Annotated in this window: 46 protein-coding genes, 1 tRNA gene, 1 other RNA gene, 3 pseudogenes and 1 riboswitch; of the genes and pseudogenes, 27 read left to right on the top strand and 24 right to left on the bottom strand. The window is 46.3% G+C overall.

Annotated elements, in window-relative coordinates; genetic code table 11:
- A pseudogene (locus tag ICN17_RS06200) lies at window positions 1-245 on the bottom strand (hydroxymethylbilane synthase); the annotation flags it as partial.
- 43 nt (window positions 246-288) lie between these two features.
- Between ICN17_RS06200 and argH the strand changes: the two are divergent.
- Genes argH through ICN17_RS06185 form a run of 3 tightly spaced genes read left to right on the top strand, consistent with a single transcriptional unit; the run spans window position 289 to window position 3,790 of the window.
- A complete protein-coding gene (gene argH, locus ICN17_RS06195; RefSeq protein WP_216236591.1) occupies window positions 289-1,707 on the top strand; it encodes an argininosuccinate lyase in 1,419 nt (472 codons plus the stop codon).
- A gap of 5 nt (window positions 1,708-1,712) precedes the next feature.
- Entirely contained in the window at window positions 1,713-2,264 is a 552-nt protein-coding gene (locus ICN17_RS06190; protein WP_216236590.1) for a TRAP transporter small permease subunit, read from the top strand.
- Window positions 2,261-3,790 carry a TRAP transporter large permease subunit gene (locus ICN17_RS06185; protein ID WP_216236589.1) on the top strand — a complete coding sequence of 510 codons (1,530 nt, stop codon included), beginning with the start codon at window positions 2,261-2,263 and terminating at the stop codon, window positions 3,788-3,790. Before ICN17_RS06190 ends, ICN17_RS06185 begins: the two co-directional genes overlap by 4 nt.
- A 47-nt stretch (window positions 3,791-3,837) precedes the next feature.
- Here the strand turns inward: ICN17_RS06185 and ICN17_RS06180 are convergent, their stop codons facing one another.
- From ICN17_RS06180 to ICN17_RS06165, 4 genes are all read right to left on the bottom strand, one after another.
- A complete protein-coding gene (locus ICN17_RS06180) occupies window positions 3,838-6,105 on the bottom strand; it encodes an arginine/lysine/ornithine decarboxylase (RefSeq protein WP_216236588.1) in 2,268 nt (755 codons plus the stop codon).
- On the bottom strand, window positions 6,102-7,016 hold the full coding sequence (locus tag ICN17_RS10450) for an ion channel (RefSeq protein ID WP_216236587.1): 915 nt from the start codon (window positions 7,014-7,016) through the stop codon (window positions 6,102-6,104). The genes ICN17_RS06180 and ICN17_RS10450 overlap by 4 nt, the downstream gene beginning before the upstream one ends.
- A 13-nt stretch (window positions 7,017-7,029) precedes the next feature.
- Window positions 7,030-7,596 (bottom strand): dCTP deaminase, encoded by a 567-nt coding sequence (gene dcd / locus ICN17_RS06170; protein WP_216236586.1) that lies wholly within the window; start codon window positions 7,594-7,596, stop codon window positions 7,030-7,032.
- 63 nt (window positions 7,597-7,659) lie between these two features.
- Complete coding sequence (locus ICN17_RS06165; RefSeq protein WP_216236585.1) at window positions 7,660-8,499, bottom strand: formate dehydrogenase accessory sulfurtransferase FdhD; 840 nt, start codon at window positions 8,497-8,499, stop codon at window positions 7,660-7,662.
- 152 nt (window positions 8,500-8,651) lie between these two features.
- Here ICN17_RS06165 and metG point away from each other — a divergent pair, with 152 nt between their 5' ends.
- The 4 genes from metG to panC all read left to right on the top strand — a co-directional run bounded on the left by metG (window position 8,652) and on the right by panC (window position 12,318).
- Window positions 8,652-10,328, top strand: coding sequence for a methionine--tRNA ligase (gene metG, locus ICN17_RS06160; protein WP_216236584.1), 1,677 nt, complete (start codon window positions 8,652-8,654; stop codon window positions 10,326-10,328).
- A gap of 97 nt (window positions 10,329-10,425) precedes the next feature.
- A complete protein-coding gene (locus tag ICN17_RS06155) occupies window positions 10,426-10,614 on the top strand; it encodes a DUF3460 family protein (RefSeq protein ID WP_216140071.1) in 189 nt (62 codons plus the stop codon).
- Complete coding sequence (locus ICN17_RS06150) at window positions 10,607-11,470, top strand: ScpA family protein (RefSeq protein ID WP_087908566.1); 864 nt, start codon at window positions 10,607-10,609, stop codon at window positions 11,468-11,470. Before ICN17_RS06155 ends, ICN17_RS06150 begins: the two co-directional genes overlap by 8 nt.
- Complete coding sequence (panC, locus tag ICN17_RS06145; RefSeq protein WP_216236583.1) at window positions 11,467-12,318, top strand: pantoate--beta-alanine ligase; 852 nt, start codon at window positions 11,467-11,469, stop codon at window positions 12,316-12,318. The genes ICN17_RS06150 and panC overlap by 4 nt, the downstream gene beginning before the upstream one ends.
- Window positions 12,319-12,377: 59 nt before the next feature.
- On the opposite strand, the gene ICN17_RS06140 is transcribed toward panC, so the two are convergent.
- The 7 genes from ICN17_RS06140 to ICN17_RS06110 form a co-directional block, all read right to left on the bottom strand.
- Entirely contained in the window at window positions 12,378-12,692 is a 315-nt protein-coding gene (locus ICN17_RS06140; RefSeq protein ID WP_216236582.1) for a hypothetical protein, read from the bottom strand.
- Window positions 12,693-12,777: 85 nt separating this feature from the next.
- Window positions 12,778-13,710, bottom strand: coding sequence for a methionyl-tRNA formyltransferase (locus tag ICN17_RS06135; protein ID WP_216236581.1), 933 nt, complete (start codon window positions 13,708-13,710; stop codon window positions 12,778-12,780).
- A 1-nt stretch (window position 13,711) separates the two neighbouring features.
- Window positions 13,712-14,959: a formyl-CoA transferase gene (gene frc, locus ICN17_RS06130; RefSeq protein ID WP_216236580.1), complete on the bottom strand. Its 1,248-nt coding sequence runs from the start codon at window positions 14,957-14,959 to the stop codon at window positions 13,712-13,714.
- A 128-nt stretch (window positions 14,960-15,087) separates the two neighbouring features.
- Entirely contained in the window at window positions 15,088-15,516 is a 429-nt protein-coding gene (locus ICN17_RS06125; protein ID WP_216236579.1) for a PAS domain S-box protein, read from the bottom strand.
- 71 nt (window positions 15,517-15,587) lie between these two features.
- Window positions 15,588-16,838, bottom strand: a complete 1,251-nt coding sequence (gene frc / locus ICN17_RS06120; protein WP_087908555.1) for a formyl-CoA transferase — start codon at window positions 16,836-16,838, stop codon at window positions 15,588-15,590.
- Between the two features lie 49 nt (window positions 16,839-16,887).
- Window positions 16,888-18,597, bottom strand: a complete 1,710-nt coding sequence (gene oxc, locus ICN17_RS06115) for an oxalyl-CoA decarboxylase (RefSeq protein WP_216236578.1) — start codon at window positions 18,595-18,597, stop codon at window positions 16,888-16,890.
- Window positions 18,598-18,810: 213 nt separating this feature from the next.
- Window positions 18,811-19,428, bottom strand: coding sequence for a Crp/Fnr family transcriptional regulator (locus tag ICN17_RS06110; protein WP_216236577.1), 618 nt, complete (start codon window positions 19,426-19,428; stop codon window positions 18,811-18,813).
- Window positions 19,429-19,509: 81 nt separating this feature from the next.
- Window positions 19,510-19,725, top strand: a riboswitch (cobalamin riboswitch).
- A gap of 143 nt (window positions 19,726-19,868) precedes the next feature.
- On the opposite strand from ICN17_RS06110, the gene ICN17_RS06105 reads away from it, so the two are divergent.
- The 5 genes and pseudogenes from ICN17_RS06105 (at window position 19,869) to ICN17_RS06085 (ending at window position 23,464) form a co-directional block, all read left to right on the top strand.
- Window positions 19,869-21,824: a TonB-dependent receptor domain-containing protein gene (locus ICN17_RS06105; protein WP_216236576.1), complete on the top strand. Its 1,956-nt coding sequence runs from the start codon at window positions 19,869-19,871 to the stop codon at window positions 21,822-21,824.
- A gap of 28 nt (window positions 21,825-21,852) precedes the next feature.
- Window positions 21,853-22,134, top strand: coding sequence for a hypothetical protein (locus tag ICN17_RS06100; RefSeq protein WP_216236575.1), 282 nt, complete (start codon window positions 21,853-21,855; stop codon window positions 22,132-22,134).
- Window positions 22,109-22,327, top strand: a pseudogene (locus ICN17_RS10445) (cell division protein ZapA); the annotation flags it as partial. The gene ICN17_RS06100 and the pseudogene ICN17_RS10445, both read left to right, overlap by 26 nt.
- Before the next feature lie 99 nt (window positions 22,328-22,426).
- Window positions 22,427-22,645: non-coding RNA, 6S RNA (ssrS, locus tag ICN17_RS06090), on the top strand.
- Window positions 22,646-23,464, top strand: a complete 819-nt coding sequence (locus ICN17_RS06085; protein ID WP_216236574.1) for a sulfite exporter TauE/SafE family protein — start codon at window positions 22,646-22,648, stop codon at window positions 23,462-23,464. It abuts the RNA gene before it with no gap.
- Here the strand turns inward: ICN17_RS06085 and ICN17_RS06080 are convergent, their stop codons facing one another.
- The 6 genes from ICN17_RS06080 to ICN17_RS06055 form a co-directional block, all read right to left on the bottom strand.
- Window positions 23,465-24,988: a malonyl-CoA synthase gene (locus tag ICN17_RS06080; RefSeq protein ID WP_216236573.1), complete on the bottom strand. Its 1,524-nt coding sequence runs from the start codon at window positions 24,986-24,988 to the stop codon at window positions 23,465-23,467. It lies immediately after the preceding gene.
- Between the two features lie 38 nt (window positions 24,989-25,026).
- The gene (locus ICN17_RS06075; RefSeq protein ID WP_216236572.1) at window positions 25,027-26,010 is read right to left on the bottom strand and encodes a tripartite tricarboxylate transporter substrate binding protein; all 984 of its coding nucleotides are present in this window, start codon (window positions 26,008-26,010) and stop codon (window positions 25,027-25,029) included.
- Window positions 26,011-26,174: 164 nt separating this feature from the next.
- The gene (locus ICN17_RS06070) at window positions 26,175-27,479 is read right to left on the bottom strand and encodes a malonyl-CoA decarboxylase (protein ID WP_216236571.1); all 1,305 of its coding nucleotides are present in this window, start codon (window positions 27,477-27,479) and stop codon (window positions 26,175-26,177) included.
- 153 nt (window positions 27,480-27,632) lie between these two features.
- On the bottom strand, window positions 27,633-28,424 hold the full coding sequence (gene lgt, locus ICN17_RS06065; protein ID WP_216236570.1) for a prolipoprotein diacylglyceryl transferase: 792 nt from the start codon (window positions 28,422-28,424) through the stop codon (window positions 27,633-27,635).
- A 3-nt stretch (window positions 28,425-28,427) separates the two neighbouring features.
- Window positions 28,428-28,892 (bottom strand): DNA polymerase III subunit chi, encoded by a 465-nt coding sequence (locus tag ICN17_RS06060; RefSeq protein WP_216236569.1) that lies wholly within the window; start codon window positions 28,890-28,892, stop codon window positions 28,428-28,430.
- Between the two features lie 14 nt (window positions 28,893-28,906).
- On the bottom strand, window positions 28,907-30,511 hold the full coding sequence (locus tag ICN17_RS06055) for a leucyl aminopeptidase (RefSeq protein ID WP_216236568.1): 1,605 nt from the start codon (window positions 30,509-30,511) through the stop codon (window positions 28,907-28,909).
- Between the two features lie 162 nt (window positions 30,512-30,673).
- Between ICN17_RS06055 and lptF the strand changes: the two genes are divergently transcribed.
- The 3 genes from lptF to ICN17_RS06040 all read left to right on the top strand — a co-directional run bounded on the left by lptF (window position 30,674) and on the right by ICN17_RS06040 (window position 33,944).
- The gene (gene lptF / locus ICN17_RS06050; protein ID WP_216236567.1) at window positions 30,674-31,789 is read left to right on the top strand and encodes an LPS export ABC transporter permease LptF; all 1,116 of its coding nucleotides are present in this window, start codon (window positions 30,674-30,676) and stop codon (window positions 31,787-31,789) included.
- Window positions 31,786-32,940: an LPS export ABC transporter permease LptG gene (gene lptG / locus ICN17_RS06045; protein ID WP_216236566.1), complete on the top strand. Its 1,155-nt coding sequence runs from the start codon at window positions 31,786-31,788 to the stop codon at window positions 32,938-32,940. The genes lptF and lptG overlap by 4 nt, the downstream gene beginning before the upstream one ends.
- A 62-nt stretch (window positions 32,941-33,002) precedes the next feature.
- Entirely contained in the window at window positions 33,003-33,944 is a 942-nt protein-coding gene (locus tag ICN17_RS06040; RefSeq protein ID WP_216236565.1) for a CysB family HTH-type transcriptional regulator, read from the top strand.
- A gap of 38 nt (window positions 33,945-33,982) precedes the next feature.
- Here ICN17_RS06040 and ICN17_RS06035 read toward each other — a convergent pair.
- A tRNA-Leu gene (locus ICN17_RS06035) sits at window positions 33,983-34,067 on the bottom strand.
- Window positions 34,068-34,219: 152 nt separating this feature from the next.
- Here ICN17_RS06035 and ICN17_RS06030 point away from each other — a divergent pair.
- The 8 genes and pseudogenes from ICN17_RS06030 (at window position 34,220) to rng (ending at window position 40,891) form a co-directional block, all read left to right on the top strand.
- On the top strand, window positions 34,220-34,939 hold the full coding sequence (locus ICN17_RS06030) for a YebC/PmpR family DNA-binding transcriptional regulator (RefSeq protein WP_216236564.1): 720 nt from the start codon (window positions 34,220-34,222) through the stop codon (window positions 34,937-34,939).
- A gap of 41 nt (window positions 34,940-34,980) precedes the next feature.
- A complete protein-coding gene (purD, locus tag ICN17_RS06025) occupies window positions 34,981-36,258 on the top strand; it encodes a phosphoribosylamine--glycine ligase (protein ID WP_216236563.1) in 1,278 nt (425 codons plus the stop codon).
- Window positions 36,259-36,294: 36 nt separating this feature from the next.
- Window positions 36,295-37,206 carry an oxygen-dependent coproporphyrinogen oxidase gene (gene hemF / locus ICN17_RS06020; RefSeq protein ID WP_216236689.1) on the top strand — a complete coding sequence of 304 codons (912 nt, stop codon included), beginning with the start codon at window positions 36,295-36,297 and terminating at the stop codon, window positions 37,204-37,206.
- Window positions 37,194-37,892, top strand: a complete 699-nt coding sequence (locus ICN17_RS06015) for a nicotinate-nucleotide adenylyltransferase (protein ID WP_370625953.1) — start codon at window positions 37,194-37,196, stop codon at window positions 37,890-37,892. Before hemF ends, ICN17_RS06015 begins: the two co-directional genes overlap by 13 nt.
- 46 nt (window positions 37,893-37,938) lie before the next feature.
- Window positions 37,939-38,325: pseudogene (gene rsfS / locus ICN17_RS06010) on the top strand (ribosome silencing factor); the annotation flags it as partial.
- Between the two features lie 34 nt (window positions 38,326-38,359).
- On the top strand, window positions 38,360-38,803 hold the full coding sequence (rlmH, locus tag ICN17_RS06005; RefSeq protein WP_216236561.1) for a 23S rRNA (pseudouridine(1915)-N(3))-methyltransferase RlmH: 444 nt from the start codon (window positions 38,360-38,362) through the stop codon (window positions 38,801-38,803).
- A complete protein-coding gene (locus ICN17_RS06000) occupies window positions 38,796-39,431 on the top strand; it encodes a nucleoside triphosphate pyrophosphatase (protein WP_370625952.1) in 636 nt (211 codons plus the stop codon). Before rlmH ends, ICN17_RS06000 begins: the two co-directional genes overlap by 8 nt.
- Window positions 39,428-40,891, top strand: a complete 1,464-nt coding sequence (gene rng, locus ICN17_RS05995) for a ribonuclease G (protein ID WP_216236560.1) — start codon at window positions 39,428-39,430, stop codon at window positions 40,889-40,891. Before ICN17_RS06000 ends, rng begins: the two co-directional genes overlap by 4 nt.
- Before the next feature lie 5 nt (window positions 40,892-40,896).
- Here the strand turns inward: rng and msbA are convergent, their stop codons facing one another.
- Window positions 40,897-42,660 carry a lipid A export permease/ATP-binding protein MsbA gene (gene msbA, locus ICN17_RS05990; RefSeq protein ID WP_216236559.1) on the bottom strand — a complete coding sequence of 588 codons (1,764 nt, stop codon included), beginning with the start codon at window positions 42,658-42,660 and terminating at the stop codon, window positions 40,897-40,899.
- A gap of 10 nt (window positions 42,661-42,670) precedes the next feature.
- On the opposite strand from msbA, the gene ICN17_RS05985 reads away from it, so the two are divergent.
- The 3 genes from ICN17_RS05985 to ICN17_RS05975 are packed head-to-tail and all read left to right on the top strand — an operon-like array spanning window position 42,671 to window position 45,383.
- Window positions 42,671-43,432, top strand: coding sequence for a glycosyltransferase family 2 protein (locus ICN17_RS05985; protein ID WP_216236558.1), 762 nt, complete (start codon window positions 42,671-42,673; stop codon window positions 43,430-43,432).
- Complete coding sequence (locus tag ICN17_RS05980; RefSeq protein ID WP_216236557.1) at window positions 43,429-44,208, top strand: glycosyltransferase family 2 protein; 780 nt, start codon at window positions 43,429-43,431, stop codon at window positions 44,206-44,208. The genes ICN17_RS05985 and ICN17_RS05980 overlap by 4 nt, the downstream gene beginning before the upstream one ends.
- A complete protein-coding gene (locus tag ICN17_RS05975) occupies window positions 44,208-45,383 on the top strand; it encodes a glycosyltransferase family 9 protein (protein ID WP_255538309.1) in 1,176 nt (391 codons plus the stop codon). Before ICN17_RS05980 ends, ICN17_RS05975 begins: the two co-directional genes overlap by 1 nt.
- Here the strand turns inward: ICN17_RS05975 and dnaE are convergent.
- Window positions 45,380-48,997, bottom strand: coding sequence for a DNA polymerase III subunit alpha (gene dnaE / locus ICN17_RS05970; protein ID WP_216236556.1), 3,618 nt, complete (start codon window positions 48,995-48,997; stop codon window positions 45,380-45,382). The genes ICN17_RS05975 and dnaE overlap by 4 nt on opposite strands.
- A gap of 3 nt (window positions 48,998-49,000) precedes the next feature.
- On the opposite strand from dnaE, the gene gluQRS reads away from it, so the two are divergent.
- On the top strand, window positions 49,001-49,948 hold the full coding sequence (gene gluQRS / locus ICN17_RS05965) for a tRNA glutamyl-Q(34) synthetase GluQRS (protein ID WP_216236555.1): 948 nt from the start codon (window positions 49,001-49,003) through the stop codon (window positions 49,946-49,948).
- A 1-nt stretch (window position 49,949) separates the two neighbouring features.
- Here gluQRS and ICN17_RS05960 read toward each other — a convergent pair whose 3' ends face one another.
- The 3 genes from ICN17_RS05960 to ICN17_RS05950 all read right to left on the bottom strand — a co-directional run bounded on the left by ICN17_RS05960 (window position 49,950) and on the right by ICN17_RS05950 (window position 53,136).
- Window positions 49,950-51,413 carry a DEAD/DEAH box helicase gene (locus ICN17_RS05960; protein WP_216236554.1) on the bottom strand — a complete coding sequence of 488 codons (1,464 nt, stop codon included), beginning with the start codon at window positions 51,411-51,413 and terminating at the stop codon, window positions 49,950-49,952.
- Between the two features lie 6 nt (window positions 51,414-51,419).
- Window positions 51,420-51,827 (bottom strand): heme-binding protein, encoded by a 408-nt coding sequence (locus tag ICN17_RS05955; protein WP_087908528.1) that lies wholly within the window; start codon window positions 51,825-51,827, stop codon window positions 51,420-51,422.
- 124 nt (window positions 51,828-51,951) lie between these two features.
- Window positions 51,952-53,136, bottom strand: a complete 1,185-nt coding sequence (locus ICN17_RS05950; RefSeq protein WP_216236553.1) for an alanine--glyoxylate aminotransferase family protein — start codon at window positions 53,134-53,136, stop codon at window positions 51,952-51,954.
- Between the last annotated feature and the right edge of the window lie 133 nt (window positions 53,137-53,269).

The following is a 53,269-nucleotide window of genomic DNA, read 5'->3' as shown; positions in this document are numbered from 1 at the left end:
GCCGTTTCGAGCTCTTTGACAAACAGACCCTTACCGCCCACTTTAGATAAGGCCTTATCCAAAATCTGATCCCCCCGGGTGGTCATCCCCAGAATCTGGACATCACAGCCCGGATAGAGCTTTTGCAAGCAAGCTTGTAGGTGCTGCGCCTGCCACATGGCTAGGCGAGATTCGCGGGAGGCAATCACGAGGCGCTTGGGGGCCACAGGGGTAGTGCCAGAGGAGGAATTTAGGGTTTGGGACATAGCATTTAAAATAATCAAAGACCTACACCAATATACTGTGTTTATGAGCTCATCTAAAAATTCCTTAGCCAACAAAGCCCAAGCTTGGTCGGCCCGTTTTGACGAACCAGTCGACGAACTTGTCCAGCGTTATACCGCTTCTATTGGCTTTGATCAGCGCTTTGCCATGGTCGATATTGCTGGCTCCTTGGCTCACGCCCAAATGTTGGCGGCTCAAAAGATTATTAGCGCTCAAGATTTGGCTGATATCCAAAAGGGTATGGCTCAAATCAAGAGTGAGATTGAGTCTGGCCAGTTTAATTGGCAAATAGCACTAGAAGATGTTCATCTCAATATTGAAGCACGCCTGACTGAATTAGTTGGCGATGCAGGAAAGCGTTTACATACTGGTCGTTCACGTAATGACCAAGTAGCTACCGATTTACGTTTATGGTTACGTGGTAGCGTTGATGAAATTTCCGCCACCCTCAAAACCTTACGCACCGCTCTCTTAGATTTAGCAGAAAAGCATGCTAGCACCATCATGCCTGGCCATACTCATCTGCAAGTTGCACAACCTATTACTTTTGGTCATCACCTCATGGCCTATTTCGAAATGTTTAGTCGTGATGCTAGTCGCTTAGCTGATTTGCGTGCACGCTTTAATCGTCTTCCTCTGGGTGCTGCTGCTTTAGCTGGCACCACTTACCCCATTGATCGGGAGCAAGTGGCTAAGGCACTAGGCTTTGATGGTATTTGCAATAACTCATTGGATGCCGTGTCTGATCGGGATTTTGCAATTGAGTTCTGCGCCTTCGCATCCATCTTGATGATGCATGTGTCACGTCTCTCCGAAGAGCTCGTGCTTTGGCTCAGCCCACGTTTTGGCTTTATTGATCTGCCAGATCGTTTCTGCACTGGCAGCTCCATCATGCCGCAGAAAAAGAATCCTGATGTTCCTGAACTAGCGCGTGGCAAGACTGGTCGAGTCTACGGCGACCTCATGTCCCTATTAACACTCATGAAGAGTCAGCCGCTCGCCTACAACAAAGATAACCAAGAAGATAAAGAGCCTTTATTTGATGCGGTCGATACCGTGCAAGATACCTTGCGTATTTTTGCTGATATGGTTCCACATATCGAAGTTAAAGCAGATGTCATGAAAGCTGCCGCTGAGGAAGGCTTTGCAACAGCAACTGACTTAGCGGATTACTTGGTTAAAAAAGGTCTCGCCTTCCGTGATGCGCATGAAGCCGTTGCACATGCAGTGAAGGCCTGTGTGGGCAGAAACTGCATGCTTACTGACTTGAGTCTTTCAGAATTACGCTTTGCCTGTGGTCTTGATAACCGTCCTGAACTCATCAGCGACGACGTCTTTGCCTTACTGACAGTTGATGGCTCTGTGCAATCACGCCAGCACGCTGGAGGCACCGCACCTTCTCAAGTACTGGCTGCCATCAAACGGGGTCGTGCAGACCTCTAGATCGCATGGGGTTTTGGTCCAAGCTATCTGCGGGTATTGATCGCGTAAACCAACTGCTGGGTAAAGCTGCCAGCATCATGATCCTACTGTCTTGCGTAGTCTCGGCAAGCAATGCCCTACTTCGCTACGGCCTAGATATCAGCAATAACTGGCCTCTTGAGCTGCAATGGTATTTATTTAGCGCCGCAGTCATGTTGGGCGCAGCCTACACACTCAAACGTAATGAGCATGTGCGAGTTGATTTAATTTACTCACGCCTTTCGGATCGCGGTCGTATTTGGGTGGATTTATTTGGCTTAGTTCTATTCTTAATGCCAGCTTGCATGCTGTTTACTTGGCTCTCATGGACAACCCTCTTTTATCCATCATGGTTAGTCATGGAGCATTCTTCTAATTCTGGTGGCTTAGCGCGTTACCCTATTAAATTTGTTGTGCCATTTGGTTTCTTCATGTTGAGCCTGCAAGGTTTATCAGAGATCATCAAAAGAGTTGGCGTACTCAAAGGCGAAACTACTTTGCCCGCTGAAGATCTTCGTTATGAAAAGCCAATGCAATGATTCCATTGGAGTGGATGCCTCCCCTGATGTTTGCTGGCCTGATCGTCTTTATGCTGATCGGCTTTCCGGTGGCATTCTCCCTGATGGCTGCCGCTTTATTCTTTTCAGCAATAGCTATCAGCGAAGGTTTCTTTGGCATGCCATTTTTGCAAGCCATTCCGCAGCGCATCTTTGGTAGCGTGCTGGCGAATGATCTACTGCTAGCGATTCCATTCTTTACCTTTATGGGTGCGATTCTTGAACGCTGCGGCCTGGCTGAAGAGATGCTCGATTCTATGGGGCAACTGTTTGGCAGAGTGCGAGGTGGATTGGGTTACTCAGTCATCATCGTGGGATTTATTCTCGGTGCTATTACTGGCACTGTAGCTGCTCAGGTCATTGCTATGGCAATGATTGCTCTCCCAGTCATGATGCGTTATGGCTATAACATGCGATATGCCACGGGCGTTCTGGCAGCGTCTGGGACAATTACCCAATTAGTACCCCCATCCCTAGTTCTGATTGTGTTAGCAGATCAACTCAAGACTCAAAGTGGTAGCGCTGATGTTGGCAGCATGTATCTTGGCGCTTGGGGACCCTCACTGCTGCAGATTGCCCTATTTGTGCTCTATACATTTTTCTTAAGTCGGATTCGACCAGATTATTTACCAGTAGCTCCAGAGAGCGATCTCACGCTAAAGGGCTGGGCACTCTGGAAAAAATGTCTTCTGGGAATCATTCCATCGGCAGTGCTGATCTTTTTAGTTCTGGGCACCATCATGACTGGTATTGCGACCCCAACAGAGTCAGGCGCTATGGGTGCTATGGGTGCATTACTTTTAGCTTGGCTGCGTAGAGCCAGTATTACAAACCTCAGAGGTTTGATTCAGGAGGCTTATCAAAACACCATGCGCATTACTGCGATGGTGGTCTTTATTTTGATTGGATCGACTTGTTTCTCGGTAGTTTTTCAGGGAGTAGATGGCGGGCAATGGGTTGAGGCGCTCTTTGCAGATTTGCCTGGCGGCTGGGTTGGTTTCTTAATCATTGTTAACCTCTTTGTCTTTTTCTTGGCGTTCTTCCTGGACTTCTTTGAAATTGCATTCATTATCGTGCCGATGCTTGCGCCTGTAGCCGTGAAATTACTATCGCCTGTACTGCTAGATTCTATGAATGGCAATCCGCAGGCAGCTGCAAGTGCTGCGCTTGTCTGGTTTGGGGTGATGCTCTGCGTCAACATGCAAACCTCATTCATGCACCCGCCGTTTGGCTTTGCTCTCTTCTATCTCAGGGGTGTGGCTCCAAAAGAAGTGAAGAGCAGCGATATCTATTGGGGTGCATTGCCTTGGGTAGGATTACAACTCATCATGGTGGCAGTAGTCATTGCCTTCCCTGCGTTAGTGACAACGCTATTGGATAAACCGGCGGCTGTTGTTCAAAGTCAGGACTTTAACTTCACGGCTGGTGAAGAATCCAAATCAGATTCGCCCAGTAAACTGGATGAGGATGCGCCGGTGACGTTTCAGTTGGATAAGCCAGTTAAATAAAAATCCCCGCTTCTGCAGGGCATTTTTCATTCAAGTCTCAAGAAACTTTAAAGCGTAATATCGCGCTCTTGTCTGACGCAATCAACGTAGTATTCACTGCGTCCATCGACATCCACTTTCACTAGGCCATGAATATCCGTTTCGAAGCCCGGAAACTTCTGATTAAAGTCTCTGGCGAAGTAGAGATAGTCAACGATACGCTTGTTAAAACGCTCACCTGGAATCAAGAGTGGAATACCTGGTGGGTATGGCGTTACCAACATTGCCGTTACGCGCCCCTCTAATTGATCAAGCGGCACACGATCAACTTCTTTATGCGCCATCTTGGCCCAAGCCTCAGAAGGCATCATAGCTGGAACCATATCGGAGGTGTACATCTCAGTAGTCATGCGGGCTACATCACGACCCTTATAGAACTCATGGATCTGTTGGCAAATATCTTTCAAGCCAACACGTTCATAGCGTGGGTGCTTCGCAACGAACTCAGGAAGTACTTTCCATAAGGGCGCATTCTTATCAAAGTGATCTTTGAACTGTTGCAGTTCCGTTACGAGCGTATTCCAGCGACCTTTAGTAATACCGATCGTAAACATAATGAAGAAAGAGTACAGACCGCACTTCTCAACAATCACTCCATGTTCAGCAAGATACTTCGTCACAATGCTTGCGGGGATACCCATTGAGCCAAAGTGACCTTCGATATCCAATCCTGGAGTAACGACTGTGGCCTTAATCGGATCCAGCATATTAAAGTCTTCAGCCAACTTACCAAAGTCATGCCAAGATGCATTGGGCTCCAAAATCCAGTCTGAACGCTCGCCAATGCCCTCATCCGCTAAGTGATCTGGGCCCCAGACCTTAAACCACCAATCAGCGCCAAACTTGTCATCTACCTCACGCATCGCGCGACGGAAGTCCATTGCTTCAGCAATCGACTCTTCGACTAAGGTAGTGCCTCCAGGCGATTCCATCATGGCAGCCGAAACGTCACAAGAAGCAATAATGGCGTACTGCGGGCTAGTAGAGGTGTGCATTAAATACGCTTCATTAAAGCAATCACGATCCAACTTAGTCTCTTCAGCGTCTTGAACCAATACTTGCGAAGCCTGTGACAAGCCAGCGAGCAACTTATGGGTCGACTGAGTCGCAAACATCAAACTCTTTTTGGTGCGCTTGCGATCAGAGCCAATCGCATGCATATCCTTATAGAAAGGATGGAATGCAGCATGCGGTAACCACGCTTCATCAAAGTGCAAAGAATCCACTTTTCCATCAAGCATATCCTTGATCATCTCGACGTTATAAACAATACCGTCATAGGTGCTTTGGGTCAGCGTCATCACGCGTGGCACTACGTTTTTATTCTTAATAAATGGGTTGGCATCAATCTTTTTCTTGATATTAGCCCACTCAAACTCTTCTTTAGGAATTGGGCCAATAATACCAAGGTGATTGCGAGTTGGCATTAAGAAAATTGGGATTGCACCCATCATCGTGATCGAATGAATCACAGATTTATGACAATTTCGGTCTACTAGTACCACGTCTCCAGGAGCAACGGTGGAGTGCCAAACAATTTTGTTAGATGTAGATGTGCCGTTAGTAACAAAGAACAAATGGTCGGCATTGAAGATGCGGGCGGCATTGCGCTCGCTCTGTAGCACTGGCCCAGTATGGTCTAGCAGCTGACCGAGCTCTTCTACGGCGTTACAAACGTCAGCGCGTAGCATGTTCTCACCAAAGAACTGATGGAACATTCGGCCAACCGGACTCTTTAGGAAGGCAACACCACCTGAGTGACCAGGGCAATGCCAAGAGTAAGAGCCCTCGGAAGCGTAATTCGTTAATGCGCGAAAGAATGGTGGCGCCAAAGAATCAAGATATACCTTTGCTTCGCGAATAATGTGGCGCGCTACAAATTCTGGAGTGTCTTCATTCATATGAATGAAACCGTGCAATTCACGCAAAATATCATTGGGCATATGACGTGAGGTACGCGTCTCGCCATACAAGAAGATAGGAATATCTTCATTACGTTTACGCACTTCAGTAATAAAGGCGCGCAAATTATTTAACGCGGGAAGGTCATGATCTTCAGAATCGGAATCAAACTCTTCATCATCAATTGAAACGATGAAAGAAGATGCGCGGGATGCTTGTTGTGCAAAAGAAGTTAAGTCACCGTAGCTTGTTAAGCCGATCACTTCCATGCCCTCTTGCTCGATGGCTTCAGCTAGGTCGCGAATACCCGAACCCGAAATATTTTCGGAACGAAAGTCCTCATCAATAATGATGATTGGGAAACGAAATTTCATAAAAACTCCCCTGCTGTTCGGTCCGATGTATTCGGAACCCACTTCTCAAAATTACTAAGATCAATCACCCGACCTCCGCCTGGCGAAACCGTGACTATATCGATAAATGTCGCATTTTGCTGGACATCTCTAGGTAAGTAAACATGGCGAGCATAAACCTGGTTTGCAAGGCTCTCATGGTAGCCAGTAAAGGTAATCAATAGGTGCCAATTGCCATCGAGGGCACTATTACCTAAATACTCACTTAAAGCGCTAGTCCCATCAATGCTATGCATTGCCATCCAAGTTAGAGAGAAGACCGGACTCTCAGAGCGATGCAAAGGCAGCTCGACAGATCGACGATAGCGCTCCCCTTCTGAGGTCATGCTTTCGGCAATGAGCCACAGTCGCAGCTGGGCCTCAACAATATGGGAACTCCGATCATTGGCAACTCTGAACTTTAGGGTCCTAGTGCCATCGTGATTACCAACTACTGCCACTTTAGAAAAGCGCACACCAGCAGTGGGTCTTGTAAAGCGTGCAAAGGCTAGCCCCGTCATTAAAGCAGAATAGACAATACCAAAAAATGCCTCAAAGGTCACAATCGCATTAGGCCAAGAACCCACTGGTGTCATACGACCATAACCAATCGTTGCCATAGTTTGCACACTGAAGAAAAAAACATCTAGGAGCGAACCAGGTTGCGCATGCGTAATTGCACCATCACCACAAGCAAGGTAAGCAAATGCAAATAGAAGATTGGCGCCCAAATACACCGCGATGACGAGCAGTAAGAAGCTGGTCCAGCTTGTACCTAGGAGCCAGTGGTAGAAATTATTTTCTGGACGCGCTACTTCAGAGCGCGTAAGGGTTGCGCGATACTCATCTAAGTCAATGCGCGCAGGGCTGCGATTGATGAGAAATTTACGCACTACCGAGAATAGCTTAGGTCTTGGGCAGGGTTACGCCCCGCTGACCTTGATACTTACCACCGCGATCTTTATATGATGTGCCACAGACTTCATCGCTCTCAAAAAACAGAACTTGCGCACATCCCTCACCTGCATAAATCTTTGCAGGTAATGGCGTGGTGTTAGAAAACTCTAGAGTGACATATCCTTCCCACTCTGGCTCGAATGGAGTGACGTTCACAATAATGCCGCAACGGGCATAGGTACTCTTACCAACGCAAACAGTTAATACACTGCGTGGAATCTTGAAATACTCAACCGTTCTAGCCAAAGCAAATGAATTTGGCGGAATGATACAAACATCACCCTTGAAATCAACAAAGGACTGTTCATCGAAATTCTTCGGATCAACAATGGTGCTATTGATGTTCGTAAAAATCTTGAATTCATCTGCGCAACGAATGTCATAGCCATAGCTTGATGTGCCATAACTAACAATTTTGTTGCCAGCGGCGTCTTCGCGAATTTGTCCAGGTTCAAACGGGCTGATCATGCCTTGCTCGCCCATGCGGCGGATCCAGTGGTCAGATTTAATAGTCATAGACGAATTGTAAAACCTTCGCCAGCCCAACCCCTCATTTATCGAGGTCCGAGGCCTTAAAAATTAGGTATTTTGGGTAAAAATCACTCGCTCAGGGGCGTTGTAGATCTCAAAGTGTTTTCCGGAGCAGCGAGACAGAATGGTAAGGTTGGTTTTACGAGCCAGCTCCAAGCCCATCAGAGTCACTCCTGAGCGGGTTAGGAGAAAGGGGACGCCCATTTGGGCCCCTTTAATAACCATTTCCGAAGTTAAGCGACCGGTAGTAAAAAAGATTAAATCTTTACCGGGCTTATTGGCCAGCCACATCAGACCAGAAATTGAATCGACCGCATTGTGGCGACCTACATCCTCAATAAAGTGAAGGAGTCGAACTCCATCGTCGCCCTCTCTCTCAAATACCGCACAAGCATGGACGGATCCAGACTTTTTATAGATTGAATCGTGAACCCGAATCGCGTCAATCAAGGCAACTATTGCCTCTTGGGATAATTTAGGCCCACCAGGTAAACGAATCTCCGACATCTCTTCCATCAGACCACCAAACATCGTGCCCTGGCCGCAACCCGTAGTGACAACCCTCTTGCTGGTTAGGGCCTCAATATCAACAGTGCTGCGGCGAGTCTTGACTGCTGCAGAGTCCGTCTCCCAATCAACCTGAATACTTTCGATATCGTCCGGGGATTCTACTAAACGCTGATTACGCAAATACCCAAGTACCAGGGCCTCAGGAGCACTTCCCAGGGTCATCAAAGTAACAACCTCGCGCTTGTCCAAATAAATGGTCAAGGAGCGCTCCCCGGGGATATGACTTAGCTTTTTCCTACCTGCCTCATCCAATATCTCCACCTCATGTACCAAAGGTACCGAGGCACTAGACATCTGAATATTGGGTGTTACGGCCATGAAACGCTTTCTGATTCGAGTAGAAATGGGAGTTTATCGGGATTTATGCAGACTTCGCGGTGTTTACTTTAACCGCAGACTAAAATCACTGCACAAGCTTGCATAATTGCGTATTACCCCTAATTTAACCTTCTTATTTAAGTCCGCATTACATGAGCAGCCCCCAGCGTCGCCTTCTTGTCACCTCAGCCTTGCCTTATGCCAATGGTCAAATCCATATCGGCCATTTGGTGGAGTATGTGCAAACCGATATCTGGGTACGCTTTCAACGGATGCGTGGGCATGAGGTTCACTACGTTGGTGCAGATGACACTCACGGCACTCCGATTATGTTGCGTGCGGAAAAAGAAGGCATCACACCCAAGGAGTTAATCGCCAATGTTTGGAAAGAACATAAGCGTGACTTTGACAACTTCCTCATCTCATTTGATAACTACTACACCACCGATAGCCCTGAGAATGAAAAACTAGCTCAGAGTATTTATCTCAAGTTACGCGATGCAGGATTGATTGAAAAGCGCGCGATTGAACAAGCTTACGATCCCGTCAAAGAAATGTTTTTACCGGACCGCTTCATTAAGGGCGAATGCCCCAAGTGCGGCGCAAAAGATCAATACGGTGACAACTGTGAAAAATGTGGCGCGACCTATTCTCCCACTGATTTAAAGAATCCATTTTCCGTAGTCAGCGGTGCAACACCCATCAAAAAGATTTCTGATCACTATTTCTTCAAATTATCCGACCCCCGCTGCGAAGAATTTTTGCGTGAATGGACTCAAGTAAAAACACCGCTACAACCTGAAGCTCGCAATAAGATGAAAGAGTGGGTTGGCCAGCCAGGCGAAAGTAAGTTAGGCGACTGGGATATCTCCCGAGATGCCCCCTATTTTGGCTTTGAGATCCCCGATGCCCCAGGTAAATACTTCTATGTCTGGCTTGATGCCCCGATTGGTTACTACGCTAGCTTTCTCAATTACTGCCAGGCCAAAGGCCTCAATTTTGATGAGTGGGTTAAGCCTGATACAAGCACTGAGCAATATCATTTCATTGGCAAAGATATTTTGTATTTCCATACCTTATTCTGGCCAGCGACGTTAAAGTTTTCTGGCTACCGCACGCCTACCAATGTATTTGCGCATGGCTTCTTAACCGTTGATGGTGAGAAAATGAGTAAGTCACGCGGCACATTAATCTCTGCTAATAGCGTGATTAAGTGCGGCTTTAACCCTGAGTGGTTCCGCTATTACTTCGCTACCAAGCTCAATGACAGTATGGAAGATTTGGATCTGAATCTGCAAGACTTTGTTGCGCGAGTCAATAGTGATTTATTAGGTAAGTACATTAACATCGCTAGTCGCAGCGCTGGCTTCTTGGTAAAACGTTTTGGTGGCGTTGTATCGGACGCAGCGATGAATACACCTTTACTCCAAGAAATTGCAGCATCCAGTGAAAAAATTGCTGAGCTTTATGAAGGGCGTGAATATGCTAAAGCATTGCGTACCATCATGGAGCTTGCTGACAAGGTCAATGGTTTCGTAGACGAAAATAAACCTTGGGAAATTGCCAAAGATCCAGAGCGAGAGGCGGACTTGCAACGCGTTTGTAGCGTTACCTTGGAAGCCTTCCGTATGCTCAGCCTTTATCTCAAGCCAGTGATTCCGCAGGTTGCGAGTGGCGTTGAAGAATTCCTCTCGCTACCACCGCAATCCTGGAGCGATATCAATATGCCGCTTTCGAGCAAAAACCCAATCCAGGCATATAAGCACCTCATGACGCGGGTAGAGGCCCCTCAAATTGAGGCTTTACTCGCGGCAAACTTGTCAAAATAGCCCTAAAAAGCACCTATAATGGTAGTCGTAGTCCCTAGATGACTTTTGGCATTAATTCCATAAGTTATTGAATTAATTGAGTATTTTAGGAAATACCATGGCAAGATATCAATCTGAATTCACCCAGTTCTTAAATGAACTCAAATCCGAGAAACCCAATCTCGAGGCGGAGCAACAAGCCGGTCGTGCCCTCTTATGGGACAAAGAACCATTAAGTGTTGAAGATCAACGCCGCGCTAAAGCCGCCAAATTGAAACAACGCGCCTACGTTTATTCGAATGACTGAGCCAAGCACTCAGCCAATATCCGATTTGCTTGATAGTACCCCGTCAGTAACTGATGGGATGTCAGAAGCATTCGCCAAACTATATGGCGAGCCATTATTCAAACTACCTACTGATCTTTATATCCCACCAGATGCGCTAGAAGTTTTCTTAGAAGCATTTGAAGGCCCCTTAGATCTTTTGCTGTATCTGATTCGCAAACAAAATTTCAACGTACTTGATATTCCGATGGCGCAGGTCACCCAACAGTACTTGACCTATATTGACCAGATTCGCCATTCAAATCTTGAACTTGCCGCCGAGTATTTATTAATGGCTGCAATGTTAATTGAAATTAAATCTCGCATGCTACTGCCAATGAAAAAGGCAGATAGTGAAGAGGAAGTGGAAGATCCACGCGCAGAATTAGTGCGCCGTCTCTTAGAGTACGAGCGCATGAAGTTGGCTGCTCAAGAGCTTGATCAAATTCCACAACAAGGTCGTGACTTCCAAGTAGCACATGGCTTTGTAGACACTACTGTTGCCATCACTTGGCCTGAAGTGAACTTAGATGACTTACAAATGGCTTGGCGTGATGTTCTTCACCGTGCCAAACTCAATCAGCATCACACCATTACACGTGAAGAACTTTCTGTCCGTGACTTTATGACACGTATTCTGCGTCGCTTACAAAGCACGCGCTTCATTGAATTCGGTGAATTGTTTGAAGAAGCTATTAAGTCTGGCAATGGTATTCCGGTAGTGATTGTCAACTTTATTGCTATGCTAGAACTTTCGCGTGAAGCTTTAATTGAGATCACTCAAGCCGAGCCCTATGCACCAATTTACGTCCGACTTGCCTACACACCTGTTGCATGAAAATCATTAGCGACATTCAGGAGTTGCGCGACCATTTGCGCGGACAAAACCGCGCTTCATTTGTGCCAACAATGGGAAACTTGCATGAGGGTCATTTATCACTCATGCGTCTTGCAAGACAGCATGGTGATCCAGTCGTTGCCAGCATCTTCGTAAACCGCTTGCAGTTTGGTCCGAACGAAGACTTCGATAGCTATCCGCGTACGATGCAGGCCGACATCGAGAAGCTAGAAAAAGAAGGTGTTTACATTCTCTTTGCGCCGACTGAGCGTGATCTTTACCCGCAGCCACAAGAGTATCGGGTAGACCCACCCCAGCAATTAGGCGATATCCTCGAAGGTGAATTCCGCCCCGGGTTCTTCAAAGGGGTTTGCACGGTAGTACTCAAACTATTCTCTTGCGTGCAACCTAAGGTTGCCGTATTCGGTAAAAAAGATTATCAACAGCTCATGATTATTCGGAGAATGGCAAAACAGTTTGCCTTACCAGTTGACATTATTCCTGGTGAAACTATTCGTGCTGATGATGGTCTAGCCCTCTCCTCCCGCAATGGCTATCTCTCGGCAGAAGAGCGCGCAGAGGCACCTGAGCTCATGAAAACATTGAAGGAGGCGCGCCAACGAGTCCTCGATTTAAATGTGCGCAATGCAACATTACTATCAGAGATTGAAAAAGCTGCCGTCACCTCTCTTGCTGGTCGGGGCTGGAGTCCAGATTACATCGCTATCCGTCAGCAAAGTGACTTAGCGCCTGCTTCTAATGAAAGTCTGCAAGCTGGTGAGCCGCTCGTGATTCTCACTGCAGCCAAGCTTGGCAAAACCCGCTTGATTGATAACCTAGAGATTTAATTTCTAATATTGCGAAGACTCTTCTTTGCCGATCTTTGGGCGTCGAAAAACTTTGATGACTAAGCTCTAATCTTAGGCTTAGTCATTGCCATTAACTCAGTCTGCGTCAGCTTAGAGCCCACTACATCCTTAATAAGGTAAACAATAACTTCAGAGGTAAATGTTTGTAGCTTCTCTCTTGTGGATAAATTCATTCCCCGTGACAAGGAAACCAATATCTCATTAGGGTTGATATTTCTTAAATTTGGATGATCAATCTTACTAATTTGCATCATATGAACTAGGGCCTCACCCGCATTTGCATTTTTACTGAAATGGGTGTTGTAGGCTTGGCTCATATTATGTATGAGATTGCTTTCATTAATTGCCGTCATGTTTAGCTCTATTGCATTAAAAAGTTTATGCTGATTATTCTATATGAATCTCAAAGAGATTTTTCATGCGCCCAGAATGATAGGTCTAGAGTACTAAAAACTGACCTACTTGTAGACTCAACTCTTTCGCCAATTCAGCACCAGTAACTTTTCCTGAAGCGCCTTTAGCTTTGAGAACCTCTATCTGTCCGCCATGACAGGCGACGAAGAATGAATCTAGTGTGATCTGGGTTACTTCCCCTGGCTTACCCTTAACGGCACCAAAGGTTGCAGCCACATGCTTATGACAATCGAAGATCTGTATCTTTTGTTCACCAAACTTCGTCCATGCACCAGGCGCTGGATTACAAGCTCGAATGAGATTGTAGATTTGACTAATATGCATCGCCCAATGAATCTGTGCAGCGTTTGCATCAAACCAACCTTCATAGTTTGCTTTTGATTCATCTTGAATAATTTCTTGATGTTTACCGGCAACCACTAAGTCAGCAGCCTCTAGCAGTGCTTTTACGCCAATCGGAAAAAGATGATCAAAGTAGATTTTTCCTAATGTGTCGTTCGGCCCAATAACAACTTCTTTTTGCAAAATCACTTCGCCTTCATCCAAACCATCGGATGGACGGAAGATCGTTAAGCCGGTTTTCTCTTCACCTAACGCAATCGCCCAATTAATTGCGCTTGGACCGCGATACTTAGGTAGAAGTGATGGGTGGTACTGAATAGTGCCGTGCTTTGGAATTTTGCAAAGCTCTTGAGGTACAAACTGCAATACATACGCCATGACGCAGATATCAGCACCGCTATCAATCATGGCTTGAGCAGCCTCAGGCCCCTTTAGGGAAGAGAATTGCAAAGGGGTTAAGCCCTTTGCAAGCGCCGACTCTTTAAGGACCTCTGGCTTGGTTGATTTGGGATTGTCTGGTGGACAAAACACAGCAACAAGTTCATCACCACGATCTAAAAAAGCCTCTAATGTGGCCTTACCAAAATCGGCACTCCCAATCAACGCAACCCGCATCTTAGATAACCTTATCGTGACGAAGAGAAATTAATTCATCTGTGGAGTAACCTAATTCACTCAGAATCTCATCGGTATGCTCGCCCAGCAATGGCGAACGCGTCACATCAGTCGGGCTATCCGACATCTTGATTGGGTTACCGACAGTGAGGTATTTGCCACGGATTGGGTGATCAACTTCGACCACTGTACCTGTAGCTCGCAGTGCAGGCTCTTCTGCGATTTCTTTCATCGATAGAATTGGGCCGCATGGAACATCGTATTTGTTCAAGATGTCCATCACCTCAAACTTGCTCTTAGTCATTGTCCACTTTTCAATCTCGCCGAAGATCTCCATGAGGTGCGGTAAGCGCGCCATTGGGGAAGCAAATTTCACATCTGTAATCCAATCTTCGTGACCGATGACTTTACAGATCGCCTCCCAAACTGGAGCCTGAACCACTACATATATGTATGCATTTGGATCAGATTCCCAGCCCTTGCACTTCACAATCCAACCAGGCTGACCACCACCAGAAGCATTACCAGCGCGAGGTACAGAGTCGCCAAACTCACCGTTCGGGAACTGTGGATACTCTTGCATGATGCCATTGCGCTCCAAGCGCTGTTGATCACGTAACTTCACACGGCACAAGTTCAATACTGCATCTTGCATCGCTGCTAAGACCTTTTGGCCACGACCGGAATGGGTACGCTGATAAAGCGCAGTCACAATACCTAAGGCTAAATGCAAGCCCGTTCCGCTGTCACCAATTTGTGCGCCAGTAACCATCGGAGGGCCATCATCAAAACCAGTGGTGGATGCAGAACCGCCAGCGCATTGCGCAACGTTCTCATACACTTTGCAATCTTCATATGGGCCAGGACCAAAACCTTTTACAGACGCCATGATCATCATGGGGTTGAGCTCTTGAATACGCTCCCAAGAAAAACCCATACGATCTAATGCGCCTGGTGCAAAGTTCTCAACCAATACGTCACACTCTTTAATAAGGCGCTCAAGAATTTCTTTGCCTTTTTGAGTCTTAGTATTGACAGTAATGGAACGCTTGTTGTGATTCAGCATCGTAAAATACAAGCTATCCGCATCTGGAATGTCGCGCAGTTGTCCGCGGGTCGCATCCCCTTCGCCAGATTTTTCTACTTTAATAACGTCCGCACCAAACCAGGCAAGCAACTGAGTGCAGGTTGGTCCAGATTGAACGTGCGTAAAGTCGAGGATTTTGACTCCTTCAAGTGCTTTTGCCATGGTTTAAGTCCTAATAAGAATGAAATTTTGAATTGGAATAATTTTACCAGTGGGGAATTAGAGAAAATGGCCTATGCCCAATTTTTGGGCACCAACTGCGTTACAGCCTGTACAAAGGCCATATGAGGCTAAGACTGAGGGTTTTCAAGTTCCAAGAGGCGCTTTTTCAGGGCCCTTTCTTCAGCAAAACGCTCTGTTTCATCCCGAATTACGGCAACGATCCCATTGACCTTCTGATGCTCATCAAAGAGCATCCCTACCGTAAATGCTATGGAGAGCATGCTGCCATTCTGATGAAGCGCTGGTACTTTTAATAGTGATGTGCCGTAACGCGTAATCCCTGTTTCCATCGACTTACGACAGCCCTCGTTATGTCGATGACGTTGGCGCTCAGGAACAATCAAATCCAAGGTGTTGCCCAAGGCCTCTGCTTCGGAATATCCAAAGATACGAGTAGCGGCGGGATTCCACATCACAATTTTTTCATGGGCATCGACAACGATGATGGCATCCCCAACACATCCTACCAATTGATTTAAGTCAATATTCGTATTCATAGACGCAATCTAAAGATAAAAAAGGCGCTCACAAGGAGCGCCTTAAAGATGTTGCTAATTAATTATCGTTCTTAAACTGCTTTGGCTGTATGCAGCTTAGCGATGTCATCAGCGCTATAGCCAAGGTCAGCCAACACTTCATCGGTGTGCTCACCCAATACCGGAGATGGCTTCACTTCGATTTCCAAATCAGAGAACTTGATTGGGCTACCGATAGTCAAATACTTACCACGCACCTTGTGGTCCACTTCAACGATTGAACCGCTCTTACGCAGGTCAGGTGAAGCAGCCAATTCTTTCATGGAGAGAACTGGGGCGCATGGAATATCGAACTTGCGGAGAATATCCACAGCTTCATACTTAGTCTTGTCTTTGAGCCAATCCTCAATCGTTGCGAAGATGTCAAAAATCTTGTCTTGACGAGCTTCAGCAGTCATATAGGCTGGATCTGTTGCCCACTCTGGTTTGCCCAAAGCTTTAGTAATTGGCTCCCAAGCGTGACCTTGAATAGTGAAGTAGATGTAAGCATTTGGATCGGTTTCCCAACCCTTACACTTCAATACCCAGCCTGGCTGGCCACCACCACCAGCGTTACCGCCACGTGGAACTACATCAGTGAATGAGCCGTGCGGGTACTGTGGATACTCTTCCAAGTAACCCACTTTGTCCAAACGTTGTTGATCGCGCAACTTTACGCGGCACAAGTTCAATACAGCATCTTGCATAGAGCAAGAAACTTTTTGGCCTTTACCAGTCTTTTGACGTTGCATCAAAGCAGTCAAAATACCGATTGCCAGGTGCATACCAGTATTAGAGTCGCCCAAAGCTGCAGCAGAAACTGTAGGAGGACCATCCCAGAAACCAGTAGTAGAAGCTGCACCACCAGCACACTGAGCAACGTTCTCATACACTTTTAAGTCTTCATATGAGTGGCCATCGCTAAAGCCTTTAACAGATGCCAAAATCATTTTTGGATTCAATTCTTGAATACGCTGCCAAGAAAAACCCATACGATCCAATGCACCTGGACCAAAGTTCTCAACCATAACATCAGAAACCTTGATCATCTTCTCCAGTACTTCTTTACCTTCTGGAGTTTTTGTATCGAGGGTTAAAGAGCGCTTGTTGCCGTTGAGCATGGTGAAATACAAAGCATCCGCACCTGGAACGTCACGTAACTGACTACGGGTTACGTCACCTGAACCTGGACGCTCAACCTTGATAACGTCAGCACCATAAAAGCCCAATAACTGAGTACAGGCAGGACCTGCTTGTACGTGGGTGAAGTCAATAATGCGAATACCATCTAATGGTTTGGTCATGTTTGTTTCTCCTTAAGTGTTTCTTGTTTGCTTCTAAATTAATCTGTAATTACTTCTTAGCAGCTGCTGTGGATGGGTTTAAGTTTGTTAAACGTCCACTTTCAGTTCCTGCAGTTTCATCAATAACAGCATTGATGAGAGCTGGTTTACCGGCAGCAATAGCTTCTGTTAACGCTGCTTCCAATTCTGCTGGAGTAGTTACGTAGTAACCAACGCCACCAAACGCTTCAATCATCTTGTCGTAACGTGCATCCTTAACAAAAACAGTTGGAGCAACATCAGCGCCGCCAGTTGGATTGACATCGGTACCACGGTATACACCATTGTTGTTAAACACAACGGTTGTGATTGGCAAGTTATAACGGCAAACTGTTTCGAGTTCCATGCCGCTAAAGCCAAAAGCACTATCGCCCTCAACCGCAACTGTTGGCAAGCCACTTGTCACAGCAGCACCAATGGCATAACCCATACCAATACCCATAATTCCCCAAGTACCAGAGTCAAAGCGCTTACGTGGCTTATACATATCCACAATCGCACGGCAGTAATCCAAGGTGTTTGCACCTTCGTTTACTAAATTGACATCTGGGTTCTTCTTAATTACATCGCGAATCACACGCAATGCGCCATGGAAGTTCATTGGGTTTGCTTCTTTCGCCAATGTCTCAGCCATCTTGGCAGTGTTCTTATCTTTCTTTTCGGTAATTGCAGCAATCCACTCAGCACTTGGCTTAGGAACAGCAGAAATGCCCTTCAAGAGTTCACTAACGCATGAACCAATATCACCAATTAATGGGGCAGCGATTTGTACGTTGCTATCGACTTCGTTTGCTTGAATATCGATCTGAATAAATTTCTTAGGATCTTTGCCCCAAGTCTTACCCTTACCGTGAGCAAGCAACCAGTTCAAGCGTGCGCCAACCAACATTACTGCATCAGCTTCAGCCAATACAAATGAGCGCGCTGCAGAAGCAGATTGTGGATGGTTATCTGGCAACAAACCTTTAGCCATTGACATCGGCAAATAAGGAATTCCAGATTTTTCGATTAGGTCACGAATCTCTTTATCAGCTTGTGCATACGCAGCACCTTTGCCCAAGAGAATCAATGGACGCTTAGCGCCCTTCAATACATCTAAGGCACGCGCCACTGCATCGGCAGCTGGAATTTGACGGGGAACTGGATCGATTACTTTGAAAATAGATTTCTTGGCTTCATCAGCAGGCATTGTTTGAGCCAGCAACTGTGCTGGCAAGTCTAAGTACACACCGCCTGGACGACCAGATACTGCTGCACGAATCGCGCGAGCAAAACCAATGCCAATATCTTCAATGTGATTAATACGGTATGCAGCTTTGCAATATGGCTTAGCAGCGTTGAGCTGATCCATCTCTTCGTAGTCACCCTGCTGTAAGTCAACGATCTCACGCTCGCTTGAGCCAGAAATCAAAATCATTGGGAAACAGTTCACAGTAGCATTTGCCAGCGCTGTTAAACCATTCAAGAAACCTGGCGCAGAAACAGTCATGCAAATACCAGGCTTTTGTGTCATGTAGCCAGCAATCGCCGCAGCGTTACCAGCATGTTGCTCGTGACGGAAACCGATAAAGCGCAAACCTTCGGCTTGTGCCAAACGACAGAGGTCAGTAATTGGAATACCAACTAGTCCGAAAATCGTATCGAGGTCATTCGCCTTTAAAGCGTCAATGACGAGATGGAAGCCATCAGTTAGTTGTGTGTTTTGGTTATCTGTTGTCATAGAATTTTTATATGAATTGCGAGTCACCACAAAGTGATGGGTCTGTGCAATATAGCTTTCGCTAGCGTCTCCAATGAAGTTATTAATCGCACTACGGGTATTAGTCCCCGCTTAGGCAGAAATGAATATTAGGCTCGGGGTGGAGGTTCATCATTGACTTCGGTCAATTTCCCCCTAATTCAAGCTGCCCAAATGGGCACAATCCCTTAAAACCTAGATAAATAGCTCTTTATGCTTAGTTTTAAGGCGACTCAAGGTCTCAGGGGAGAGATTGAGATAGGCAGCCAATTCCTTTTTGGGGAGTAACTCAAATAAGTTTTCATATTTACGCAGAAAACGCTCTACTCGACCTGGAGCATCGAGCATATGCAAGGTAATTGTGTGGGCCATGATCTCACTCATCAAACGCATCACTTCGAACTCAAAGCTTTCTTTAAGGGGCTTATGCTGATCCAAGAATTCTGCCCACTTTTTGAGCGGCATCCGAGCCACTCGCGCCTTGGTTACAGAGGCAATACTGTAGGGAGCAGCAGTCTTCAGGCGCCAAGCGGCATAGCTAGTCTCAATGTCTTTTTCGATAGCGAAACGTAGAATCATTTCTTTAGCATCGGCACTCGAAACAATGCGCTTCAAAATGCCATCTAAAACAAAGTATTGTTCCATTTGATGGTCGCCCTGATGCAGCAAAATCTCTGACTTTTTGAGGTCAGAGATCTCTAAATGCCGCTCTAAGTCGGCCATAGCATCCTGATCCAAGCTTTTTAAGACTGAGTTTTGACTCAATTGGAGACGAATCAGGTTTTTTTCGGGGTGCTTATCTAATGCTGTCATGAATCCTTAATCCTTAGCCCTTCATTGTAGGCTTTTTAAACTACAAATTAGATAAAAACCCTAATCCCCACTAGAGTTGGGCTAGAATTGAGTAGTCGTGGTGCTCTATTGCAATGCAATAAAGTTAAACGGGAAACACTAAACGTGTGCTGCCCCCGCAACGGTAGGTAAATACGCCTTTTGCTCATTTTTTAGGCGTTAGGAATCTGACAAAGCCACTGTGCGCGTCAATCGCATGGGAAGGCCAGATTCTGATATTTACTAGCCCGGATACCGGCCAAGACAGGTGGAATTTCGCGGACGGGGACCTTCGCGCGCCGATGACAGCGCCTGGTCCCAAGATCTCGCGCCAAATTGACGCCTGAACCCCCGCACGTGAAATTCTGTTCGACCCAGCTTACGGGGAAGTGAGCTAGGCATTCGATAACAGAAAGCATTTCATGAAACAGCAGTTCAGTAGCACACTTAGCGCACTCCTCTGCGCTGGTCTAACCATCCTTAGTGGTACAGCGTATTCACAAAATAACTCCAATGTTTCGGTAGCAGCAGCTCCAAATCAAATGAATCCGATCATTGTTACCGCAACACGTACTCCGACCAAAGCGAGTGATGTGTTGGCAGATAACGTATACATAGGGCCAGAAGAGATCCAGCAGGCCGGGCAGACAACCTTAGTTGAATTGCTACAAAAACAAAAAGGGGTAACCATTTCGAGCTACGGAGGTGGCGGCTCGAATTCCAGCGTTTTTCTGAGAGGCACAACCAATAATCAAACTTTAGTATTAATTGATGGTGTTCGTGTAGATGACTCCTTTAGTGGTGGCGCTAACTGGTCAGTTATTCCACTAAATGTCATCGATCACATTGAGATTATTTTTGGCCCTCAAAGCAGCTTGTATGGTGCGGATGCAATTGGTGGCGTCATTCAGATTTTTACAAAACGTGGGGAGGGGCCACCTAAACTCAATGCCTCAGTTGGGTATGGCACCTATGGAACTTCCATCAGCGAAGCCAGCATTAATGGTTCAACAACTGGTGACCAAAAAATTAGCTACTCCTTAGCGGCCTCCCAAACGCTCTCAATGGGATTCAATACCATCGCGTCAAATAACAAGGATGGCATTACGCCTGGCAATAGAACAGGCTATGTACAAGATAGTGCGACAGGTAGAGTGTCTCAAGAGTGGCAAAAAGGGCAAGAATTTGGTCTTCAGTTTTTACAAAGTCGACTCAATAACCAACTACCTGCGCTAAATGGTCAAGATGGATTGCAACAAGTTCAGAATCAAATTTCTCAGCTTGGCACCTATAGCCTCTACTCTAAGAATCAAGTAACTGATGCCTGGAAAAGTCTGCTGCAAGCTTCCGCACAAACAAGTAATGCGCTAACACACTCACCAACCTCAGGTGATTACTCTGCGTATGACAGCACTCTAAATCAAAGACAAAATATTTATACCTGGCAAAACGATATAAGCTTAGGTAAAGATCTTTTGCAAGTATTAGCTGAGAGAAGAACGCAAACTGTTTCAAGTAGTCAGTTGAATTACAACTCCACTGAGTTTCCATTTCCGCTACTTGGCTTTAATCAGTCTCGCAATACAAATTCAGGGGCTTTAGCCTATCAACTAAAGCGTGAATCCAACATTGCAAACTTTTCTATTCGTAATGACAGCATTACTGGATATGGCCCGCAAACAACAGGTTCAGCTGCATATGGCTATTTCTTTACAAAAGAATGGCGCGCTAATATCAACTATGGAACTGGCTTTAGGGCGCCTACTTTCAATGATCTCTACTACCCTGGCTACGGAAACCCCGCAGTTCAGGCAGAGAAGAGTAAAAATACGGAGGCTGGATTACATTTCGAAAAGTCTACGCTCGAGGGGCACATCGTTGTTTTCAGTAATTCCATCTCAAACCTCATCCAAGTGAGTAAAGCAAATTGCCCAGCCGGAACAAATCCATACACGGGGTGTGCGTCTAACGTTTCAAGCGCCAATATCACCGGACTCACTCTAAGTGGAGCGAGCCAGATAAATAGCCTCAATCTGAAGGGTTCATTTACTCAACAAAATCCTGTTAACCAGGGTTCGGATACAACTCTAATAAAACAAGCAAAGCAGTATGGAAATATAGCGGCGGAGTATATTTATGCCAAAGTGACAGCTGGAGTTGGTGCAACATTCTCTGGCAGGCGAAATGACTATCTCGGCGATGCTTCTGGGATGGGCGGCTACACCATCTTCAACCTCTACGCTAACTACGACGTAGCAAAAGATCTCAGCCTATTTGCACGCTGGAATAACGTTTTTAACAAAGATTACCAACTCAGTTATGGTTATAACACCCCAGGCTCTAATGCATTCGTAGGGTTGCGCTACGCCATGAAATAAGCCTCTATTTTCAGACTACAATGCCAGTATGAATGAGCCAAACCCTCTTTCCTCTGGCGATGTAGATCTGGATGCCCTCAGCGCATCCATTCAACGCCTATCTGAAAAGATTGCATTAGTTTCTGATGCTGTTAAAAATCTATCGCAGAACCGGGTTCAGCTTGAGGGAAAAATTGAGGGTGCACAGAAGCGCATTCAACACATCTTGAGTCGCTTACCAGAACAAAGTGATGGCCGCCAACTGAATTTACTTGGCGAAGCTATTCCACCCACCAACGCAGAGGATGATAGTGAGCCAACAACGCATTGAAGTAACCCTAGCTGGACAAAAGATTACTCTTGCTACCAGCACAGAACACGAGTCTTTGCTTCGTGCAGCATGCGTATTGGTTGATGAACAGATTCAATTAGCTATTAGTGGCGGTAACCGCAGCATTGAGCGAGCTAGTATGATGGCGGCACTTAAAATTGCTGGTGATCTTATTAAGCTACAAACACAATCGCAACAAAGCCCTCCTTCTAATGTAAGTTCTGATGAAGTTGCAAGACTTCAAGCAGAAATCCATACCCTTGAAGATCAAGTAGATGCTTTGATGCAAACCCTTTCCCTGCCTGGTTCGCCAAGGCCAATAGTTCCTTGAACCGATGCGCAAGCATCCGGAACGATCTTTACCTTGTGGGCGTGAGCGTTTTGCTGATTCACAGTGCCAACTTAGACTTGGTTACTCCCTGAATCACTTAATGCACCCGAAACAGAGTAGCCGTTCCACCTTGAACCTTAGGGTTCAGGATGACGGCCTAGCGGCCAAGGCGGGGAATTCATGTTACTAACTGATATTGCAATGCTTATGCTATGCGGTAGCATCGCAGGCTTTCTGGCGGGGCTTCTTGGCATCGGTGGCGGCATGATCCTCGTGCCCTTCATGATCTTAGTGTTCAATCATCTGAATTTTGATCAAAGCGTCATCGTGCACATGGCAATTGCAACCGGAATGGCTACCATACTATTTACAACAACCTCTGCAATTTGGGCGCATCACAAACATGGCTCGATTGATTGGAAGCTGGTTGCTGCATTTAGCCCTGGATTGGTTGCAGGGAGTCTCATTGGTGGAAGTGAAATTTTTGAGGCGCTCAATACTTCATGGCTATCTCTCTTTTTTGCCATCTTCATTGTTTATACTTCTATTCAGATGATTCTCAATAAAAAGCCGGGGGCTGGTCGTGAGTTACCAGGCAAACTAGGATTATTTTCATTCGGAGCCTTTGCGGGTTGCCTATCCAGTTTAGTTGGCGCAGGCGGCGCATTTATTACGGTACCCTTTATGCTTTGGTGCAACGTTAAACCCCACGTTGCAATGGCAAGCTCTTCTGGCTTAGGATTTCCGATTGCAGCAGCAGCAACCATAGGTTATATGTATGGTAGCTGGGACTACCCCAACCTTCCTACTGGATCATTAGGTTTTGTATACGTGCCAGCCGTTGCATGCATCGTGGCAGTCAGCATCTTCACTGCTCCACTAGGAGCCAAGATGGCGCGCAAGCTTAATGTTGCTCAGCTCAAACGCATCTTCGGCGTCATGTTGTTTTTCCTTGCAGCGTTCATGTTCAATGAAAGCCGCAAGGCATTTGGCTTCTAATTACTGCGTGTACTGCTGACGCAAGATATTCTTTTGTACCTTACCCATAGCATTACGCGGTAAGTCAGCAACAATTTCCAAGCGCTTTGGAATCTTAAAATTAGCAATCTGCGTTTTGAGTGTTGCAATCATTGCTTCTGCATTTAACTTCGCGCCAGCTTTAGGCACCACTATCGCCATGACAGCCTCGCCAAAGTCAGGATGCGGAATGCCAATCACGGCACTCTCATCTACACCATCCATGTCGTCAATAAAGCCTTCGATTTCTTTTGGATATACGTTGTAACCACCAGAAATAATGAGATCCTTACTGCGACCAACGATGCATAAGTAGTCTTTTGGCGCTTTGCCGCCATTGGCATCGCCACCCCAACGTCCAACGTCACCAGTCTTAAACCAGCCGTCTTTCGTAAATTCTTCTGCAGTTTTCTCAGGCATGCGCCAGTAGCCCTTAAATATGTTTGGGCCTTTGACTTGGATGCTACCAATTTCGTCTACACCACATGGCTTATTATTTTCATTCACAACCCTTACCTTGACACCAGGCAATGGCAAGCCAACAGAACCGCCGACACGAGCACCCTTATACGGATTAGAAACTAACATGACTGTTTCACTCATACCGTAACGCTCCAAGATTGGCTGACCAATTACTTGCTTGAAGGTATTAAATGTTTCTGTCAATAATGGCGCTGAACCAGAAATGAACAAGCGCATATTACGCGCCACCTTCTTGTTAAAACCTTTGTCAGCCAACAAACGTACATAGAAAGTAGGCACGCCCATCATTACTGTGGATGCAGGCATATGCTTAATCAGTTGAGCCGTATCTAAACGTGGCAACCAAATCATCTTGCTTCCGTTAACCAATGCACCATGAGCTGCGACAAATAATCCATGAACGTGGAAAATAGGCAATGCATGTAGCAGCACATCACCTTTTTTCCAACCCCAGAATTTTTGTAAAACTTGAGCATTACTACCCAAGTTTTTATGCGTCAACATCGCGCCCTTGCTACGGCCAGTAGTGCCTGAGGTATATAGAATGGCTGCGAGGTCATCATCCTTAGCGGAGACCGTTGAGAACTTATCACTCAAACCGCCTGCACGCTCCAGCAATGTCCCTGTACGATTTTCATCGAGGGTAAAGACATGCTTGGTGCCCGCTTTGGCGGCTGCCTTAGATACCCAAGAATAATTCTTACTACTGCACACCACTACTGCTGGCTCAGCATTCTCCAAAAAGTACTGGATTTCAGCGGACTGATAGGCAGTATTAAGCGGCAGATAAACATAGCCGGCACGAATCGTAGCTAAATACAAAAAGAGAGCCTCAGGAGATTTCTCGACCTGGACAGCAACCCGAGAACCAGCAGGCAGCTTAAGACTCTTGAGAAGGTTTGCCATCTTGGCGGTGGCACCCTCAAGGTCAGCCCAGGAGTAATACAAACCATCATGCGTTTCTAACGCGCATGTTTTCTTATCTTTTGGAAATCCCTTTTCCAGTAAAGAATATAAATTCATTAAGGCCCCGAATACAGTCTAGTAATTGCAGCGATAGATCAGTCTAGGGTAGCGCCAGATTTCTTAACCACTGAAGACCAACGAGTAACGTCAGCACTTACCTGCTTACCAAAAGCCTCGCCATAGAGGTTAGGAGTATCAGATCCATTCTTTTCCCAAATTGCTTTGAGCTTAGGAGTATTAAGCGCTTTTTGAACCTCAGCAATCATCTTATCGACGATGGGCTTAGGAGTGCCTGCTGGGGCAAAAATTGAGTACCAAGTTGAGACAACATAGTCTGGCAAGCCCGCCTCTTGGAATGTAGGTACATTTGGAATGGCAGGTGAACGTTTGTTTGAGGCTACAGCAATTGCCACCAACTTCCCAGCATTAATTTGGGGTGCTGAAGTAGCTAAGCCATCAAACTCTAAATCAATCTGACCTGCAAGCAAGTCGTTCATTGCAGGACCGGCACCACGGTAGGGAATATGGGTAATGAAGGTACCAGTTTGAATCTTAAAGAGCTCGCCAGCCAGGTGATGGACGGTACCGCTACCAGCACTAGCAAAGTTATATTTGCCAGGATTCTTCTTCATCAGATCAATGAATTCCTTAGCATTACGAGCGCTAACACGCTGCGGGTTCACCACTAATACCTGGGGAACGTTTGCCAACATGGCTACTGGAATAAAACTTTTCTCAATGTCGTAATCGAGGTTCTTGTACATTGATGGCGCAATAGTGTGATGTGTTGCACCAATGAACCAGGTGTAACCATCTGGGGCTGCTTTTGCAGCAACCGAGGCGCCAACTGTGCCCCCAGCACCACCACGATTGTCGATGATAAATTGTTTGCCAAGCTGCTCGGTTAACTGGGCAGCCAAAGGTCTTGCAAAGGCATCAGTTCCGCCTCCAGCAGGGAACGGGTTTAGGAACGTAACTTGTTTTACTGGCCATTCTTGAGCCATTACCACTAAAGGTGCAGCACAAACCAATAATAGAGCCTGCTTTACCAGGCTTGCAAATCTCAATTGCTTCAACATTTTTTGTCTCCTCCACTTGCCGTTTTTATCGGCTATATATTCAAGATTGCTACATTAATAAAACCTTCTTTATTACTACTTTATGCCGACAAGCTTACTCCATCTAGGCCCAAGACGAATACTCTACGAACTCTGCCTTGGTAAGTCTCCTCCAAAACTCCTCATCAGGGGGTCATTAAACGGCCCACCGCCCTTGAATAATCAATCTCCCCCAGGGTAAACCGCTCGTGGTTTTCCTCTACGGAAGAAAGATCGTATAGATAGTTAACCATTAATGCCGCTGATTGGCGTAAGCCTTTGCGAGAAAGGTCTCCTGCCCAATTAATTTGATGCAATCTTGCTCCATTGCCTAGGTGAAACTTAGCCACCGGATTGCCATTACGGCCAGCAGAACCAAGACCTAAATAAATACTCGCCAGACACATTAATGCAGATTTTTCTTTTTCAGTCGCATTATCAGGATGCCATCCAGAACTTAAGCGCTCAGTCCAAGACCGCTTCTCTAGACCGATAATTTCTAGTGCCTGCTCGCGTGCAGTTCTAATGGCAGGCTTGAGTTGTACGCTGGCTTTTTCACCACCAATATCAGCACCGCTAGCTACCCAGTCAATAAATCCAGGAATGGGTGACAAGGTCACAAAAGTTTTTAGGCCAGGAAACTCTGCATGCAATTGCTCAGCAACCCGCTTAATTAAGAAGTTACCCATAGAGACGCCGCGTAATCCAGGTTCGCAGTTACTGATGGAATAAAAGGCTGCTACTTTGTAATTAGAGGTTTGATGAACTGTTTCTGCTTTTTTATCCACAAGCGGCGTAATCACTGCGGGGATCTCAGGCAGCAATGCCACCTCAACGAAGATCAATGGCTCATTGGGTAACTGAGGATGAAAGAAGGCAAAGCATCTGCGATCAGGCTGCAGGCGGCGGCGCAGGTCATCCCAGCCATCAATCGCATGTACCGCTTCATGTTGAATGAGTTTTTCTAAGACCTCTGCAGGCGATTTCCAATCAACCCGATGCATCTTCAAAAAGCCAGGATTAAACCAGGAAGAAAGCAGGTGGCGTAAGTCAAAATCTACGGCAGTTAACTCAGGCTGTTTATCTAGTAGTTGCAAAAGATCACGACGCATGGCCACTAATGCAGCAGTACCATCTGTTGCGCGATTTAGGCGACGAAACAATTCTTGTCGTGGTGGCTCAGCAACCCGCTGCAATTTAATATAGTTGCGAGCATTACCTTCCGCAGAAAAATTTTGCGCTGCAGCCATTACTGCTGCAGGGTCTGGATTGAGTTTTTGAAATAAGAAAGTAAAAAACTTTGCGTGCTGATCTTTAGATAACTTACGATAGTTATCAATGACCTCATCAGCCATACTGACGGCATTAGACTCGCCGCGCTCAGAAATGAGGCGATTGACCGCACCGGTAACGCGCGAAAAATATCGGGCTTTTGCTAACTTTTCAAGCATGAGGTCTTTTCAGAAATACTACCTACAAAATCCATAAATCAATGTATTCCTGCAAAGGCAAGGAAATCAATGAAGCTGTGATTGTATCTAGAGAATATAGGTATTTAGATATTATTGCGTTGCAACATAACTACTTGAAGCCTGAGGCATTTTTTATGCGTTGAACTTAGATTTAAATGCCGTCATGAGGTAAACACCGAAGAGCATCATCGGCAAACATAACCATTGCCCCATTGATAAACCCAAGCCTAGCAGCCCGAGAAAGGCATCTGGTTCACGCGCATATTCCGCTAGGAAGCGACAGACGCCATAACCCAATAAGAAAAGTCCTGAGACCTGACCTACACGATGCTGCTTGCCAGAGTAAATCCACAGCACCACCCCCAACAAAATACCTTCGCCCAGAAATTGGTAAATTTGAGATGGGTGGCGCGGGATGCTATCGACCAGCGGAAACACCATGGCCCAAGGCAGATCTGTAGGACGCCCCCACAACTCGCCATTAATAAAGTTGCCTAAGCGACCAAAGGCCAAACCAAAGGGCACTAGAGGCGCTACCAAATCACTCACAACAAAAAAAGTAGTGTTCCGTTTTTTGGCAAACCAATACAAGGCAGTCAAGACGCCCAATAAGCCGCCGTGAAAAGACATGCCGCCTTCCCAAATTTTCAGAATATCTAAAGGGTTAGTAAGATAATGGCCGGGCATATAAAACAGGACATAACCTAGACGGCCTCCAAGAACAACGCCTAAGACGCCTGCAAATAATAGATCTTCCAAATCCTTATAGCCCCAATCTAATGCTTGATAGCGTGGCGCACGGATACGTAGACGACCTAATAATAAAAACTGTGCAAAGGCCATGAGATACATCAGGCCATACCAATGAATCGCAAATGATCCAATGCGAATTGCAGCTGGATCAAACTGGGGATGAATCAACATACCTTAACTCTTTGATTGGTCAAAATTATGCAGCTCGTGACCAAGGTCGCGATACGCCTTATAACGCTCGCGCCCTGCTAGGCGCTCTGCCTCATCAACTGTAACCACCTCAACAATGCGAGGGAAGCGGGCAACTAATGCGGCTACATCTTGGGGCATTCGCATTCCTAGATGAATCATGACATCGGCATGAGGCACCCCCGCTAGGTCTGGAGAAGCAAAATCATCGGTCAAGACTATCGGAGTATCAGCTGCAGCTTCATCATCGATAAAGCAATGCGGTAAAAAATCAGTACCACTGAAAGTCCAAAGTAGCTCATCTAATTTTTTGAGGTCAGCTTTCTCGCCAACCATGATGATATTGCGCACAGGTTGACCTACAGCAGTAGCGCTCCAAATTTTGCGCGTTAAACGACAGACGTATTCCAGCTTATCAGCTACATTGCTATGAAAGTCGATGCGAGCCATATCAGGAGAAAAACTTACTTCTGCTCAAGCAAGAAGTTCACCAGCAAAGGGACTGGACGTCCAGTAGAACCTTTGGCTGCACCACTCTTCCAGGCAGTCCCCGCAATATCTAAGTGAGCCCACTTGTACTTCTCGGTAAAACGCGACAAGAAGCAAGCTGCTGTAACGCTACCTGCGGGGCGCCCGCCAATATTAGCCACGTCAGCAAAATTGGACTTGAGCTGCTCATGGTAAGCAGTATCTAGAGGTAAGCGCCAGACAGTATCTAAGGAAGCTTTTCCCGCCTTAGTCAGAGCGTTCACTAAATCTTCATCCTCTGAAAACAGGCCGCTATGTACATGACCCAAAGCGATGATGCATGCCCCAGTTAATGTGGCGATATCAATCACCGCCTTTGGCTTAAAGCGCTCAACATAAGTGAGCGCGTCACACAAAATCAAACGACCTTCAGCATCAGTATTCAAAATCTCGATAGTTTGGCCAGACATGCTCTTCACAATATCACCAGGACGAGTTGCTTGACCTGATGGCATGTTCTCGCAGGTTGGGATCACGCCGATCACATTCTTATTGAGCTTCATCAAGCCAGCTGCATACAAGGTGCCAATGACTGAAGCGGCGCCACACATGTCGTACTTCATCTCATCCATGGCTTCGCCTGGTTTTAATGAAATTCCACCGGTATCAAATGTAATACCTTTGCCAACTAAGACAATCGGTGCATCACTAGCCTTACCGCCTTGATGACGCATCACAATAAATTGAGGAGGTGTTGCAGAGCCCTGGGCAACAGACAAGAAAGAACCCATACCCAAAGCCTCTATTTGCTTTTTGCCAAGCACTTCGACCTTCAAGCCAACTTTTTTACTGAGGCCTTGAGCAGTCTTTGCTAAATAAGTAGGAGTGCAAACATTTGGGGGAAGATTGCCCAAATCTTTTGCGAGGTGCATGCCTTCGACCATCGCGAGCCCTTGCTCTACAGCAGACTTAAGCTCCTTAGCGCAAGCGTTATTGCCTGCAAATACTAAATGCTTAAAAGTGTCGGCTTTGTCTTTGGCTTTAAATTTCATGGCAGGTTGACGTACACTAAAACGATAAGCTTGATCACCGGCATACTGAATAGTTAAACGCACTTCTTCTGCAATCAATTCTGCTTTTTGTCCAAAGCTCGGCACAAACCAGAGCGCACTTTCAATCGAGCCACCACTTAAGGCTTTTAATCCTGCACGCACCACTTTTGAAAAACTATTCAAACTACGTGCACTTTCAAGATGCAAGTCGCCGGTACCTAGCAGGAGAACACGTTTTACCTTAACGCCATTTGTAGTCCAAGATTTTTCAGCACGCAAAAGACATACAGATGATTGCTTGTCATCAAGATCGCCTAGTAAATTGGCATGGGCTACCGAGCCGCCCAGTAAATGATCTAGCTCGGCCAAAAATCCAGTCTTATTTTTCGCAGCTTTTGTGCCGCTAAAAGCATCTAAGTCTGCTTTGGAGTAGCCCAAAACCAAGCAGTCAGAACTTTGCGCTAGCAAGCTTTTTAGACTGGAATTTAAGGCTTTTGGGCTTTGGAGGTCGGCCTGAGGGAAAATCTTGGTGCTAAATTGAATTGTCATAATCTATTGCGGTATGTTTAAGTCGATTCAAGAGGGTAGGAAATTACTAAAACGGCACTTTTATCCATTATCCTCCGACATGAGATGAACTTCTTTTATCTGCACCAATATAAGCCATATAGACCCCACCAATAACCCCAGAATCCAGATAAACAGTTTTAGATGATTTTTAACCAAGCCCTTCGCCGCGAACTCAGTTTTACGACTGGCGGGGTATTTTTGGTCCTAGTCACCATCATGGTTACCACCTTGGTGATTCGAATTCTGGGTTACGCCGCTAATGGGGCAGTCAATCCAGAAGATGCGCTGGTCTTAATTTCGCTGGCAACTTTGGGCTACTTAGCAGTCCTGTTAACCGTATCGCTATTTGTGGCCACGCTGATCGTTTTAGTGCGCTGGTATAAAGACTCGGAAATGATTGTGTGGTTTGCAAGCGGTCTCAGTATTACCAGCTTAATTCGTCCCATTCTGCAATTTGCGATGCCTCTCATTATCATCATCGCTCTCTTAGCACTATTTGTATGGCCTTGGGCTAATCGCGAATCCACACTCATCAGCCAGCGTTTTCAGCAACGTGACGATGTTTCTATGGTGAGCGCAGGACAGTTCAGAGAATCAGCGAAAGCTGAGCGGGTGTTCTTTATTGAAGAACTCGACATCGATAAAAGCGAAGTAAAAAATATTTTTGTAGCCGATTCTAAGAATGGCAGGCTAAGCATTGCCGTCTCCGCAACGGGCTACATCAAAAACTCTGCTGGCGGAGAAAAATCAGTCATTCTTCATAATGGGCGGCGTTATGAAGGGCAGCCTAATCAGCCAGACTTTAGGATTTTGGAATTTGAAGAGTACATCACCAAGGTGCATAGTAAAGATACTTTGGCGCCACCACCTCGCGATCGAGAAAAAACTATTCAGGAATTAATTAATGAGCCTAACCCTGCATTTGTTAACCCTAGTAGGGCTGAGCTCCTCTGGCGCATTGGCCTACCACTCATGGCACTTGGATTAGTTCTGATTGCGATTCCACTGGCTTATGTCAATCCACGGCTTGGTAACTACACCGCCATGTTCTATGCCGTCTTAATTTATTTAATCTATAGCAACCTACTCAATCTGACTCAAAATTTTGTGGCTAAAGGGAAAGTGGAGATGCTAGTTGGCATATGGCCGATTCACTTACTTGCACTACTGATTGCTATCGTCCTGATACGCAATCGTATCAATCCATCCTTGAAGTGGTGGCGTCGCCAACTACCCGCTAAGTTTTCAAGCAAATGAAACAGTTATTTCCCTTCATCTATGAGCGCTACCTAGCGAAGCAAATTTATGAAGCATTTGGCTTCATTCTGTTTGCACTCGTCGCCCTATTTTTATTCTTCGATATCTTGAGTGAGCTTGGATCTGTCCAAGGTGGCTACACATTGCCACTTGCGCTCCTTCATGTTCTCTTGAAGGCACCAAGTCGTATCTCCGAAATCATTCCTATTGCTGGGCTGATCGGCAGTATCTATGTATTTGCCATGCTCGCTAGCCAATCTGAATTTACGATTTTGCGTATTGCTGGATTAGATGTGAAACGTGGTCTCATCACCCTCACTAAAATTTCGCTGCCACTCGTAGCACTCACACTCATTATGAGTGAATGGGTTGGGCCCTACACCGAGGCTAAGTCAGATCAAATTCGCATGAAGGCACTGGGCTCTGCTTACTCCTCGCAATTTAGAACTGGCGTGTGGGTGAAAGATCGCTTACGTGATGAGGATGGCAGTGGGCCAGTACGATCTGGCGTCCGTTATGTCAACGTAGGCAAAGTCGATAAAGATAATGCGATTCACAATATTCGCATGTATGAGTTTGATGATGCCTATCGCCTACTCTCTATTAGAAGCGCTACCTCAGGTCAATTTGATGAAACCGGAATCTGGGTGCTTAACGATGTTACCGAAACTCGCTTTAAAGAAACAAAACAATCCGATCCATTGAACCCAGTCTTTTCTTCGCAAACATTTACTCACCCCATGCTGACTCTTGAGTCAGAAGTCACGCCCCAAATTTTGAGCGTGCTACTCATTAGCCCAGAAAAAATGTCTATCCTTAGTTTGGGTCGCTTCATCTCCCATTTACGCGACAACAAACAAGATGCTCAACGCCATTCCATCGCCTTCTGGAAGAAAGTGGTTTATCCCTTTACGATTTTTGTGATGCTAGCTTTGGCATTACCTTTTGCCTACTTAAAAGTACGTGCTGGTAGTGTAGGCATCAAGGTTTTCGGTGGAATCATGCTCGGTATGAGCTTCCAACTCTTCAATTCCTTATTCTCAAACGTGGGTCTTTTGGGATCTTGGCCGGCTTTTATGACGGCCTTAACACCACCCCTTGTCTATCTTTTACTTGCAATCATTGGATTGCGCTGGGTATCTAAGTCTTAATACCCAAAATTCATTTAGAATTTGGTTCCTATATCATTGTTGGTATATAGACAGGAATCCCCATGAATCTTCATCAATTTCGCTTTGTCCGCGAAGCGGTTAGACAAAACTTCAACCTGACAACAGCCGCTAAGGCACTCTTTACGTCTCAGCCTGGTGTATCCAAGGCCATTATTGAGCTCGAGGATGAATTAGGTGTGGAGATCTTTCGCCGCCATGGCAAACGGATTCGCTCGCTCACTGAACCAGGCAAAAGAATTCTGAGTTCGATTGAACGCATTTTGGATGAAGTCGAAACCTTAAAGCGTGTTGGCAAAGATTTTGCGAGTCAGGATCAAGGTAACTTTGTAATCGCAACCACGCATACACAAGCTCGCTATGCACTTCCTAAAGTTTTAACTGAATTCACTAAACGCTTTCCAAAAGTACGCGTTAGCATTCAACAAGGTAACCCAGGACAAATTGCAGAGTTACTAACTCATGATCGGGCGGATATTGCGATTGCCACTGAAGGTATTGCTAATACCCCTGGAGTGCTGGCGCTACCTGGTTATCAATGGCAGCACGTAGTGATGGTGCCCTTGAGTCATCCACTCCTCAATCAAGCAACGTTAACCTTAGAAGAGATTGCGAAGTATCCCATCATCACTTATGACAAAGCGTTTGCAGGCCGCAGCAAAATTGATGCTGCCTTTGCACAACGAAACATCACTCCAGATATTATTTTGGAAGCAATTGATGCGGATGTCATTAAAACCTATGTAGAAACTGGTATGGGTATTGGTATTGTTGCTGGTCATGCATATGACCCGGATAGAGACCGAAACCTCAAAGTGATTCAAGCGAGCCACCTGTTTGGCAATAACGTAACGCATCTTGGTGTCAAACAAGGCGCTTACCTCCGCTCCTTCGTCTATACCTTCATTGAGCTCTTCTCGCCGACCTTAACCAAGAAAATTGTCGAACAGGCGATGAATAACGAATCGGATTCGTACGAAATTTAGGTTTTTGAAAAAACTCAAAGACTGAACCGTCATTTGAGTGGTGCCTCGGGGCGGACTCGAACCGCCACGCCTTGCGGCACCGGATTTTGAGTCCGGCACGTCTACCAATTCCATCACCGAGGCAGGTGTTTGCAGTGGAAATTCTGCTGAGTTTGATGCTTTGTTACTGCTAAGACATGAGAGTGTAACAAAAAATGGCTCCTAACCTTCTACCTTTGGTCTAGAACCCCTTAAAATGAGTGCTTCTAGCCAAATTATTAAAAGGAATTACCCGTATGGCCGGCCACTCGAAATGGGCCAATATTCAGCACCGCAAGGGTCGTCAAGACGAAAAACGCGGCAAGATTTGGACCAAACTCATTAAAGAAATTACTGTTGCCGCTAAATTGGGTGGTGGTGATGTCGCAACCAATCCTCGTTTACGCTTGGCGATTGATAAAGCCAAAGACTCAAATATGCCTAACGACAATGTGCAAAGAGCAATTCAGCGGGGCACAGGTTCGCTTGAAGGCGTGAACTATGAAGAGATTCGTTACGAAGGTTACGGCATGAATGGTGCTGCGATTATTGTTGACTGTTTGACTGATAACCGCACCCGTACCGTAGCTGAAGTTCGCCATGCATTTAATAAGAATGGTGGCAATATGGGCGCTGAAGGATCGGTGGCTTTTCTATTTAAGCATTGCGGTCAAATGTTATTCGCACCTGGTACCAGTGAAGATCAACTCATGGAAGTTGCCTTAGATGCTGGCGCTGAAGATGTCATTACGCATGATGATGGTTCGCTTGAAGTTCTCTCTCCAGTGCCAGAATTTAGCAAGGTGCAAGATGCGATTAGCCAAGCAGGTCTCAAACCTGAATTAGCTACTGTCGCAATGCGCCCTGAGACCGAGATTGCCCTAGAGGGCGAACAGGCTGAAAGTATGCAAAAACTATTAGACGCCCTTGAAAATCTCGATGATGTTCAAGAGGTCTTTACGAATGCTGCTCTTTAAATAAATATTTTTCCCATAACCCATTTAAGCCACAGCTAGCTATGAAAATTCTTCTCATTGGATCCGGCGGACGCGAACATGCATTAGCTTGGAAGCTTGCACAATCGTCTCAAGTACAAACCGTCTATGTAGCACCAGGCAATGGTGGCACTGCCACCGCTAAGCAGGCTACTGCTGGCATTGAGAATCTACCAATAACCGGCTTACAAGAGTTAGCAGACTTTGCAAAACGTGAAAAGATTCATCTCACCGTAGTTGGCCCAGAGGCCCCTTTGGCAGCCGGAATTGTCGATGTTTTCCGTAATAATGGTTTGCGTATTTTTGGCCCAACACAATTAGCAGCTCAACTGGAGTCGTCTAAAGATTTCTCTAAAGCATTTATGAAACGACATGGTATTCCGACAGCGGATTACCAAACCTTCTCTAGCGCTCTAGAAGCTCATGCCTATATTGACGCTAAAGGTGCACCAATCGTGATCAAGGCTGATGGTCTTGCTGCTGGTAAAGGTGTTGTAGTAGCAATGAGTCTGGATGAAGCACATGCTGCGGTCGATATGATGCTGGCAGATAATAAATTCGGCAATGCTGGTGCGCGTGTTGTGATCGAAGAGTTCCTGACTGGTGAAGAAGCCAGTTTTATTGTGCTTGTTGACGGCAGAAATGTTCTTGCACTAGCAACCAGCCAAGATCACAAACGCTTACTCGATGCTGATCAAGGTCCCAATACTGGCGGTATGGGTGCTTACTCCCCTGCCCCAGTTGTCACTCCAGAAATTCATGCACGCGCATTACGTGAGGTCATCATGCCAACAGTCAAAGGCATGGAAGCAGACGGGATTCCATATACCGGCTTCTTATATGCTGGCCTGATGATTTCTCCAGATGGCAAGCTTAAAACATTAGAATTCAATTGCCGCATGGGAGATCCAGAAACCCAACCCATCATGGCTCGCTTACGTAGCGATCTAGTAAATGCGCTAGACCATGCTGTGGATGGCAAGCTCAATGAAGTGGAGTTGGAGTGGGATCGTCGTACTGCATTAGGTGTTGTACTCGCAGCCCACAACTATCCAGAGACTCCCCGTAATGGCGATGTGATTACTGGTATTCCAACTGATACTGAAGATCAAATCACCTTCCATGCGGGTACTCAATTACAAGATGGCAAGATAATGACTTCCGGTGGTCGTGTGTTATGCATAGTAGGCCTTGCAGATACCGTTCGTGGCGCTCAGCAAAAAGCTTATGAAGCAATTAATCACATTCATTTTGATGGCATGCAATATCGCAAAGATATTGGCTATCGCGCGGTTAAATAAGATAGAGGCTATCCCTTGACATCCCTTCATACCCAAATTGATATCGCGGCCCTAAAAGATTATTTCTTAGGCTTACAGGATCGTATTACGAGTGCAATGAGTGCGCTTGATGGCAAAGCTTTTATTGCTGATGAATGGCATAAGCCTGAAGATAGCAAACTCAAAGGTTATGGTCGTACCTGCACTCTAGATGGCGGCAATATTTTAGAAAAAGGTGGGGTTGGTTTCTCGCACGTACGTGGCGATCAAATGCCGCCTTCCGCTTCCCATCACCGCCCTGAAGTAGCTGGTCGCAAATTTGAAGCTATGGGAGTGTCGCTCGTCTTTCATCCCAATAATCCCAAGGTTCCTACTACCCATATGAATGTGCGCTGCTTTATTGCGCAAGCACCTAATAAAGAACCAGTCTGGTGGTTTGGAGGCGGCTTTGACCTAACCCCCTATTACGGCGTTGATGAAGACTGCATACATTTTCATCAGACCGCTAAAGATGCGCTAGATCCATTTAGCGAAGCACTCTACCCACGCTTTAAGAAATGGTGTGATGAATACTTCTACCTCAAACATCGTGAAGAGCCACGTGGTATTGGTGGCGTGTTCTTTGACGACTTCAATGAGTTGGGCTTTGAGAAAAGCTTTGCGATGACACGGGCCGTGGGTGACGCGTTTATCAATGCCTATCTACCGATCGTAGAGCGTCGTTATAAAGATGCTTTCACACCAGAAGAAAAGGCTTTCCAAGAGTACCGTCGTGGTCGTTATGTTGAGTACAACCTCCTGTTTGACCGGGGCACGATCTTTGGCCTACATTCAGGTGGCCGCACTGAATCCATTTTGATGTCAATGCCACCAGTAGTTCAGTGGTGGTACAACTGGCAGCCAAAACCGGGTACACCTGAGGCTAAGCTATATGACTATTACCTCAAACCACAGGATTGGCTGGGTTGAGCACTACTCAGAAAATAGGCATCCTAGGGGGAACCTTTGATCCACCCCACATAGGCCACTTGAAACTAGCAAGTCATTTTGCAGAAATACTGCAATTGGATGAATTGCTACTCATTCCCAGTGGTGAGCCATGGCAGAAAGGCTCAGATATCACGCCCGCAGAAATTCGCTTTCAGCTGACTGAAGCGGCAGCCAAAGATTTAGCCAGAGCATTCTTGTACTTAAAAATTCCAACCCGTATTGGTGTTGATCGTATTGAGATAGAGCGCGCTGGCCCAAGCTATAGCATTGATACCGCTAAATCTCTACGTGAGCGCTTTGGGCCAAAAGCCAGTCTGATTTGGTTGACGGGGGTAGATTCACTGATCAACCTTCCAACCTGGAACTCGTGGCGTGATCTATTTAAATATATGAACTTTGCGGTAACCAGTCGGCCGCATTACGATCTCAATGCTGAGATAGGCACTGAAATTCAGGAGTTACTGAAAGTACATCAGGTAATGGACCCAGCCGCACTTGAAAAGCAAGCCTCTGGCCTCATCTACATAGATGAAAGCTTATCAGTAGACCTTTCCTCCACCGAGCTGCGTAAGCGCCTTAAAACACCGGCTCGTGGCCAGATTGAATCGGAGGAAATTTCATCCCACACCCTACAAATCATTACAAATCTGGGCTTGTATCAGTAATCAAGCTAAGATCATCCTAAATACAGAAAAATATCATCGAGAAACCATGGACTTACGTAAATTACAACGCGTCATTATTGATGCCTTAGAGGATGTTAAAGCGCAAGATATTCGCGTTTATGACACCACTAAACTGAGCGAGCTATTTGATCGCGTGATCATCGCCACTGGCTCAAGCAATCGTCAAACGCGATCGCTGGCAATGTCGGTCAAAGAAGATGTCAACGCTAAAGGTGGCGAAGTGATTTCCATTGAGGGATTAGAGACTGGTGAATGGGTCTTGGTAGATTGCGGTGATATCGTTGTTCACATCTTGCAGCCGATGCTGCGCTCTTACTATCAGCTTGAGGGTATGTGGGGTGCAAAACCAGTGCGGGTCAAATTGGCTGGCAGCAAAGGACTTGTTAAAGCAAGTGAACTTGAAGACGACGAGTAAATCACTCTCTTCATAATTGATTCGCTAGTCAATGCGCCTCACCATAGTTTCTGTTGGCCATAAAATGCCAGATTGGGTTGCTACTGCAACTCAGGACTATGTCAAACGCATGCCAGTAGATTGCAACATTGATATTAAAGAGATCAAGCCTGATCTCACACCGGCCAAAGAAGCCATCAAGATTGCTGCAGCTATCCCCAAGAGTTCAAAAGTCATTGCTCTAGATGAACGTGGCAAAGATCAAACTACACAAAACCTCGCCACCCAACTAGCTTTATGGCGTCAAGAAGGTTTTGATATCACCTTTTTAATTGGCGGTGCTGATGGCTTAGATCCCAGCCTGAAATCTAATGCACAAGCTATGTGGCGACTTTCTAGCCTGACATTGCCGCATGCAATGGCAAGAGTGGTACTAGTTGAACAACTCTATCGTGCCTGGACCATCCTACAGGGACACCCTTACCATCGTGAGTAATGCTGTGTTTTCTTTTATCTATCTAGCCTCGCAAAGTCCACGCCGCCAAGAATTATTAAAGCAAATGGGTGTGCGTTTTGAGATGTTATCGCCTAGTCCAGGTGAAGATACTGAAAGTATTGAAACCCCTCTGCCTCATGAAAATGCACGGGCTTATGTTGAGCGCGTTACCTTAGCAAAGAGTGCAGTTGCTTTGGCACGCTGGCAAAAGAGTGGGCTTTCATGGGCCCCGATCTTATGTGCCGATACAACAGTCAGTCTACCCAATAGTGGTGAGGGAGAGATTTTAGGAAAGCCAGCCGATGCTGCCGATGTGGATCGAATCCTTAAAAGGCTTAGCGGTAAAACACATGAAGTACTCACCGCCGTTGCATTGACTATCAATCCAAACGAACAACCGCTTTGCCTAGTGCAGGTATCTAAAGTTGAATTTGCCCTGCTATCCCAAGAGCAGATTGATTTATATATTGCTAGCGGAGAACCTTTTGGGAAGGCTGGCGCTTATGGCATTCAAGGGCTGGGTGGCGCATTCATCCCCGCGATTGAGGGCAGCTATAGCGGTATCATGGGGCTACCTATATTTGAAACTGCACAACTTCTAGAGCGCGCTCAAGTGACATGCATATGAATGAAGAAATCCTCATCAATATCACTCCACAAGAAACACGGGTTGCTTTAATCCAGCAAGGTGCCGTTCAAGAGCTACAAATCGAACGTACTCGCCAACGGGGAATTGTTGGTAACATCTATTTAGCCAAAGTCGTACGCGTACTTCCAGGCATGCAGTCTGCTTTTATTGAAATTGGTCTCGAGCGTACTGCCTTCATGCACGTCGCTGATATCACTCAAAACAATCCGCAGGCCCAAATTGAAAAGCTCTTGTTTGAAGGTCAAACAATCTTAGTGCAAGTGCTGAAAGACCCACTGGGAACTAAAGGGGCTCGCTTAACCACTCAGTTAAGCATTGCTGGTCGCAATCTTGTTTACCTACCACCAGCAGGCAGCGATCCTGCCACCGAAAAGTATATCGGCGTATCGCAACGTATTGACCAACCAGAAGAACGTGAAGCGATTAAAGCCCGACTTGCAGGCCTCATGGCTGCTGATGAAAAAGGCGGCATTATTGTGCGCACTAGCGCCCAAGATGCATCTGATGCTGAACTTCTGCATGACATGCATTACCTGCGCACAACTTGGGAGAACATTCGGGTAGCGATGAAGCAAAATCCTGCTCCGAGCCTACTCTATCAAGACCTCAGTCTTGCTGAACGAGTGCTGCGTGATGTCTCCGGTGAAGACACCACGCAAATTCGGGTGGACTCTGCAGAGAATTTTGAGAGGCTCAAAGGATTTGCAAATTTGTATATGCCCAACCTATTGGGTAAGTTGACACTACATCGAGGTGAGCGCGCTCTTTTTGATTTATTTGATGTTGATGCCGAAATCAATAAAGCCTTAGGCCGAAGAGTTGATCTCAAGTCTGGTGGATATCTGATGATTGATCAGACTGAGTCAATGACAACCGTTGATGTCAATACAGGCAGCTTTGTTGGCGCCCGCAATCTAGATGACACCGTCTTCAAAACCAATTTAGAGGCTGCGCAAGCCATTGCTCGTCAATTACGTTTACGCAACCTCGGTGGCATCATCATTATTGACTTCATTGATATGCTGAGCAAAGACCATCAAGAATCCGTACTTCATGAGCTCAAACGTAATCTAGAGCGTGACCATGCTCGTACTTCAGTAAGTGAATTTTCTGCTTTAGGGTTGGTAGAGATGACTCGCAAACGCACTCGTGAGTCTTTAGCCCATATCACCTGCGAGCCCTGCTCCACCTGCATGGGCAAAGGTGAGATAAAAACTGCTCAGACGATTTGCTACGAAATTCTGCGTGAAATTGTCCGTGAGCATCGTCAATTTAACCCTCGAGAATTTCGAATAGTAGCCGCACCTGATGTCATTGATTTATTCCTGGAAGAAGAGAATCAATTTTTGGCGCAACTCGGTGACTTCATCGCCAAGCCAATCACACTTCAAGCGGAAGGTAGCTTCCGCCAAGAGCAATACGATATTGTTTTAAGCTAGCTTACTTAAGCATTCGAGAACTGAATGCGATGTAGGTTAGCGTACAGACCATCTTTTTTAATCAGGTCTTCGTGCGATCCATTTTCGACGATTTGACCATGTTCTAGCACCACAATACGATCAGCGTGCTCAATCGTGGATAGGCGATGTGCAATCACCAGAGTCGTTCTACCAGCCATCAGTCGATCAAGCGCATCTTGCACCTGGCGCTCTGATTCTGAATCTAAGGCAGAGGTGGCTTCATCCAAAATTAAGATTGGGGCATTTTTGTATATAGCCCGAGCAATAGCCAGACGCTGACGTTGTCCGCCAGATAAACGATTGCCGTTATCACCAATCATCGAATCAATCCCCTCTGGTAATTCTTTAATCAGTGCACCTAGATTAGCTGCCTCTAAAGCTTCCATGGCTCGACCCCGATCAATTCCTTCTTTTCCAGTGGCACCATAGGCCACATTTGCAGCAATCGTATCGTTAAACAGAATCACATCCTGACTTACGAAAGCGATTTGCTTTCTGATATCGGCTAAGACAATATCCTCCAAGGGCATATCGTCCAGGAAAATATGTCCGCTACTGGGTTTATAGAATCGGGGCAGCAAATTGACTAAGGTGGATTTTCCGCCACCCGATGGACCAACAAATGCCACTACTTCACCAGGCTCAATAGTCAGATTAATTTTATTTAAGGCATCTTGTCGACCAGCCTCCTGTTCATATGAGAATCCAACATCCTCAAAACGAATCCTGCCCTTCGCTTTATCCAAGGACTTCATATTCTGTCGACGCTCTTCTGCTTCTTCAAAAGGCTCATCCATTAAGCCAAAAATCATTTCCGCTGCTGTTAAGCCACGTTGCAGTGGCTGATTGATATCAGCCAAGTGTTTTAATGGGGAAATTACTAACATCATTGCGGTAACAAAAGCTGCAAAGCCACCAACAGTCGTACCCTCTGTGGCTGATTGCATCAAAGCAATCACAAGCACTATAGACAAAGCCATCGAGGCAATGAGCTGAGTAATGGGCTGGTTCAAGCCACCTGCAACTGCGGACTTCAAAGCAAACTGGCGCAAGCGTTCGGCTTTCTCAAGAAAGCGACTCATCTCATACTGTTCGGCGCCATGAACCTTCATGATCTTGTAGCCAGCAGCTGCCTCTTCAACGATATAAGCCAAATCACTAGTTAAGACTTGCTGCTCTCGATTAAGTGAGCGCAAGCGCTTATTTATTTTGCTCATAATGAATGCAATCACTGGGAAGATAATTAAGACCACCATTGTCAACTGCCAGTTTAAATAAATCAGGTAACCCATCAAACCAATGACGGTAAGTGAATCACGTACCAAACTAATTAACATTCCCCCCATGATGGAAAGAACATTATTCACCTCGAAGACAACTGCATTGATTAAATTTGATGCTGAATTTTTTTGGAAAAAGGTAGTCTTCGCATGCAAAAGTGTATGAAACATTTGTTCACGCAAATTGAGTAAGACTGAATTAATTACGCGCGATAGCAAATAATTAGATAAGAATTGCGCCAAACTGCGTACCACCGCCAACCCAACCAAGAACAGTGGTACCTGCCAAAGCTTGCTATTCAGCTGACCTGTAAAGCCACGGTCAAGTAGTGGCTTCATTAAGGCAGGGATCGAGGTCTCAGTAGCAGCTACGACGGCCATAGCCACCAAAGACCCAATAATCAAGCCAATATGGGGTTTAAGGTAGGTAATTAAGCGATTTAGGGCGGTACGGTCTTGAGCATTCATATAATGAATTATGCCCACCTTATCAGTCATACTCATCACTCGCAATGAAGAGGCCAATTTGGACGATTGTCTAGCCTCCCTGGAAGGCATTGCCCAGCAGATCGTTGTGGTCGATACAGCCAGCTCTGACCGCACCCTAGAGATAGCCCAAAACTATGGGGCTACTATTGCCAGCCCACCCGATTGGCCTGGTTTTGGTCCCCAAAAGAACCGTGCTCTAGAGCTGGCTAACGGCGAATGGGTGCTCTCTTTAGATGCCGATGAAAGACTGACGCCCGCACTGAGATCGGAGATCTTGAGCGCTATCAACCATAGCGCTCACGTGAACTGTTTTGCCATTCCTCGCCTCTCTTGGTATTGCGGACGCTTTATTCGTCATTCTGGCTGGAGCCCTGATTACGTTGACCGCCTCTTTAAGCGCGGTACTGCCCGTTTCTCAGATGACTTAGTTCATGAACGTTTGATTCCGACAGGACAAGTTGCCAAACTAGAAAATCCGATGCTGCACTACAGCTTCATGAACTACTCTCAAGTTTTACAAAAGATTGATCGTTATTCCACCGCATCTGCAGAGCAGGCTTTTGCCAAGGGTAAAACGAGTAGCCCTTTAAAAGCAGTGCTTCATGGTTTCTGGGCATTCTTTCGGACTTATGTCATTCGTGCAGGCTTCTTAGATGGTGCCCAAGGATTTGCTCTAGCAATCTCGAATGGCCAAGGCACCTACTACCGTTATATCAAGTTGTGGCAACTCAATCAGGATGCTAGTAAATGATTTCGATTTTGTTGGCCACCTATAACTGGCCACAAGCACTTAAGCTATGCCTAGAGTCTCTTGCGACACAAACAGATCGCAACTTTGAAATCATCATTGCTGATGATGGCTCCACCGATAGCACCAAGCAGATTATCGAGCAATTCAAGTCCTCTACTACCATTCCAACAGAACATTTGTGGCAAGAGGATCAAGGATTTCGGAAAACGATCATCCTGAATCGTGCTATTAAAGCGGCACATGGCGACTATCTGGTATTTCTGGATGGTGATTGCATTGTGCAGCCAGATTTTGTAGCGCGCCATCGTGAGCTGGCACAAAAAGGATATTTAGTAACCGGCAGCCGAGTGCTTCTCAATGAAAAACTCACTCAAGAACTCATTACTTGGCCACATTGGGACTTTCAACGCTTTAGCTCTGGTCTTATACGCGAACGCCTCAGTGGTGGCATCAATAAATATTGGCCACTGAAGATCAAGTTTGGAAATGGCTCATGGCGAGACTACAAACAGTTTGTTTGGCGCCGTATTAAAGGCTGCAATATGGCTTGCTGGAAAGCAGATGCTGAGGCAATTAATGGTTTTGATGAAACGATGACGGGCTGGGGGCATGAGGATGCTGATTTTGTATTCCGCTTGCAACGTCACCATATCATTCGTAAATCAGGATCATGGGCAACAGAAGTATTACACCTCTTTCATAAAATTCATGATCAAAGCAATGCCGCCGAGAACGCCCGCCGAGTTCGCGAAAAGATTCTGGCAAAGGCGATGTAATGAGCTCCTCGAATATGAATGCCTTCTCAGATCTCAAGCCTAAAAAAGTATTGTTTATTGCTACTCGGCAAATTGGGGATGTGCTCGTTACTACCCCGCTCATTAGTAAGGCAAGAGAGTTATGGCCTGATGCTGAGTTTCACTTTCTGGGCTATCGCGGCAAACTCGATATGCTTTACGGCAATCCAGACATCAGTGAGATCATTGAAACCTCAGATCGTCCTGGTGTTGGAGAATATCTCTCTCTTTTTAATCGATTATTCCAGCGCTACGACTTAGCGTTCATGACCCAGCCTAGTGATCGCGCCTATCTTTATGGACTGATTGCTGCCTTCAGGAGAGTTGGGGTCTTGGGTGGACATCCCCAAGGTAAAGATATAGAAAATAAGTCCAAGAGAAGTAAAAGTGAGAAGCAGAACGCTTGGAAGAAATTCATCTGCATGAATACGGTGAATGTGGATTACTTTAATCAACATGTCATCGTAGAAAAACTCCGCTTACTCGACGTCTTCTTCAGAAACCCTCCTGCATTATTCAGCCAGTCGATTTCTGTAACGCCGCCTGCTGGTGAAGCGCTGGCTCCCGTAATTACGAACACCCTAGTGCAACCCTATGCCGTAGTTCACCCAGGGCCACTGACTGCGTATAAGCGCTGGCCTCTAGCGCACTGGCAACACCTCATTACCTGGCTTGTTAGTAAAGGGTTTCAGGTGGTATTAAGCGCCTCGCCTGCCAAGCAGGATATCCAACTCAATCACGACATTATCTCCCTCTTAAATGATGAGACTGCCGAAAAAGTTATTAATGCTGCAGGCAAGCTTTCGATTCCACAGGCTGGTACATTGCTGCGTGGTGCCGCACTGTATATTGGCGTTGATACCTCCATCACCCATTTAGCAGCAGCTTGTAATACGCCTACGATTACTTTATTTGGGGCAACGCCACCGACCAACTTTGGCCCATGGCCTAATGGCTTTATTGGGGAGCAACCATATCAATTACGCGCCCGCTCACAAACTGTTGGGAATGTCACGATCCTGCAAGGCCCAGGTGAATGCGTCCCTTGTCGCAAAGCAGGCTGTCTTGATCGCGCTGATAGTAATAGTGAATGCCTGGACTTATTAGAACCTGCTCAAGTCATTGCCGCGATTGAGCAAGCAATCAAACCAGCTTAGTGGTATTGAACCTGGACGGGGTCTTTTTGTTTAGATGCTAGTAGTTGATTGAGGCTATGCAAACAAGCGTCATCAGGATAAATACGCAACTCTTCTGGAAACTGCATCAAGCAAGCTCCGCCACTAGTAGTCACAGCAGCAGTCAACATCAAGCCCTTCACCCCATCATTCGAGCCTAACATTGGCGGTGGCGCCGCACCCATCTTTGGATCGCGTACGCGATTGGTCATTAAATAAGGTCCGATTTGACTACGCAGCATCTTGAGATCAATCGCAGAATCAATGCAGACATGTACATTGCGAGCAAAGCGCATGCGAGCACCGGTGATATCCATTACTGCCTCAGCAACCACCCGCACGCCACCTGAAAATTTATCTGGCGTGACATTTACCTTAGCAATCAGCATCTCATCTTCTTTTAGCCATGACCGATTCGGTTCGTACACCTCACTATAGAGCGTTACCTCAATCGCAGCACTGCCATCATCAATCGTTGCGATCATCATGCGACCACGCTGGCCCGTGAGCATGCGAGCTGAAGTAATAATGCCAGCAATTAACTGGTCCTTACCTTCAGTCACTTTAACTAAAGGCTGCCGTATGAAATGCGCCGTCTCATCACGATAGGCATCAAACATATGCCCCGTTAAGCAAAGTCCTAAAGCAGTCTTTTCTTCTTGGAGGCGTTTTTTCTCAGACCAAACGGGTTCACGTACTAGTTCAGGAAGGTGGCGATCTTCTTCTCCAGCGGCCTCAAACAAACTCACCTGATGAATGGAGGCTTCTGCTTGTTCTGCAGCCTCAATGGCTCTGGCTAATGAAGCGAGCAAAGTGGATCTAATGTCATAGAGATTGCCGCCCGCGGGAACTGCTTCACGATAGAGGCTATCAAATGCACCAGCACGCATCAGCGCTTCAATGGCACGACGATTAACCTGCCGGCGATCAACGCGTGCACAAAAATCAAACAGGTCTTTAAATGGTCCGCCACTCTCACGGGCTTTGACAATCGCCTCAATCGCAGCTTCACCAGTACCCCTAACGGCACCCAGACCGTAACGAATATGACTAATCGTTGAATCAGGTACTGCATCAGGTGCACGCAATGGAGTGAAGTCGTATACGCCGGTATTGATATCGGGTGAGAACACTCGAATCTGATTTGCCAAACAATCGTCATACAGAATCTTCACCTTATCAGTGTCATCCATCGCGAGCGATAAGTTGGCCGCCATAAATTCTGCTGGATAGTAGGCTTTAAGCCAAGCAGTTTGATAAGCTAAGAGTGCGTATGCAGCAGCATGGGATTTATTAAATCCGTAACCCGCAAAACGCTCCATCAAATCATAGATCTCATTAGCCTTACCTTCGCTAATGCCACCTGCTTTGGCACCATCACTAAAGATCTTGCGATGCTGCGCCATCTCTTCAGGCTTTTTCTTACCCATCGCACGGCGCAACATATCAGCACCACCCAATGAGTAGCCACCAATCATCTGCGCCATCTGCATCACCTGCTCTTGATAGACCATGATGCCGTAGGTTTCGCGCAGAACTGGCTCAATTCGGGGATCTGGATACTCTACTTTTTGACGCCCGTGCTTACGCTCAATAAAGTCCGGAATCAGGTCCATTGGGCCCGGGCGATATAAAGCCACCAAAGCAATAATGTCCTCAAAGCGGTCAGGCTTGGCTTCCCTTAGCATGCCTTGCATGCCGCGACTTTCTAGCTGGAATACAGCAACGGTATTGGCTTTCTTGAGAACATCAAAGGCTTTCTCATCATCAAGTGCAATATCGCTAATACTCCAATCCTTACGATCTGCATGTAGCGCTTTAATCCAGCGCTCTGCTGCGGCCAAGATAGTGAGCGTGGTCAAACCCAAGAAGTCAAACTTCACCAAGCCAATTGCTTCTACGTCATCTTTATCAAACTGGCTAATTACGGAGCTACTATCTTGATCTTTACTCTCTTGTGTATAGAGTGGACAAAAATCAGTTAAGCGTCCTGGAGCAATCAACACGCCGCCAGCATGCATGCCGACGTTGCGGGTCATGCCCTCTAATTGTTGTGCCAGTGAAAGCAACTGACGCACTTCATCTTCGTTTTTCTCGCGCTCGGCTAATTGCTTTTCTTCTTTCTTGGCTATTTCGATCGTCATATACTGGCCTGGCTTGTTTGGAACAAGTTTGGCAATGCCATCTACGAAGTTATAGCCCTGCTCCAATACACGTCCTACATCGCGAATTGCTGCTCGCGCTGCCATCGTGCCAAAGGTAGCAATCTGACTCACGGCATCTTTGCCGTATTTATCCTTAACGTACTGAATCACACGGTCACGACCGTGTTGGCAGAAGTCGATATCAAAGTCAGGCATTGATACCCGCTCTGGATTTAAGAAGCGTTCAAAGAGCAAGTTGTAGCGCAGTGGATCAAGGTCAGTAATACCCAATGAGTAAGCTACTAAAGAACCTGCACCAGATCCACGACCAGGACCAACTGGTACACCATTATTTTTAGCCCAGTTAATGAAGTCCGCCACGATCAAAAAGTAGCCCGGAAATCCCATTTGAGAAATCGTTTTCACCTCAAACACTAAACGCTCGTGATAGCGCGACATTTCTTTGGCACGCTCTTGGGCATCTGGGAAGTTGCGCTCCATATGACGCTCAAGCCCAACTTCAGATTGAGCCATTAAATATTCATCAAGCGTAATACCTGGAGGTGTAGGGAAGTCTGGCAGGCGTGGCTGCCCAAGGACAAGGGATAAGTTACAACGCTTAGCAATTTCGACGGAGTTTGCGATTGCAACTGGTAAATCTACAAAACGCTTTTCCATCTCTGCTTGCGTTAAGAAGTATTGCTCGTCATTAAATTTCTTAGCGCGCCTAGGATTACCTAATAACTCACCTTCAGCAATACACACCCTTGCCTCATGGGCTGTGAAATCGCTCTTTTGCATGAACTGCACAGGATGAGTCGCTACTATAGGTAGCTTCAGCTCACTGGCTAAGTGGCAGGCTAACTGGAGCTGCTTCTCGTCTTGCTGATGACCGCCACGCTGTACTTCAAGATAAAAAGAATTCGGGAATAACTTGTCATAACGCCTTGCCGCAATTTTGGCTTGATCATCTTGGCCTGCCAGCAATGCACTACCTACTTCACCCTGGCGCGCACCTGAAAGTGCAATCAATCCATGTGCAAGGGTTTTCTTAGCTTTCTTATCTTCTGCTTTTGCAGCAGGCTCACTAAACCAAGCGGAGTCAACTTCAGCACGACCGCGGGATTGGTTATCTAAGGAAGCTCTGCTCAGTAACTCACACAAATTCAGATAGCCAGAATGGTTCTGCACTAAAAGCAATAAACGATGAGGCTGATCTGGATCTTGGGGGTTACTCACCCAAACATCAGCACCCGCAATAGGCTTAATCCCGCTAGATCGAGCTGCGGTATAAAAGCGGACCAAACCAAATAAATTACTGAGGTCGGTCAGGGCTAAGGCACCCATTTCATCTTTGACGGCCGCAGCGACTGCATCATCAATACGAACGACTCCATCCGTAATCGAAAACTCGGAATGAAGGCGAAGATGAACAAAACGGGGTGAAGCCATGAGATGATTTTAGCTGTGTCTACTTTGAAAAACCCCTCATCCCCAGCCGACGGCTACCGCGGACGATTTGCCCCCTCACCCACCGGTCCGCTCCATGCCGGATCAATGGTTGCAGCCCTAGGAAGCTGGTTAGACGCCCGTAAAAATAGGGGTAAATGGCTGCTCAGAATAGAGGATTTAGATACCCCGCGCTGCGTCCCTGGAGCAGACCAGCAAATTCAGGCGCAACTGCTTGCGTGCGGGCTTACTTGGGATGAAGAGCTCACCTACCAATCGCAGCGCCAAAGCCATTACCAAGAGGCTTTAAAGCGCTTAAATGCGCTCAAATTGCTCTACCCCTGCACCTGCTCTAGGCAGGCTATTGCCAACACCCTAGCGAATCTTGGTATTGAAACTCCCCGCAACCAAGAAATGGTCTATCCGGGAACTTGTAGGCCAAATCCGCAGAACATTCATTCGCCAGAATTGCTAAAAACATCCAAAGTCGCCTGGAGGCTCGCACTCCCCCCAAATTGCCATATTGAGTTTGAGGATTTAGCGCTAGGTCATCAAGACCAAAACCTGAATACAGAAGTGGGTGATTTTGTTCTGCGCAGAAACGATAGCATCTTCACATATCAACTTGCAGTCGTAGTAGATGATGCTTTAGAAGGAATCACCCATATTGTGCGTGGCGCTGATTTACTCAGCAATACTGCAAGGCAAATTCATCTGCAAAAGGTATTGGATTATGAAACCCCACAATACCTTCACCTGCCTCTAGTACTCGATGAGCATGGCGAGAAATTGAGCAAGCAAACTTTAGCAACGCAAATCAATACTCAAGATGAAAAACACTCCCTCGCAGAACTACGCAAAGCAGCACAGCATTTGGGATTGAAACATTTGCCTGATGGTGAAAGCATCACCATTGCAGAGTGGCTCTTAGCGGCCACTCGTGCCTGGCGCTGAATTACTTCTTTTTAAAGCCACCCAGTAAAGCCCCAACTGCAGGCTTGGCGGGCGTAATGCCCACTTTTTTCTCTTCAGGTTTTGCGCCCTCAGCTACTGCTGGTGCAGCGCTTGGCTCGTATGGCTTGTAGAAGAATGGGTCAGACATTTTCGCTGAAGCAGTATTGGATGAAGAGCTAACAGATGAATAATTCGATACTCTACTTTGTGAAGGAGCGCCTTCTGGCAAAGGTTTGATATCGAGCTTACGCTTCATCAATTTTTCGATATCGTCGAGCAAGCGCTTTTCACTTGCATCTACCAAAGCAATCGCATCACCTGTACTACCAGCGCGGCCTGTACGACCAATGCGGTGAATAAAGTCTTCTGCGTTGTATGGCAATTCGTGATTAATCACACATGGCATATCAGGAATATCCAAGCCACGAGCCGCTACATCAGTTGCAACTAAGGCTTCAATTACTCCGGATTTAAATGCATCTAATGTAAGAGTGCGCTCACCCTGACTCTTGTCGCCATGAATCGCACCTGCTTTAATGCCATCCCGTTCGAGTGCACGAGATAACCTGGCACAGCCCAAACGACTGTTAGTAAAGATGATGCATTGACGCGATAACCCTTTACGTGTGCGCTCTTCTAACACCTTCACAATCGCGCGTTGCTTATCAGCTGAAGCCACCATATGTACTACTTGCTTGACCGTATCCGCTGCAGCGTTCTGACGTGCTACTTCAACAGTAACCGGAGTACGCAAATAGCTTTGTGCGAGTTTTTTAATTTCCGGGGAGAAGGTTGCCGAGAACAATAGAGTTTGTCTTTGCGCCGGAATCAAATTAATGATGCGCTGGAGATCAGGCAAGAAACCCATATCCAGCATGCGGTCTGCTTCATCTAAGACCAATATCTCCACTTGGGATAGGTTGGCGACTTTTGAACCAATGTGATCCAGTAAGCGGCCTGGGGTTGCAATCAAGATCTCAAGGCCATTACGCAAAATCCCAACTTGCTCTTTCATATCCACGCCGCCGTAGACAACAGCAGCGCGTAAATCGGTATGCTTGGAATAACTCGCTGCGTTCTCAGCCACTTGCACTGCCAACTCTCGGGTTGGCGTCAGCACCAAGGCACGAATTGGATGGCGTGCAGGTGAAGCGCTATTGCTAGCGTGACGCAAAATCTTTTGAATGATAGGTAAGACAAAGGCAGCAGTTTTACCAGTGCCAGTTTGAGCAGCACCCATCAAATCACTGCCTGCTAACACATGCGGAATAGATTGCGCTTGAATCGGCGTAGGGATGGTGTAGCCCTGCTCGAGTACCGCCTTTTGAATCTTTGGATCTAAACCAAAATCAGCAAAGGTAATTGTTGCTGGAGGTGTAGCAGCAGGAACCGCGCTAGAGTCACTAGTAGCGACTGTGTTGTCAGCCCCTGTAGCAGAAGTTATTTCAGTTTCAGTATTTATCAAGGTAACTTACAGAATGGCTGCGATACCGGCCTTAGCGGTTTCAGCATCTTCAGCCGATTTAACGCCGGAAACGCCGACTGCGCCGATGGTAAACCCGTTTACCTCGATATTGACGCCACCTTCTAACATGCCTGATACGTGTGGGGCAGATAAGAAAGCATGACGTCCGTTATTAATAATTTCTTCGTAAACACGTGTCTCACGTTTACCCATTGCAGCAGTGCGTGCTTTTTCTTGAGCGATGTAAGAAGACAAAGGTGCGCAACCATCGCGACGAATTAAACCCAACATATGACCACCCTCATCACATACGGCAATCGTCACTGCCAAATTATTTTTAGCAGCGTGTTGATCAGCTGCATTCAAAATCTTTTGAACATCAGCTTGAGTTAAGAATGGTTTAGTAGCTAACATGTTTAATCTTTCTGTCTCGAATATGGTGTATTGAATTCATGCACTTCTATATAAGTACTTGAATTATAAGGGGTGTAGCTCGATTAACCCTGAGGAATCCAGCTACACCCACCCTAAATGCCTCTTATTTGAGGAACTCTTGCGCAGCCACTACTCCGCTTGCCTTCGGTTTAAAGCCCATAGAGCCCAAACTCATCTCGACGCCGCTTAATGCCGCCATGAGATTGAGCTCATTACAGTCACCCAAATGGCCAATACGGAATGCCTTACCTTTGATCTTGCCAAGGCCAGTACCTAATGACAGATTGAACTTCTCCAAAGCATGTTTACGCAACACATCTGCATCCATGCCTTCTGGTGTAGCGATACAAGTGAGCACTGGTGAATAGCAATCAGTGTCCTGACACTGGATCTCTAAGCCCCAAGCTTTCACTGCTTCACGACATGCTGCAGCTAAACGCTGATGACGCGCAAAAATTGTATCGAGACCTTCAGCCAACATCATGTCCATGGCTTCATGCAATCCATACATGAGATTGGTGCTTGGTGTTGTAGGCCAGTAACCATTTTTATTGGATTCGAGAATTTCATCCCAAGCCCAATATGCTTTATGCATTTTGTTTGATTTGCTTACTTCAATTGCTCTTGGTGACAGAGCGTTAAAGCCAATACCAGGAGGCAACATCAGGCCTTTTTGTGAGCCAGAGATGGTGACGTCAGCACCCCACTTGTCATGCTCATAGTCCGCAGAGCCCAAGCCAGATACACTATCTACTAAGAGTAACGCTGGATGCTTGAGTGAATCAATGGCTTTGCGAACATTAGCAATGTTTGAAGTAACGCCTGTAGAAGTTTCGTTATGTACGACGCACACTGCTTTGATCTCATGACCAGCGTCTTTGCGTAAACGCTCTTCAATCACTGAAGCATCGACACCCCAACGCCAAGAATCTTGTCCAGCTTTACCAACTACTTCAACATCGAGACCAAGACGCTTACCAAGAGCACGCCACAAGTTAGCAAACTGGCCTGTCTCATAAAAGAGTACCTTATCACCAGGATTGAGTACGTTAACTAATGCACCTTCCCAAGAACCTGTTCCGGAAGCGGAATAAATAATCACTGGATGCTCAGTCTTAAAGATCTTCTTGATGCCGTCCAAAACCTTCAGACCGAATACACCAAACTCAGGGCCGCGATGGTCAATCGTTTGATAGCTAATTGCGCGTAATACGCGTGGCGGAACTGGACTTGGGCCAGGAATATGTAAGAAATGGCGTCCAGATGCGTGGTTATCGAGTTTGAGCATGTTTTGTCTCGCTGGTTTTAGGTTGAATAATCCCTCCAGTGTAAGACAATTTTTGCCAATTTTCTATTTTGTATACAAAATATTTACAGAAAACCTTAAAATAAAGCCTTTATTTAGCCTTAAAAGCCTATAT

The organism is Polynucleobacter sp. 73C-SIWE (genome assembly GCF_018882465.1).
In the GTDB taxonomy this organism is placed as follows: domain Bacteria; phylum Pseudomonadota; class Gammaproteobacteria; order Burkholderiales; family Burkholderiaceae; genus Polynucleobacter.
This window is presented reverse-complemented; position numbering and strand designations above follow the sequence as displayed.

Coding starts and splice junctions, on each gene's coding strand:
- argH (WP_216236591.1), top strand. CDS start 289: ATGAGCTCATCTAAAAATTCCTTAGCCAACAAAGCCCAAGCTTGGTCG.
- ICN17_RS06190 (WP_216236590.1), top strand. CDS start 1,713: ATGGGGTTTTGGTCCAAGCTATCTGCGGGTATTGATCGCGTAAACCAA.
- ICN17_RS06185 (WP_216236589.1), top strand. CDS start 2,261: ATGATTCCATTGGAGTGGATGCCTCCCCTGATGTTTGCTGGCCTGATC.
- ICN17_RS06180 (WP_216236588.1), bottom strand. CDS start 6,105: ATGAAATTTCGTTTCCCAATCATCATTATTGATGAGGACTTTCGTTCC.
- dcd (WP_216236586.1), bottom strand. CDS start 7,596: ATGACTATTAAATCTGACCACTGGATCCGCCGCATGGGCGAGCAAGGC.
- ICN17_RS06165 (WP_216236585.1), bottom strand. CDS start 8,499: ATGGCCGTAACACCCAATATTCAGATGTCTAGTGCCTCGGTACCTTTG.
- metG (WP_216236584.1), top strand. CDS start 8,652: ATGAGCAGCCCCCAGCGTCGCCTTCTTGTCACCTCAGCCTTGCCTTAT.
- ICN17_RS06155 (WP_216140071.1), top strand. CDS start 10,426: ATGGCAAGATATCAATCTGAATTCACCCAGTTCTTAAATGAACTCAAA.
- ICN17_RS06150 (WP_087908566.1), top strand. CDS start 10,607: ATGACTGAGCCAAGCACTCAGCCAATATCCGATTTGCTTGATAGTACC.
- panC (WP_216236583.1), top strand. CDS start 11,467: ATGAAAATCATTAGCGACATTCAGGAGTTGCGCGACCATTTGCGCGGA.
- ICN17_RS06140 (WP_216236582.1), bottom strand. CDS start 12,692: ATGACGGCAATTAATGAAAGCAATCTCATACATAATATGAGCCAAGCC.
- ICN17_RS06135 (WP_216236581.1), bottom strand. CDS start 13,710: ATGCGGGTTGCGTTGATTGGGAGTGCCGATTTTGGTAAGGCCACATTA.
- frc (WP_216236580.1), bottom strand. CDS start 14,959: ATGGCAAAAGCACTTGAAGGAGTCAAAATCCTCGACTTTACGCACGTT.
- ICN17_RS06125 (WP_216236579.1), bottom strand. CDS start 15,516: ATGAATACGAATATTGACTTAAATCAATTGGTAGGATGTGTTGGGGAT.
- frc (WP_087908555.1), bottom strand. CDS start 16,838: ATGACCAAACCATTAGATGGTATTCGCATTATTGACTTCACCCACGTA.
- oxc (WP_216236578.1), bottom strand. CDS start 18,597: ATGACAACAGATAACCAAAACACACAACTAACTGATGGCTTCCATCTC.
- ICN17_RS06110 (WP_216236577.1), bottom strand. CDS start 19,428: ATGACAGCATTAGATAAGCACCCCGAAAAAAACCTGATTCGTCTCCAA.
- ICN17_RS06105 (WP_216236576.1), top strand. CDS start 19,869: ATGAAACAGCAGTTCAGTAGCACACTTAGCGCACTCCTCTGCGCTGGT.
- ICN17_RS06100 (WP_216236575.1), top strand. CDS start 21,853: ATGAATGAGCCAAACCCTCTTTCCTCTGGCGATGTAGATCTGGATGCC.
- ICN17_RS06085 (WP_216236574.1), top strand. CDS start 22,646: ATGTTACTAACTGATATTGCAATGCTTATGCTATGCGGTAGCATCGCA.
- ICN17_RS06080 (WP_216236573.1), bottom strand. CDS start 24,988: ATGAATTTATATTCTTTACTGGAAAAGGGATTTCCAAAAGATAAGAAA.
- ICN17_RS06075 (WP_216236572.1), bottom strand. CDS start 26,010: ATGTTGAAGCAATTGAGATTTGCAAGCCTGGTAAAGCAGGCTCTATTA.
- ICN17_RS06070 (WP_216236571.1), bottom strand. CDS start 27,479: ATGCTTGAAAAGTTAGCAAAAGCCCGATATTTTTCGCGCGTTACCGGT.
- lgt (WP_216236570.1), bottom strand. CDS start 28,424: ATGTTGATTCATCCCCAGTTTGATCCAGCTGCAATTCGCATTGGATCA.
- ICN17_RS06060 (WP_216236569.1), bottom strand. CDS start 28,892: ATGGCTCGCATCGACTTTCATAGCAATGTAGCTGATAAGCTGGAATAC.
- ICN17_RS06055 (WP_216236568.1), bottom strand. CDS start 30,511: ATGACAATTCAATTTAGCACCAAGATTTTCCCTCAGGCCGACCTCCAA.
- lptF (WP_216236567.1), top strand. CDS start 30,674: ATGATTTTTAACCAAGCCCTTCGCCGCGAACTCAGTTTTACGACTGGC.
- lptG (WP_216236566.1), top strand. CDS start 31,786: ATGAAACAGTTATTTCCCTTCATCTATGAGCGCTACCTAGCGAAGCAA.
- ICN17_RS06040 (WP_216236565.1), top strand. CDS start 33,003: ATGAATCTTCATCAATTTCGCTTTGTCCGCGAAGCGGTTAGACAAAAC.
- ICN17_RS06030 (WP_216236564.1), top strand. CDS start 34,220: ATGGCCGGCCACTCGAAATGGGCCAATATTCAGCACCGCAAGGGTCGT.
- purD (WP_216236563.1), top strand. CDS start 34,981: ATGAAAATTCTTCTCATTGGATCCGGCGGACGCGAACATGCATTAGCT.
- rlmH (WP_216236561.1), top strand. CDS start 38,360: ATGCGCCTCACCATAGTTTCTGTTGGCCATAAAATGCCAGATTGGGTT.
- rng (WP_216236560.1), top strand. CDS start 39,428: ATGAATGAAGAAATCCTCATCAATATCACTCCACAAGAAACACGGGTT.
- msbA (WP_216236559.1), bottom strand. CDS start 42,660: ATGAATGCTCAAGACCGTACCGCCCTAAATCGCTTAATTACCTACCTT.
- ICN17_RS05985 (WP_216236558.1), top strand. CDS start 42,671: ATGCCCACCTTATCAGTCATACTCATCACTCGCAATGAAGAGGCCAAT.
- ICN17_RS05980 (WP_216236557.1), top strand. CDS start 43,429: ATGATTTCGATTTTGTTGGCCACCTATAACTGGCCACAAGCACTTAAG.
- ICN17_RS05975 (WP_255538309.1), top strand. CDS start 44,208: ATGAGCTCCTCGAATATGAATGCCTTCTCAGATCTCAAGCCTAAAAAA.
- dnaE (WP_216236556.1), bottom strand. CDS start 48,997: ATGGCTTCACCCCGTTTTGTTCATCTTCGCCTTCATTCCGAGTTTTCG.
- gluQRS (WP_216236555.1), top strand. CDS start 49,001: ATGATTTTAGCTGTGTCTACTTTGAAAAACCCCTCATCCCCAGCCGAC.
- ICN17_RS05955 (WP_087908528.1), bottom strand. CDS start 51,827: ATGTTAGCTACTAAACCATTCTTAACTCAAGCTGATGTTCAAAAGATT.
- ICN17_RS05950 (WP_216236553.1), bottom strand. CDS start 53,136: ATGCTCAAACTCGATAACCACGCATCTGGACGCCATTTCTTACATATT.